Annotated in this window: 54 protein-coding genes, 1 tRNA gene and 1 pseudogene (1 of these 56 running past the window's edge); 31 read left to right on the top strand and 25 right to left on the bottom strand. The window is 61.7% G+C overall.

Annotation, left to right across the window (positions count from 1 at the left end; translation table 11 throughout):
- Nucleotides 1–391 carry the end of an AprI/Inh family metalloprotease inhibitor gene (locus AB4Z53_RS32130; RefSeq protein ID WP_441599342.1) on the top strand. 440 nt of this gene lie to the left of the window's left edge, so 391 of the gene's 831 nt are visible here — the last part of the coding sequence; its start codon lies off the left edge, out of view; its stop codon occupies nt 389–391.
- Here the strand turns inward: AB4Z53_RS32130 and AB4Z53_RS32125 are convergent.
- Nucleotides 381–644 (bottom strand): hypothetical protein, encoded by a 264-nt coding sequence (locus tag AB4Z53_RS32125; RefSeq protein WP_441599344.1) that lies wholly within the window; start codon nt 642–644, stop codon nt 381–383. The genes AB4Z53_RS32130 and AB4Z53_RS32125 overlap by 11 nt on opposite strands.
- A 160-nt stretch (nt 645–804) precedes the next feature.
- The gene (locus tag AB4Z53_RS32120) at nt 805–1,425 is read right to left on the bottom strand and encodes an FMN-dependent NADH-azoreductase (protein WP_441599341.1); all 621 of its coding nucleotides are present in this window, start codon (nt 1,423–1,425) and stop codon (nt 805–807) included.
- Nucleotides 1,426–1,562: 137 nt separating this feature from the next.
- On the opposite strand from AB4Z53_RS32120, the gene AB4Z53_RS32115 reads away from it, so the two are divergent.
- Nucleotides 1,563–2,504 (top strand): LysR family transcriptional regulator, encoded by a 942-nt coding sequence (locus AB4Z53_RS32115; protein ID WP_113537816.1) that lies wholly within the window; start codon nt 1,563–1,565, stop codon nt 2,502–2,504.
- 19 nt (nt 2,505–2,523) lie between these two features.
- On the opposite strand, the gene AB4Z53_RS32110 is transcribed toward AB4Z53_RS32115, so the two are convergent.
- The 3 genes from AB4Z53_RS32110 to AB4Z53_RS32100 form a co-directional block, all read right to left on the bottom strand.
- Complete coding sequence (locus AB4Z53_RS32110) at nt 2,524–2,781, bottom strand: VOC family protein (protein ID WP_441599340.1); 258 nt, start codon at nt 2,779–2,781, stop codon at nt 2,524–2,526.
- A gap of 221 nt (nt 2,782–3,002) precedes the next feature.
- A complete protein-coding gene (locus AB4Z53_RS32105; protein WP_441599339.1) occupies nt 3,003–3,518 on the bottom strand; it encodes a hypothetical protein in 516 nt (171 codons plus the stop codon).
- Nucleotides 3,519–3,948: 430 nt separating this feature from the next.
- Nucleotides 3,949–4,024, bottom strand: a tRNA-Thr gene (locus AB4Z53_RS32100).
- Between the two features lie 157 nt (nt 4,025–4,181).
- On the opposite strand from AB4Z53_RS32100, the gene AB4Z53_RS32095 reads away from it, so the two are divergent.
- Nucleotides 4,182–4,955 (top strand): NAD kinase, encoded by a 774-nt coding sequence (locus tag AB4Z53_RS32095; protein WP_441599338.1) that lies wholly within the window; start codon nt 4,182–4,184, stop codon nt 4,953–4,955.
- 103 nt (nt 4,956–5,058) lie between these two features.
- Nucleotides 5,059–5,547 (top strand): hypothetical protein, encoded by a 489-nt coding sequence (locus AB4Z53_RS32090; RefSeq protein ID WP_223727018.1) that lies wholly within the window; start codon nt 5,059–5,061, stop codon nt 5,545–5,547.
- A gap of 63 nt (nt 5,548–5,610) precedes the next feature.
- Here AB4Z53_RS32090 and prfB read toward each other — a convergent pair.
- The 3 genes from prfB to AB4Z53_RS32075 all read right to left on the bottom strand — a co-directional run bounded on the left by prfB (nt 5,611) and on the right by AB4Z53_RS32075 (nt 10,872).
- Nucleotides 5,611–6,742 (bottom strand): peptide chain release factor 2 gene (gene prfB / locus AB4Z53_RS32085; protein WP_113537810.1). Its coding sequence is split into 2 segments (ribosomal slippage): nt 5,611–6,672 and nt 6,674–6,742, totalling 1,131 coding nucleotides; the frame shifts between segments, so codons are not numbered across the junction.
- Between the two features lie 95 nt (nt 6,743–6,837).
- Nucleotides 6,838–9,291: a penicillin-binding protein 1A gene (locus tag AB4Z53_RS32080; protein ID WP_113537809.1), complete on the bottom strand. Its 2,454-nt coding sequence runs from the start codon at nt 9,289–9,291 to the stop codon at nt 6,838–6,840.
- Nucleotides 9,292–9,627: 336 nt separating this feature from the next.
- The gene (locus AB4Z53_RS32075) at nt 9,628–10,872 is read right to left on the bottom strand and encodes an N-acetylmuramoyl-L-alanine amidase (RefSeq protein ID WP_441599337.1); all 1,245 of its coding nucleotides are present in this window, start codon (nt 10,870–10,872) and stop codon (nt 9,628–9,630) included.
- A gap of 746 nt (nt 10,873–11,618) precedes the next feature.
- Here AB4Z53_RS32075 and AB4Z53_RS32070 point away from each other — a divergent pair.
- Nucleotides 11,619–14,420, top strand: a complete 2,802-nt coding sequence (locus AB4Z53_RS32070) for an Rne/Rng family ribonuclease (protein ID WP_441599336.1) — start codon at nt 11,619–11,621, stop codon at nt 14,418–14,420.
- Between the two features lie 160 nt (nt 14,421–14,580).
- Here the strand turns inward: AB4Z53_RS32070 and AB4Z53_RS32065 are convergent, their stop codons facing one another.
- Entirely contained in the window at nt 14,581–15,738 is a 1,158-nt protein-coding gene (locus tag AB4Z53_RS32065) for a pyridoxal phosphate-dependent aminotransferase (RefSeq protein ID WP_441599335.1), read from the bottom strand.
- Nucleotides 15,739–15,972: 234 nt separating this feature from the next.
- Here AB4Z53_RS32065 and AB4Z53_RS32060 point away from each other — a divergent pair, with 234 nt between their 5' ends.
- From AB4Z53_RS32060 to AB4Z53_RS32035, 6 genes are all read left to right on the top strand, one after another.
- Nucleotides 15,973–16,740, top strand: coding sequence for a DsbA family protein (locus AB4Z53_RS32060; RefSeq protein WP_113537805.1), 768 nt, complete (start codon nt 15,973–15,975; stop codon nt 16,738–16,740).
- Between the two features lie 106 nt (nt 16,741–16,846).
- On the top strand, nt 16,847–17,293 hold the full coding sequence (gene aroQ, locus AB4Z53_RS32055; protein WP_113537804.1) for a type II 3-dehydroquinate dehydratase: 447 nt from the start codon (nt 16,847–16,849) through the stop codon (nt 17,291–17,293).
- Nucleotides 17,294–17,318: 25 nt separating this feature from the next.
- Nucleotides 17,319–17,798 carry an acetyl-CoA carboxylase biotin carboxyl carrier protein gene (gene accB, locus AB4Z53_RS32050; protein WP_441599334.1) on the top strand — a complete coding sequence of 160 codons (480 nt, stop codon included), beginning with the start codon at nt 17,319–17,321 and terminating at the stop codon, nt 17,796–17,798.
- Nucleotides 17,799–17,810: 12 nt separating this feature from the next.
- Nucleotides 17,811–19,154, top strand: a complete 1,344-nt coding sequence (gene accC, locus AB4Z53_RS32045) for an acetyl-CoA carboxylase biotin carboxylase subunit (protein ID WP_113537803.1) — start codon at nt 17,811–17,813, stop codon at nt 19,152–19,154.
- 10 nt (nt 19,155–19,164) lie between these two features.
- Entirely contained in the window at nt 19,165–19,779 is a 615-nt protein-coding gene (gene aat / locus AB4Z53_RS32040) for a leucyl/phenylalanyl-tRNA--protein transferase (protein WP_441599333.1), read from the top strand.
- A gap of 88 nt (nt 19,780–19,867) precedes the next feature.
- Entirely contained in the window at nt 19,868–20,797 is a 930-nt protein-coding gene (locus AB4Z53_RS32035; RefSeq protein WP_441599332.1) for a DUF2167 domain-containing protein, read from the top strand.
- Between the two features lie 65 nt (nt 20,798–20,862).
- Here the strand turns inward: AB4Z53_RS32035 and AB4Z53_RS32030 are convergent, their stop codons facing one another.
- The 5 genes from AB4Z53_RS32030 to gatB all read right to left on the bottom strand — a co-directional run bounded on the left by AB4Z53_RS32030 (nt 20,863) and on the right by gatB (nt 24,541).
- Nucleotides 20,863–21,315 carry a DUF2155 domain-containing protein gene (locus AB4Z53_RS32030; protein ID WP_113537801.1) on the bottom strand — a complete coding sequence of 151 codons (453 nt, stop codon included), beginning with the start codon at nt 21,313–21,315 and terminating at the stop codon, nt 20,863–20,865.
- Nucleotides 21,316–21,439: 124 nt separating this feature from the next.
- Nucleotides 21,440–21,835, bottom strand: a complete 396-nt coding sequence (locus AB4Z53_RS32025) for an NADH:ubiquinone oxidoreductase subunit NDUFA12 (RefSeq protein WP_113537800.1) — start codon at nt 21,833–21,835, stop codon at nt 21,440–21,442.
- Nucleotides 21,836–21,943: 108 nt separating this feature from the next.
- Nucleotides 21,944–22,414: a GNAT family N-acetyltransferase gene (locus AB4Z53_RS32020; protein WP_441599331.1), complete on the bottom strand. Its 471-nt coding sequence runs from the start codon at nt 22,412–22,414 to the stop codon at nt 21,944–21,946.
- Nucleotides 22,415–22,538: 124 nt separating this feature from the next.
- The gene (locus AB4Z53_RS32015; RefSeq protein WP_113537798.1) at nt 22,539–23,036 is read right to left on the bottom strand and encodes a GNAT family N-acetyltransferase; all 498 of its coding nucleotides are present in this window, start codon (nt 23,034–23,036) and stop codon (nt 22,539–22,541) included.
- A gap of 2 nt (nt 23,037–23,038) precedes the next feature.
- Complete coding sequence (gene gatB / locus AB4Z53_RS32010; RefSeq protein ID WP_441599330.1) at nt 23,039–24,541, bottom strand: Asp-tRNA(Asn)/Glu-tRNA(Gln) amidotransferase subunit GatB; 1,503 nt, start codon at nt 24,539–24,541, stop codon at nt 23,039–23,041.
- Between the two features lie 159 nt (nt 24,542–24,700).
- Here gatB and AB4Z53_RS32005 point away from each other — a divergent pair, with 159 nt between their 5' ends.
- Both AB4Z53_RS32005 and AB4Z53_RS32000 read left to right on the top strand, forming a co-directional pair.
- Nucleotides 24,701–25,009 (top strand): DUF1294 domain-containing protein, encoded by a 309-nt coding sequence (locus tag AB4Z53_RS32005; protein WP_113537797.1) that lies wholly within the window; start codon nt 24,701–24,703, stop codon nt 25,007–25,009.
- 178 nt (nt 25,010–25,187) lie between these two features.
- Entirely contained in the window at nt 25,188–25,442 is a 255-nt protein-coding gene (locus AB4Z53_RS32000; RefSeq protein WP_223727002.1) for a YjhX family toxin, read from the top strand.
- Between the two features lie 354 nt (nt 25,443–25,796).
- Here AB4Z53_RS32000 and AB4Z53_RS31995 read toward each other — a convergent pair whose 3' ends face one another.
- The 4 genes from AB4Z53_RS31995 to AB4Z53_RS31980 all read right to left on the bottom strand — a co-directional run bounded on the left by AB4Z53_RS31995 (nt 25,797) and on the right by AB4Z53_RS31980 (nt 28,995).
- Nucleotides 25,797–26,276 (bottom strand): GNAT family N-acetyltransferase, encoded by a 480-nt coding sequence (locus tag AB4Z53_RS31995; protein ID WP_113537795.1) that lies wholly within the window; start codon nt 26,274–26,276, stop codon nt 25,797–25,799.
- 85 nt (nt 26,277–26,361) lie between these two features.
- Nucleotides 26,362–27,843, bottom strand: coding sequence for an Asp-tRNA(Asn)/Glu-tRNA(Gln) amidotransferase subunit GatA (gene gatA, locus AB4Z53_RS31990; RefSeq protein WP_291157312.1), 1,482 nt, complete (start codon nt 27,841–27,843; stop codon nt 26,362–26,364).
- Between the two features lie 50 nt (nt 27,844–27,893).
- Nucleotides 27,894–28,181: an Asp-tRNA(Asn)/Glu-tRNA(Gln) amidotransferase subunit GatC gene (gene gatC / locus AB4Z53_RS31985; RefSeq protein ID WP_441599329.1), complete on the bottom strand. Its 288-nt coding sequence runs from the start codon at nt 28,179–28,181 to the stop codon at nt 27,894–27,896.
- A gap of 109 nt (nt 28,182–28,290) precedes the next feature.
- Entirely contained in the window at nt 28,291–28,995 is a 705-nt protein-coding gene (locus AB4Z53_RS31980) for a metal-dependent hydrolase (RefSeq protein ID WP_223726997.1), read from the bottom strand.
- Between the two features lie 81 nt (nt 28,996–29,076).
- On the opposite strand from AB4Z53_RS31980, the gene ruvX reads away from it, so the two are divergent.
- On the top strand, nt 29,077–29,562 hold the full coding sequence (ruvX, locus tag AB4Z53_RS31975; RefSeq protein ID WP_223726996.1) for a Holliday junction resolvase RuvX: 486 nt from the start codon (nt 29,077–29,079) through the stop codon (nt 29,560–29,562).
- Here the strand turns inward: ruvX and AB4Z53_RS31970 are convergent.
- Nucleotides 29,508–29,849 (bottom strand): DUF6105 family protein, encoded by a 342-nt coding sequence (locus AB4Z53_RS31970; protein ID WP_113537790.1) that lies wholly within the window; start codon nt 29,847–29,849, stop codon nt 29,508–29,510. The genes ruvX and AB4Z53_RS31970 overlap by 55 nt on opposite strands.
- Nucleotides 29,846–30,001, bottom strand: coding sequence for a hypothetical protein (locus AB4Z53_RS31965; RefSeq protein ID WP_223726995.1), 156 nt, complete (start codon nt 29,999–30,001; stop codon nt 29,846–29,848). The genes AB4Z53_RS31970 and AB4Z53_RS31965 overlap by 4 nt, the downstream gene beginning before the upstream one ends.
- 222 nt (nt 30,002–30,223) lie before the next feature.
- Between AB4Z53_RS31965 and AB4Z53_RS31960 the strand changes: the two genes are divergently transcribed.
- Entirely contained in the window at nt 30,224–31,159 is a 936-nt protein-coding gene (locus tag AB4Z53_RS31960; RefSeq protein ID WP_441599328.1) for an AEC family transporter, read from the top strand.
- Nucleotides 31,160–31,197: 38 nt separating this feature from the next.
- Here AB4Z53_RS31960 and AB4Z53_RS31955 read toward each other — a convergent pair whose 3' ends face one another.
- On the bottom strand, nt 31,198–32,850 hold the full coding sequence (locus tag AB4Z53_RS31955; RefSeq protein ID WP_291157322.1) for an acyl-CoA dehydrogenase family protein: 1,653 nt from the start codon (nt 32,848–32,850) through the stop codon (nt 31,198–31,200).
- Nucleotides 32,851–33,007: 157 nt separating this feature from the next.
- On the opposite strand from AB4Z53_RS31955, the gene AB4Z53_RS31950 reads away from it, so the two are divergent.
- The 10 genes from AB4Z53_RS31950 (at nt 33,008) to rpmG (ending at nt 44,941) form a co-directional block, all read left to right on the top strand.
- The gene (locus AB4Z53_RS31950) at nt 33,008–33,949 is read left to right on the top strand and encodes an aspartate carbamoyltransferase catalytic subunit (RefSeq protein ID WP_113537787.1); all 942 of its coding nucleotides are present in this window, start codon (nt 33,008–33,010) and stop codon (nt 33,947–33,949) included.
- Nucleotides 33,946–35,238 (top strand): dihydroorotase, encoded by a 1,293-nt coding sequence (locus AB4Z53_RS31945; protein ID WP_441599327.1) that lies wholly within the window; start codon nt 33,946–33,948, stop codon nt 35,236–35,238. The genes AB4Z53_RS31950 and AB4Z53_RS31945 overlap by 4 nt, the downstream gene beginning before the upstream one ends.
- A 30-nt stretch (nt 35,239–35,268) precedes the next feature.
- Nucleotides 35,269–35,880 carry a glycerol-3-phosphate 1-O-acyltransferase PlsY gene (gene plsY / locus AB4Z53_RS31940; RefSeq protein WP_113537785.1) on the top strand — a complete coding sequence of 204 codons (612 nt, stop codon included), beginning with the start codon at nt 35,269–35,271 and terminating at the stop codon, nt 35,878–35,880.
- Nucleotides 35,880–37,028 (top strand): DNA-processing protein DprA, encoded by a 1,149-nt coding sequence (dprA, locus tag AB4Z53_RS31935; RefSeq protein ID WP_441599326.1) that lies wholly within the window; start codon nt 35,880–35,882, stop codon nt 37,026–37,028. The genes plsY and dprA overlap by 1 nt, the downstream gene beginning before the upstream one ends.
- Before the next feature lie 230 nt (nt 37,029–37,258).
- Nucleotides 37,259–39,925 carry a type I DNA topoisomerase gene (gene topA / locus AB4Z53_RS31930; RefSeq protein WP_441599325.1) on the top strand — a complete coding sequence of 889 codons (2,667 nt, stop codon included), beginning with the start codon at nt 37,259–37,261 and terminating at the stop codon, nt 39,923–39,925.
- Nucleotides 39,926–39,927: 2 nt separating this feature from the next.
- On the top strand, nt 39,928–42,300 hold the full coding sequence (rnr, locus tag AB4Z53_RS31925; protein WP_441599324.1) for a ribonuclease R: 2,373 nt from the start codon (nt 39,928–39,930) through the stop codon (nt 42,298–42,300).
- A 25-nt stretch (nt 42,301–42,325) separates the two neighbouring features.
- Nucleotides 42,326–42,781, top strand: a complete 456-nt coding sequence (locus AB4Z53_RS31920; protein ID WP_441599323.1) for a DUF983 domain-containing protein — start codon at nt 42,326–42,328, stop codon at nt 42,779–42,781.
- Nucleotides 42,778–43,482 carry an NUDIX hydrolase gene (locus AB4Z53_RS31915; protein ID WP_441599322.1) on the top strand — a complete coding sequence of 235 codons (705 nt, stop codon included), beginning with the start codon at nt 42,778–42,780 and terminating at the stop codon, nt 43,480–43,482. Before AB4Z53_RS31920 ends, AB4Z53_RS31915 begins: the two co-directional genes overlap by 4 nt.
- Nucleotides 43,483–43,495: 13 nt before the next feature.
- A complete protein-coding gene (locus AB4Z53_RS31910) occupies nt 43,496–44,680 on the top strand; it encodes an MFS transporter (protein ID WP_441599321.1) in 1,185 nt (394 codons plus the stop codon).
- Between the two features lie 93 nt (nt 44,681–44,773).
- The gene (gene rpmG, locus AB4Z53_RS31905) at nt 44,774–44,941 is read left to right on the top strand and encodes a 50S ribosomal protein L33 (protein WP_034795357.1); all 168 of its coding nucleotides are present in this window, start codon (nt 44,774–44,776) and stop codon (nt 44,939–44,941) included.
- Between the two features lie 579 nt (nt 44,942–45,520).
- Here the strand turns inward: rpmG and AB4Z53_RS31900 are convergent.
- Complete coding sequence (locus tag AB4Z53_RS31900; RefSeq protein ID WP_441599320.1) at nt 45,521–46,888, bottom strand: PleD family two-component system response regulator; 1,368 nt, start codon at nt 46,886–46,888, stop codon at nt 45,521–45,523.
- A 17-nt stretch (nt 46,889–46,905) separates the two neighbouring features.
- Complete coding sequence (locus tag AB4Z53_RS31895; protein WP_003537642.1) at nt 46,906–47,277, bottom strand: response regulator; 372 nt, start codon at nt 47,275–47,277, stop codon at nt 46,906–46,908.
- Between the two features lie 156 nt (nt 47,278–47,433).
- Between AB4Z53_RS31895 and AB4Z53_RS31890 the strand changes: the two genes are divergently transcribed.
- The 4 genes from AB4Z53_RS31890 (at nt 47,434) to AB4Z53_RS31875 (ending at nt 51,154) form a co-directional block, all read left to right on the top strand.
- A complete protein-coding gene (locus AB4Z53_RS31890) occupies nt 47,434–47,703 on the top strand; it encodes a DUF3572 domain-containing protein (RefSeq protein WP_441599319.1) in 270 nt (89 codons plus the stop codon).
- Nucleotides 47,700–48,347 carry a hypothetical protein gene (locus AB4Z53_RS31885; RefSeq protein WP_441599318.1) on the top strand — a complete coding sequence of 216 codons (648 nt, stop codon included), beginning with the start codon at nt 47,700–47,702 and terminating at the stop codon, nt 48,345–48,347. The genes AB4Z53_RS31890 and AB4Z53_RS31885 overlap by 4 nt, the downstream gene beginning before the upstream one ends.
- A gap of 168 nt (nt 48,348–48,515) precedes the next feature.
- Nucleotides 48,516–49,814 carry a DNA polymerase IV gene (locus tag AB4Z53_RS31880; protein ID WP_441599317.1) on the top strand — a complete coding sequence of 433 codons (1,299 nt, stop codon included), beginning with the start codon at nt 48,516–48,518 and terminating at the stop codon, nt 49,812–49,814.
- A gap of 107 nt (nt 49,815–49,921) precedes the next feature.
- On the top strand, nt 49,922–51,154 hold the full coding sequence (locus AB4Z53_RS31875) for a L,D-transpeptidase family protein (protein ID WP_441599316.1): 1,233 nt from the start codon (nt 49,922–49,924) through the stop codon (nt 51,152–51,154).
- A gap of 107 nt (nt 51,155–51,261) precedes the next feature.
- Here the strand turns inward: AB4Z53_RS31875 and dnaE are convergent, their stop codons facing one another.
- Nucleotides 51,262–54,759 carry a DNA polymerase III subunit alpha gene (gene dnaE / locus AB4Z53_RS31870; RefSeq protein WP_441599315.1) on the bottom strand — a complete coding sequence of 1,166 codons (3,498 nt, stop codon included), beginning with the start codon at nt 54,757–54,759 and terminating at the stop codon, nt 51,262–51,264.
- Between the two features lie 414 nt (nt 54,760–55,173).
- Here dnaE and AB4Z53_RS31865 point away from each other — a divergent pair, with 414 nt between their 5' ends.
- Both AB4Z53_RS31865 and AB4Z53_RS31860 read left to right on the top strand, forming a co-directional pair.
- Nucleotides 55,174–55,746 carry a hypothetical protein gene (locus AB4Z53_RS31865; RefSeq protein ID WP_441599314.1) on the top strand — a complete coding sequence of 191 codons (573 nt, stop codon included), beginning with the start codon at nt 55,174–55,176 and terminating at the stop codon, nt 55,744–55,746.
- A gap of 80 nt (nt 55,747–55,826) precedes the next feature.
- Nucleotides 55,827–56,294: a DUF5680 domain-containing protein gene (locus AB4Z53_RS31860; RefSeq protein ID WP_113537774.1), complete on the top strand. Its 468-nt coding sequence runs from the start codon at nt 55,827–55,829 to the stop codon at nt 56,292–56,294.
- A 195-nt stretch (nt 56,295–56,489) separates the two neighbouring features.
- Here AB4Z53_RS31860 and AB4Z53_RS31855 read toward each other — a convergent pair.
- Nucleotides 56,490–56,807: pseudogene (locus tag AB4Z53_RS31855) on the bottom strand (lipoprotein-releasing system transmembrane subunit LolC); the annotation flags it as partial.

The raw sequence follows: 56,807 nt of genomic DNA, 5'->3' as shown, positions 1-56,807 counted from the left end.
CCGGTTTGAAGAGAGCGAGGGATCGCCGCTCCAGACGAAGGGCGGGAACGGGCCTCCGTTGGCACTCGTACCCGCGATGGACGGCATCTCGCATCTGCCGGCTCCGACAAACATGAAAGGCGCGTGGCAGATGAAACGACCGGATGGAACCGTCATCTGCCATGTGAACTTCAAAGAGGCTGCTGACAACGACGGCAATCTCGCCTTGTCTGTCGAAGAACCTTGCCATGGCGCTGTCAAAAAACTGAAGCTGAAATATTGGACTGCAATCGGCCTGGGCATAACGCTGCTCGGCGAGGATGGCAGCTCGCTCGCTTTCACCTCCACGGCTTCCGGTTTCGAAAAGGACCGGAACGAGGGCGGCAAGCCGCTGCTCCTCATCAGAAACTGACCGATTGCAGCTGATGGCCCAGGGGTACACTCATCCTGGCAGCCGTCGGGCAGCCGTCGCGCAATTTCTTCCAGGTGGTGACGTTGAGGTTCATTTCGCAACGCGCAAGATAGGTGCCGCCGTCGACGCGCAGGCAGGCGACCTGCCCCAGCTCATATTTCGAACCGTCGCGGTTGCGGCAGGTGCAGCCGTGATCCGGCGGCGCCGCGAGCGCGGCTTCGGCGGCGACCACAAAGGCCATCGCAGCGGTCATGCCCCAGAGGATCGTGCGCCCGCTCTTCATACACGCATTATAAAGCAGATCGTCACAATCGAAAACGGACAATGCCGGCTGCGTTTGCAACCGGCACCGTCCGCACGCAGGGCCTAGGCCCCTCCACCGGATCACCTCGGTGACCCGCTGAACCTATATATTAGCTCGCAAGGCGAAGGACGCTGCCTTCGGCAATCGTCTTTTCAGCTTCGGCGATCGCGAACTGCTTGGAGTCGGCGCTGAGGTTGAGGCCCTCGGCGCGGACGAATTCGACATCGGTGACGCCGAGGAAGCCGAAGACCGTCTTCAGGTACGATTCCTGATGGTCCATGACGGCAGCAGGACCGGCCGAGTAGTGGCCGCCGCGGGTCGAGGCGACGATGATCTTCTTGCCCTTTGCCAGGCCTTCCGGACCATTCTCGGTGTAGCGGAAAGTCTTGCCGGACACGGCGATGCGGTCGATCCAGGCCTTCAGCTGGCTCGGAATGCCGAAGTTGTACATCGGCGCACCGATGATGATCGTGTCGGCTGCGAGGAATTCTTCGAGCATGTCGCGGCCAAGCTTGACGTCGGCGGCAAGGTCGGCGTCCACGCCTGCAAGATCGGCGGGGGCCATGATCTGGGCACCGGTCAGATGCGGAAGCGAGCTGTCGGCGAGGTCACGATAGGTCACCGTGGCATCCGTGCGATCAGCCTTGACCTGCGCGGCAAGTGCCGCCGTCAGGCGACGGGAAACCGAGTGATCACCGAGGATACCGGAGTCGATGTGAAGAACGTTCATGGGAACACCTTTGTGTGTGCGTTGCGGTGATCCACATATGAGGGGAAAACAATGACCCGATAAGCCAGCGGATATTTGACATACTGTTTCCAGACGGAAACAATCATGACCAACATGCGCACTTCGGAGACAGGACAATGCAGGATCTAAACGACCTCGGGCTTTTTGCCGCCGTCGTGCGAAACAACGGCTTCAGCGCTGCTGCACGGGACCTCAATATACCCAAATCCAAACTCAGCAAACATGTTGCTCGTCTTGAGGAGCAACTCGGCGTGCGGTTGCTGGAACGCTCGACCCGCAAGCTGCGCGTCACCGACATTGGCCGCGTGTTCTACGAACACTGCCAGGGACTGCTCGACGGTGTCGCCGCAGCAGAAGCCGAGATCGCTGCCGTGCGGGCGGAACCCTCGGGCACGGTGAGGCTCGCCTGCCCGCTCGGGTTCACCCCGATGCTCGCAGACATCCTTCCGGCGTTTCACCGGCGCTATCCCGGCGTTCGGCTGCTGATTACGGCCACCAACCGCCGCATCGACCTGATCGAAGAGCGGGTGGATGTGGCGCTTCGCGCCCGCGGACAGCTCGACACCGACAATCAACTCATCATCCGCAAGTTCGGGGAAGTGCGCGAACGGCTCGCGGCGAGCCCGACGTTTCTTGCGCGCTCAGGCGAGATCACGATCGACAACCTCAGCCAGCAGGCAACGCTGTCGATGAATGAGCAGCACCCGACCGATGTCTGGCGGCTGGTCTCGGTCGATGGCAACACCACGGAAATTTCCCATCGTCCGATTATCGGCTGCAGCGACTTCATAATCCTGGAACGTGCCGCGATCGAAGGCATGGGCGTGGCGCTCTTGCCGGACCACATCTGTGAACGGGCCTTCCGCGCGGGTGTTCTGGCGCCGGTGTTGCCGGAATGGACCTCCAACGACGTCGTGGTCCACCTCGTCTTCCCGTCCCGCCAGGGCATGCTGCCGGCAACCCGGGCGCTGATCGACTATCTCGCCGAAAACCTTCTCAACGCCTTGCAGAAATGCCGGGAGGTTCCGGTGCGGATGGCACCTTCCTTCGACATCTGACGTCTCTGTCTCGTGCTGCTCAACACCGGCAAATCATCAAGACATTGCCGTCGGGGTCGCGGATCGTGAACCATTGCTCGAATTGCACCGGCGTGACGATTTCGACATCGAGGCTGGTCGCGTAGCTATACGCGGCCGCCACATCTTGCGTGTCGAAGTGGAAGAGCGGCGCTTCCCGCCGCGAGCCGGAAGCAAATATCTTGGCGTCGAGAAGCAGCCGTGCGCCACCCCCTCTGGGAAAAAACCGCGAGATGGCCGTAGAGCGTTTCCGGCGCATCGACCTGAAGCAAGTGCGCATACCACGCTTTGGCTCGTTCGATGTCCGAAACCGGAACAAAGACGGCGCCGATATCCAAGCCGATAGCCGGCATGTTCCCCTCTCCCTGCCGTGAGCAGAAACTGAACTGAGACACGCGTTCAATCAAGATCTGACGAAGGTATCGAACGCGTTTTGCCAACGCCTAGAAGGACGGTAGTGTCCGGCATCAAGGGCGGGGTCTAATGGTGGCAGAGCGTGCCACCGTTCTCGAGTTCGGCAAAGACCTTCGCCGCCGCATCATACCGATAGGCTATCACCCGCGCCGTGCAGACGTCTTCATATCGCGCGCAGATCTGCATCGAAACGCAGAGATGTCCTTGAACGCCCCAGACCTTGGCGGGCGGATTGTCGTAAATGCCGTCGTAGATGGTTTGCGTCCGACCGGCGCCATCGCGCCATTGAACGAAGATCTCCGAACGAAAGTGATCATACCCGACGCTGCTGTATCCAACCGAGTACCGGATAGGCCCCACACCCGGAACATGGGTGGCGCCTGAGATCACCTCAGCCCAAGCGGATGCCTCCTGTGCACCGGCTGAGCCTGCCGCGAGCACGACAAGGCTGCAAAGCAAGACGACGGCGCATCTGATCGACGCCAGCAGCGCACACATGGCCAAGGTGATTTTACGTGTCCCTGAATGGAAGCGCTTGATGACAACAGACCTTTGCAAAGAAACCAATAGGGAAAGCGTCATTCGGCACTCACCCGTCTCGAACAATCGACGTTGGCCGGACCGGCAATTCTCTATATCCCAGGGCTATGAGAACTCTTGGGACCCTGATCGTCTCTGCGGTCTCAGCAATCCTTGTCAGCCTGATCGTCGCGGGTTTGTTTCTGCCTGTCTATGGCATCTTCGAGGGCGGATCGTACAATTGCCTAAGGGATGGCATCGGAGAATGTGCTTCGATGATTCCGCTCAGTGCGCTGATCTACGGCCCGTTGTTCTCCATTGTCGGCGCTCTGGCCGGCACGCCTGTTTTCATGATGATCCTTGCAGGGCGCAATTGACTGCTACGCAGGAAACGCCTGGCGGAAAAATAGACGAGTTTAGTTCCCGTACCTCAGATAATGATCCGGTCGAGAATTCTAAAAATGAGATATTTCAGCAGGGATGAGTTGGTTGATGGTGCCCCCAGAGAGACTCGAACTCCCGACCTACTGATTACAAATCAGCCGCTCTACCAACTGAGCTATAAGGGCACTTACTGGGCTCGGAGTTACCATAATCTCATCCGGTGTAAAGCAAAATTGCGAATTCTCCCAACTTTTCAGATGCGTTCGGCACTGGGCCGTGCCAGAAACGGTGGACAGAGATCGCCGTAAGCGGCATGCAACGCATCGAACGGACTACTATTTCATGGCCCGAACGTTCAATTCCTTCGCCTTCCTCGCCTCTCCTGCGGAGGAGGCGCAAAAGGCTGCGGCCGATCTCAAGGCGATCTATGGCGACAACGATCCGGCGAAGGCCGACGTGATCGTGGCGCTCGGTGGCGATGGTTTCATGCTGCAGACGCTGCACCAGACCATGAACAGCGGAAAGCTGGTCTACGGCATGAACCGCGGCTCCGTTGGCTTCCTGATGAACCGCTACAGCACGGAGAACCTGACGGACCGCATCTGCCTGGCCGTCGAGAACGCGTTCCACCCGCTGGAGATGCAGACGACCGACGTCTATGGCGAGAGCTTCACGGCACTCGCCATCAACGAGGTCTACCTCTTTCGCCAGTCTTACCAGGCCGCAAAACTGCGCGTCCTGATCGACGGAAAAGCACGGCTCGAGGAACTGACCTGCGACGGGTTGCTTGTGGCGACGCCGGCCGGCTCCACCGCATACAACCTCTCCGCCCACGGACCGATCCTGCCGCTTGAAGCACCGCTACTCGCCATGACCCCGGTCAGCGCCTTCCGCCCTCGCCGCTGGCGCGGTGCGCTGCTGCCAAACCATGTCACCGTCGAGATCGAGATCCTCGAAGCTGACAAGCGGCCGGTCAACGCCGTCGCCGATCACCAGGAGGTGAAGTCGGTGGTCAAGGTGCGGATCGCCGAATCGGAAAACATGACGGCGCGCATCCTCTCGGATCCCGATCATTCCTGGTCGGACCGCATCCTGGCCGAGCAATTTTCGAACTGAACGCACGGTCCCCGCGCGACATATGTTATCATCCTCCCGGCCCGATTTCCGCCGGCCAGCAGCAAAACGGCAGCAAGCCGCCGCCCCAAGGACGACGATCCAGATGCACAAACCCGCCCTCCTCGCGCTGCTCCTGTTTGTAAGCTGCGGCAGCGCCAAGGCCGAGGACGCCAACGTCGTGCCGCCGCAGGCAACCTTCGTGACGAGCACAGGCTACTGGGAGGAAAGTGGTGAGCCGCTTTCATCCCTTGATCCCAACGCGGCTGCCGAGAAACCGAGCGACGCCCGGCGCGGCTACTACAAACTGATCGCTCTTCGGCAAGCGGATGGCAGCGCACAGATCCACCTGCAACAGATCGAGGCGACCGCCGCCGGACCCGTGGTGGTTTCTTCGGCGGAGCTCGAAGAGTTCTCGGCATTCAAGGCCTATGTCACCGACATTCGCCCGGAGACTTCGACGGGCGTCACCGCCCAGCCAGGCATGTTCGCGACCGTCTATCTGAAGACCGACCCCAGCGCGCGCGAACCGGAAACGTGGACGGTGCTCATCGACGACCTTGGCGACATCAAGATCGAGCGCGCGTCCAACTGAGCAAACGAAAGGGCCGGATGCGAACACCCGGCCCTGTTCAAATTCTTTAGACCGCTTCCGGCCTCAGTTCAGATCGTCGACGGCTGCATCCGCCCCACCGCTGACACGGTGGGCCAGGGCCGCTTCCATGAACTCGTTGAGCTCGCCATCAAGAACGTCGCCCGGTGCCGTGCTTTCGACGCCGGTACGCAGGTCCTTGACGAGTTGGTAGGGCTGCAGAACGTAGGAACGAATCTGATGGCCCCAGCCGATATCGGTCTTCGACGCAGCTTCGGCGTTTGCCGCCTCCTCCCGCTTCTTCAGTTCGGCCTCGTATAGGCGGGCGCGCAGCATGTCCCAGGCCTTCGCCCGGTTCTTGTGCTGCGAGCGCTCCTGCTGGCACTGCACGACGATGCCCGACGGGATATGCGTGATACGCACGGCCGAGTCGGTCGTGTTGACGTGCTGGCCGCCGGCGCCCGACGAACGGTAGGTGTCGATACGGCAATCGCTCTCGTTGATGTCGATCTGGATCGAATCGTCCACGACCGGGTAGACCCAGATTGAGGAGAACGAGGTGTGACGGCGCGCGTTGCTGTCATAAGGCGATATGCGAACGAGGCGATGCACGCCTGATTCGGTCTTCAGCCAGCCGTAGGCATTGTGGCCCTTGACGAGCAGCGTCGCAGACTTGATGCCCGCTTCTTCGCCGTCCTGGATTTCCATCAGCTCGACCTTGTATCCCTGGCGTTCGGACCAGCGGGTGTACATGCGCAGAAGCATGTTGGCCCAATCCTGGCTCTCGGTACCACCGGCACCGGAATGCACTTCGAGATAGGTATCGTTCTGATCGGCCTCGCCGGAAAGCATGGCCTCGACCTGCTTCTTGGCTGCTTCATTGCGCAGTTCGCGCAGCGCCTGTTCGGCATCCGCGATGATCGCCGCGTCGCCCTCTTCCTCGCCGAGCTCGATAAGCTCGATGTTGTCGTTGAGCTGCTGCTCGAAACGACGCAGGCCGTTGATGCCGTCGTCAAGCTGCTGGCGCTCGCGCATCAGCTTCTGTGCTTCCGAAGCATCGTTCCAAAGGGTCGGATCTTCCGCCTTGTTGTTCAACCAGTCCAGTCGTCTTACCGCCTGATCCCAGTCAAAGATGCCTCCTCAGCAGGCTTATGGCCTGCTTGATTTCGTCGACAATGTTCTCGATTTCGCTGCGCATGATCCTGCTTCTTGTGAACCCGATATGAAGTGAGCGTCAAATAGCGATGCCCGCCGCTGATGTAAAGGCGGCGGGCATTACAAGAGGGGAATGGCTTAGAACAGGCCGTTGGAGCCCGAGGTTACCGCCTGGTTCGCCTGCGGCGAATTCTTCAGGATCTCCTCCGGCGGCACGTACTGGTCGAGGCCACCGATGACCGAGAAGGTGTCGGCCGGGCCGGTGCCGGGCTTGAAGGCCTCGATGATCGTGTCCGGCTCGCCCTCTTGGGCGGCCATGCCGGTCTTGCGGTTGACAGCGACCATGCTCATGCCTTCAGGCACGACGAACTTGCTCGGGCGCGTGCCCTTGACCGCTTCGGTCATGAAGTCGTTGAAGATCGGCACGGCGAGGCTGCCGCCGGTCGCGCCACGCCCGAGCGGGGCCGGATTGTCGAAACCAAGATAGAGGCCGGCGACCATGTCCGGCGTGTAGCCGACGAACCAGGCGTCCTTTTCGTCATTCGTCGTACCGGTCTTGCCGGCGACGGGACGATCGAGCTTGATCTTTCCGGCGGCCGTGCCGCGCAGCACCACACCCTCCATCATCGACGTGATCTGGTAGGAGGTCATCGGGTCGAGCACCTGCTCGCGGTTGTCGGTCAGGACTGGTTCTTCCTGGCTCTGCCAATCGCCTGCGTTGCAGTTGTCGCAGGTGCGGTCTTCATGCCGGAAGATCGTCTTGCCGTAGCGGTCCTGAATGCGGTCGATCAGCGACGGCTTGATCTGCTTGCCGCCATTGGCGAGCACAGAATAGGCTGAGACCATACGCAGAACCGTCGTTTCGCCCGAGCCCAGCGACATCGCCAGCAGCGGCGGCATCTTGTCGTAGATGCCGAAGCGCTCGGCATATTCGGCAACCAGGTTCATGCCCATGTCGTTGGCGAGGCGGACGGTCATCAGGTTGCGCGACTTCTCGATGCCGAGGCGCAGCGTCGACGGACCGGCGGAGCCGCCACCATAGTTTTCTGGACGCCAGACCTGTCCGCCCGCAACGATTTCGATCGGCGCATCGAGGATAACCGATGCCGGCGTATAGCCGTTGTCGAGCGCTGCGGCGTAGACGAAGGGCTTGAACGACGACCCCGGCTGGCGCATCGCCTGCGTCGCGCGGTTGAACTCCGACTGGCCATAGGAAAAGCCGCCGACCATGGCCAGCACGCGGCCGGTCTGCGGATCCATCGCCACGAGACCACCCTGAACCTTCGGCGGCTGGCGGAGACGATATTCGCCCTTCTCGGGCAAGGGTTCGACATAGACGACATCGCCGGCGCCGAAGACCCCCTCAGGGGACTTGGCAGACTTGCGGTCACCGTTGGCGGAGCGATAGGCCCACTGCATGTTCTTGGTGGAGATGTGCCCGGTGACGCGCTCGGCAACGATCTTGCCCGAGGCTTCCTTTTCCGGCTGGATGCCGATCTCGGCACCCTGCGCATCGACCGAAAGTACGACGGCAAGCTTCCATTCCGGAACATCGCTGAAGGCGGCAACCGCTCCCAGCGGTTCGCCCCAATCGCCGCCTATCTCGATGGTCTTTACGGGACCATGGAAGCCACGGCGTTCATCGTAGCTCAGCAACCCTGCCTGCAGCGCCTTGCGCGCTGCGATCTGCAGACGCGGGTCGAGCGAGGTACGAACCGACAAGCCGCCTTCATAGAGCGCATTGTCGCCGTACTTCTGAATGATCTGCCGACGGACCTCTTCGGCGAAGAAGTCGGAGGCGAAGAGATGCGCGCCGCCGCGGCGCGGGTTGACACCGAGCGGCTGCTTCTTGGCTTCTTCGCCGTCGGCCTTGGTGACGTAGCCGTTCTCCACCATGCGGTCGATCACCCAGTTGCGGCGTTCGATGGCGGCTTCGGTCTTGCGGAACGGATGGTAGTTGGCCGGGCCCTTCGGCAAGGCGGCAAGATAGGCGGTTTCGGCAATGGTGAGCTCGGTGACCGACTTGTCGAAATAGGTCAGCGCCGCACCGGCAATGCCGTAGGAATTCAGGCCGAAGAAGATCTCGTTGAGGTAGAGCTCAAGGATCCGGTCCTTGCTGTAGGCCTGCTCGATGCGGAAGGAGAGGATCGCTTCCTTGACCTTGCGGTCGATCGTCTGGTCCGAGCTCAGCAGGAAGTTCTTTGCCACCTGCTGCGTGATCGTCGATGCACCAACCGGGCGACGGCCGGAGCCGAAGTTCTGCAAGTTCACTGCGATGGCACGCGCCAGACCGGTGATATCGACACCCGGATGCTGGTAGAAGTTCTTGTCTTCGGCCGAGATGAAGGCTGCCTTGACGCGATCCGGAATGGCCTGGATCGGCAGGTAGAGGCGCCGTTCACGGGCATATTCTGCCATCAGCGCGCCGTTTCCGGCATGAAAGCGCGTCGTCACGGGCGGCGAATATTTCGCCAGAACCTCGTAGTCAGGTAGATCCTTGGTCACGACGCCCAAATAAAGCGCCGCGGCTCCAGCCACGCCAAGCAGCAGAAACGCACCAATCCCGAAGAAATATCCAATCAGCCTGATCATCAGCCAGATACCGGTACCTTAATTATCGTCCAATTGCCGGACCGCCGAGCGACAGTCCATGCTCTGTCCCGCCGGCTTACATAGCGTCGGTCCGACCAAACTCTTCCATCAGAAATCGTCTGGCATCACAGCGCCCCGCCAGCCCGGCTCCTCATATGGCGAGGAACCCCGGGCATCAACTCGTTTCTCAACAAAACCGGGCGCAATTCCGGTTACGTCCCGGATTGTGCGTAAAATAGGGCTGTTTCCGATTATAGCGTGCGCATCCAGTTGAAAAGCATAACGCTGTTACCGAGGCGACACAAATCACTTCGTTCCCGCGCATGCCGTCATTTGTCAGCCGCCGCTGGCGACTGCCTGCTCGCGATAACGCTGAACGGCGACCGCAAGACGCTCCGAAACCTTCTTGCGCCACGCCGGATCCAGCAGCAACTTCTCATCCTCCTTGTTCGACAGGAAGCCCAACTCCAGCAGGATCGACGGCACATCGGGAGCCTGCAACACGCGGAACCCGGCGAAGCGGTGCGGATTGTTGATGAGATTGATCTGGCCCTCGAAGGAAGAAACCACAGCGCGCGCCATGTTGACGGAGAAGGCCTGCGTCTCGCGGCGGGTCAGATCGATGAGGATATCGGCGACCTCCGCAGGCTCGCTCTGAAGCGGTACGCCGGCGATTTCGTCCGATAGGTTTTCGCGCGCCGCGAGACCTGCGGCCAAGTGGTCGGACGCCTTGTCGGAGATCGTATAGACCGTCGCGCCGCGAATATCCTTTTGCCGGAGCGCGTCGGCGTGAAGCGAGATGAAAAGATTGGCGCCCTTGTTGCGGGCAATCTGCACGCGCTGCGGCAGCGAGAGAAAAACATCCTTGTCGCGGGTGAGAAAAGCCTCGATCCCGGCGCCCTTGTTCAAGGCCTCGACGAGATCCTGCGCAAAGGCCAGGGTGACGTGCTTTTCTTCCGTCTTCGTCTCGCCGGCGAGCGCACCGGTGTCGATGCCGCCGTGGCCGGCATCGATCGCGATGATGAAGGGTCCGCCCTCCTTCGTCGGCGCAACGGCGACAGGTCGGTCGGTTTTCGTCGCGGCGACCGAACCGGTCCATTGCTGTTCGCCAAGAAGCGCATCGAAGCGCGTCTGGTCGACCCGTTCAGCGTCGAGGACCAGGCGGTAGCCCTTGCCCCCCTCCTCCGCGATCACTTCCGCATGAGTCACCGCAACGGGCCCCTTCGCGGAAAGAACGATCCGGGAATTGCCGGCACCCATGCCGCCGTAGCGGATCGCGTCGAAAAGGCCGCGCGGCTCGAGGCTCTCCGCCTTCAGGCCGAAAGCCGTTTCCGGCAGGTCGACGACGACGCGCACGGGATCGGCGACGTAATGGAGGGAAAAGTCCGGCTTGCGATCGAACTCGACGACGACACGGGTGCGCGCGTCGTCGCCGGCGATCCGCGCCCCAAAGGCGAGCAAGGGGCCCGGCTCGGCAGCATGGACAGCCGGCACGCTCAAAAGGAGACCGCCGACGAGCAACGATGCACCGAGCAAACGCCAACCCGTCCGCGACATCAACGACAACAGCGAACCGCGCATACAAACCGCCAAAGGCTTCACCTTGGGCTCCCCACCACTTTCTCGAAAATCAGATGGCAGCCGACGCGGCCACCAAGCACATACCTTGATCAATGAACTCTTATGGTTAACCAAAGCTTGACAAACGTCATCTTCCACCCCGCGCCGGCGCCATCGATTCATCATTTGCCGGCCTACTCCACGTGGACAAGCGAATCGATCATTATTGTGGCGGCACGGGCTTTTCCCTTGCCAATGTGACATAGAAAACATAAAAGCGTCACAAGGAGAAAGTGTTGACGGGATAGAACAGTCGACCGGGCAGCCGGAGCTTCTCCAAAGCTTGGCGCCAGGGAGTGGTCGAACCGGATCAACCGGTTAAACGTATCGCACTTCCGCGGTCGCAAGGTGTTCATCCGCCGTCGCTGCATTTCCTCCTCGTACACTGGATCGCAAATTTCCGGCGGTGGCCGGAGTTCTTGATGGTGATTTTTCACCAACGCCCGCAAGCGGGCGCATTCATCGGGTCTCTATGAGACCTTGGACATTGGCATTCTTGTTTGGTCATTGATGTTGACTCAGCAGTATCGGTCAGAAGTAGAGCGGCCCCGGAACACAGGTGTTCCGGCTGTCGTCTGGCTGCTGCACCATCACCTGCGCCAGACGAGAACTTTCATATCCGGCGCACCTTCCGACGTGTTTGGCAGTCTTCCCAAGGAAGCAGGTCTGTCTCCCGTTCCGCTGGTGCGCCGAGGAGCACAGCTTAGATGGCAGAGAAAATGCTTATCGATGCGTCTCACTCCGAGGAGACGCGCGTCGTTGTCGTACGCGGGAACCGCATAGAAGAATTCGACTTCGAGTCGGAACATAAGAAGCAAATCCGCGGCAATATCTATCTGGCGAAGGTCACCAGAGTAGAGCCTTCGCTGCAGGCCGCCTTCGTCGACTACGGCGGCAACCGCCACGGATTTCTGGCCTTCGCCGAAATTCACCCCGATTATTACCAGATCCCCCTTGCCGACCGCCAGGCACTGCTGAAGGCCGAAGCTGAAGAAGCGCGGCGCGACGACGACATCGAACATGTCGAAACCGCACCGGCGCCGGCAAGCGAACTGTCCGTTCCCGTCGATCTCGCGGTCGTAGCGGAGACCGATATCGAGGCGCAGCCGGCAGAAGCCGTTGTCGCCGAACCGGTGGTCGAAGAAGAAGCACCGGCGGAAAAGCCTAAGGCAAAGCCGAAGCGCACGCGCAAGACCAAGGCAAAGGCCGCGGAAGAAGCGGCAGCCGCTTCCGTCGACGGCGACGAAAGCAACGGCGGCGAAATGGCCGCCATGGTCGACACCGACGCCATCTCCGAGGACGTCGACAGCCGTCGCCGCCACGACGACGACGACGACGATGACGACAGCCACGACGGCGAAAAGGAAATCATCGAATCGGTCGGTGCCGAAGACGCCATGGAAGAGGTTCCGGACCGTCAGGTCCGCAAGCCCCGCAAGCAGTACCGCATCCAGGAAGTCATCAAGCGCCGCCAGATCCTGCTCGTTCAGGTCGCCAAGGAAGAGCGCGGCAACAAAGGCGCGGCGCTGACGACATACCTGTCGCTCGCCGGTCGCTACTCGGTGCTGATGCCGAACACCGCGCGTGGTGGCGGGATCTCCCGCAAGATCACCAACCTGCAGGACCGCAAGCGCCTGAAGGAAATCGCGCGCGGCCTCGAAGTGCCGCAAGGCATGGGCGTCATCCTGCGCACGGCCGGTGCGAACCGCACCAAGGTCGAGATCAAGCGCGACTTCGAATACCTGATGCGTCTTTGGGAGAACGTCCGCACGCTGACGCTCAACTCCACGGCCCCCTGCCTCGTCTACGAGGAAGGCAGCCTGATCAAGCGCTCGATCCGCGATCTCTACAACAAGGACATCGGCGAGATCATCGTTTCCGGCGAGGAAGGCTACAAGGAAGCCAAGGGCTTCATGAAGATGCTGATGCCGAGCCACGCCAAGGTGGTTCAGCCCTATCGCGACGTGCATCCGATCTTCTCGCGCTCCGGCATCGAAGCGCAGCTCGACCGTATGCTGCAGCCGCAGGTAACGCTCAAGTCCGGTGGCTACATCATCATCAACCAGACCGAAGCGCTGGTTTCGATCGACGTCAACTCCGGTCGTTCGACCCGCGAGCACTCGATCGAAGACACGGCGCTCCAGACGAACCTTGAGGCAGCGGAAGAAGTTGCTCGCCAGTTGCGCCTGCGCGACCTTGCCGGCCTCGTCGTCATCGACTTCATCGACATGGAAGAAAAGCGCAACAACCGCGCTGTCGAGAAGAAGCTGAAGGACTGCCTGAAGAACGATCGCGCCCGCATCCAGGTCGGCCGCATCTCGCATTTCGGCCTGCTCGAAATGTCGCGCCAGCGCATTCGTGCCTCGGTGCTCGAATCGACGATGCAGACCTGCCCGCACTGCAACGGCACGGGTCACGTTCGCTCGCAGTCCTCCGTCGCCCTGCACGTGCTGCGCGGCATCGAAGAGTACCTGCTCAAGAACACCACGCACGACATCACCGTGCGCACCATTCCGGATATCGCGCTATACCTGCTCAACCAGAAGCGCGGCACGATCATGGATTACGAAGCCCGTTTCGGCGTTTCGATCATCATCGAGGCTGATGCCCATGTTGGTGCGCAGCACTTCGCGATCGATCGCGGCGAACCGGTCGAAAACCCGGTCAAGATCGAGCAGCTTCTGCATTTTGAGCCGGAGCCGGAAGAAGATGACGTCGTGATCGAAGAGGATCTCGACGAAGAAGAAGCCGAAGAAATCGCCAGCGAGCCGCGCCAGGAGCAACCGAAGGCTGCACAGTCTGCCGACGACCAGGGCGGGCGCAAGCGCAAGCGTCGCCGTCGCCGCCGTGGCAAGGGTGGGCAGCAAGCCGAAGGCGCCGTCAGCCAGGTTTCCGAAGCGGCAGACGACGCCGACGAGGATGCCGACGAAGGCGATGCTGACGACGAGGGCGTGGATGCAGAAGCCACCAACGCTGACGGCGAGCAGAAGCGCAAGCGGCGCCGCCGTGGCAAGCGCGGCGGCCGTCGCAACCGTCCGGAAGGCGAAGGTGAAGGCGAAGGCCAGCTCGAGGCCGATGCGGAAGGTGAAGACGCCGACGAACCGGAAGCCGTAGAAGCGCCGGCCGTGGCCGCAGAGATCGAAGTGACCGTCGCTGCAGAAGAAACCGCTGCAGTCGTCGAGGAAGCCGAGGTCGTCGAAGCCAAGCCGGCCAAGCCGAAGCGGACCCGCAAAAAGGCAGTGAAGGCCGAAGAGCCAGTCGCAACCGTCGATGAAGCTGCCCAGGCGGCTGTCGAAGACCAGCCAGCGGTCGCCGATGTCGCCGTCGAGGCGGTAGAAGAGGCCGCTGCCGATCTCGCCGAAACCAAGCCGGTGCGCGCGAACCGCGATCTTTCGAAGATTGCTTCGGAGCCGGTGGTAACCTCGAGTGCGGTGAAGACCGAAGGCGAAGAAGAAGAGGCCAACAAGCCGAAAAAGGGCGGTTGGTGGCAGCGCCGCGGCTTCTTCTAAGAAGCCGCCTCCAGGCTCTCAGCCGAGGCCCTGACGCCTCGTGGCGTTGAACTCGAAGGATTGAAAATAGAAAGGCCCGGATCGCTCCGGGCCTTTTCTTTTACCGATGAAAGCCACAGCAGACGGGCCGCGCTCGCACCCTATCCGTCCAGCCGCGCAATCAGGCAAGCCAGCGTGCGATCCTGTCCATTGCCTCGACCATGTCGGCCTCGGCCCCCGCATAGGAAAATCGCATCGTGCGATGCCCCTCAAGCGGGTCGAAGTCGAAGCCCGGCGTCGCCGCCACATTGATTTCCGCCAGCATCCGCCGGGCAAAGGCCATGCTGTCATTGGTGAAGCGGCTGACATCGGCATAGGCGTAGAAGGCACCGTCCATCGGCGAGGCGATCGACAGGCCGATCTCCGGGAGGCGCTTCAGCAACATGTCGCGATTGGCCGCATAGGCAGCCTTGTAGCGGTCGAGTTCCTCATGCGCGTCGAGTGCTGCTTCGGCTGCGATCTGCGACAGTTCCGGCGGCGAAATGTAAAGGCTTTGGGCAATGCGCTCGAAGCCTCGCACCTTGTCGGCCGGCAGTACCATCCAACCGATGCGCCATCCGGTCATGCAGTAATATTTGGAGAAGGAGTTGATGATGATCACCTCGTCGGTGACTTCGAGCGCACTCGCCTCCTCGCCGGCAAAGGTCAGACCGTGATAGATTTCGTCTGAAATGAAAGCGATCTTTTCCGCACGGCAATAGTCGGCGAGCGCCTTGAGGCCGGCCCTGCCCGTCACCGTACCGGTCGGGTTGGCCGGGCTGGCCAGCAACACGCCCTTCAGCGGGCGACCGACCTTCTCGGCAGCGCGCGCCAGGCTTTCCGGTGTCAGCGTGAAGCCGGTCTCGGCGTTGGCCTCGACTTCGACCACCGTCAGGCCGAGCGCTGCGAGGATGTTGCGGTAGGCTGGATAGCCGGGCCGGGCAATCGCAACGCAATCACCGGGGTCGAAGAGCGCAAGGAAGGCAAGATTGAAGCCGGCCGATGAGCCCGTGGTCACGGCGACCCGCTGCGGATCGAGCGCGATACCGTGACGCTTCTCGTAGTGGCGGGCGATCGCGGTTCGCAACGACAGAGTGCCGAGTGCGTCGGTATAGCCAAGACGCCCGTGCTGGAGTGCGTTGCGCGCGGCTTCGAGTGCCGCCTGCGGTGCCGGGTGGGCAGGCTGCCCGACCGCCATCGAGATCACCGGGTGGCCGGCATCGCGGCGGCGTGTTGCCTCCGCCAGCACATCCATCGCGTGGAAAGGTTCGACGGCGCTGCGTTTTGACAAGTCTACCAACGGAAAATCCTCGATAAGCGGCTGTTCTCCAGCCCCTTTGCCCGATGAAATTGACCTTCACAAGTCCGCGAGTGCCGTATTTCCGCCGATTTTGCCGTTTCGTTTCCGCGACACCCACCCTATGCTGCCAGCATGTAGCGGATACGAGGATTCCTGTTGTCTGACAGAACTGCCGGTTGACGTGACGACTGGGGATGGACCACACACAGGATACGCAAGGACAACGAGGTAGAAATGAATTTCAGCACCAAGATGATTGCCGCCGGAACGCTCGCCGCGCTCGTGGCCGGGGTCAGCCTGCCGCAGAGCGCATTTGCGCTCGACGCGAAGCAGAAGGAAGAGATCGGCGCCTTCATCAAGGAGTATCTGATCGCCAATCCGGAGATCATGCTTGAAGTCCAGGAAGCGCTGGCGACGAAGCAGCGCGCCAAGCAGCAGGAAGCGGCAGAAAGCGCGATCACCGAAAACAAGAAGGCGATCTTCAACTCCGACTACGACATGGTGCTTGGCAACCCCAAGGGCGACGTCACCATCGTCGAGTTCTATGACTACAACTGCGGCTATTGCAAACGCGCGCTTTCGGACATGGACGCTATCATCAGCAAGGACAAGAACGTCCGCTTCGTGCTGAAGGAACTGCCGATCCTCGGCCCGGACTCGCTGGCAGCTCACAAGGTGAGCGCCGCGTTCCGCCTCGTGGCCCCGGAGAAATACGGCGACTTCCATCGTGCGCTTCTCGGCGGCGAAGACCGCGCCACGGAAGAGACCGCCCTTGCAGTCGCAGCCAAGCTCGGTGTCCCCGAGGATCAGTTGCGCGCCAAGATGGAAAAAGAGCCGCATGACGCGGCCGTGCGGGAAGCCTATGGGCTTGCCAACGATCTCGGCATCACCGGCACGCCATCTTACGTCATCGGCAACGAGGCCGTCTTCGGTGCCGTCGGCGCCGAAGAGATCGAGGGCAAGGTCTCCAACATGCGCGAATGCGGCAAGACCGCCTGCTGACAAACCTTCCCATGACTGTGGACAAATCCCGCGGGGGGCCAAAGGGCTTTTCCTCGCGGGACCATCAGTCTATAGGTAACCCTCCATCACCGGACCGGAATCCCTTATGCCATCGACCATTTTCGTGCTGAACGGCCCCAACCTGAATGCGCTGGGCAAGCGCGAGCCGGGTATTTATGGCGGCCAGACGCTCGCCGATATCGAGGCCATGTGCAAGGCGGAAGGCAAATCGCTCGGCTTCGAGGTCGATTTCCGCCAGTCGAACCACGAGGGTACGCTGGTCGACTGGCTGCATGAGGCCGGCAGCATCGCGGCCGGAGTTGCGATCAATCCCGCGGCATACGGCCATACGTCGATCGCGCTTCACGACGCCATCCGCGCCATTGGCATCCCGGTGGTCGAACTGCACCTCTCGAACATCCATGCCCGCGAGGAATTCCGTCACAAGTCGATGATCGCGCCGGCCGTCAAGGGCGTCATCTGCGGCTTCGGCGCCCAGAGTTACATTCTTGCGCTGCATGCGCTAAAGAACCTGACAAATCCGTCGAAATAAAAAGAACACAAGAGGCTCATATTCCATGGCTGACAAGAAACCAGGTATCGACCAGGCGCTGATCCGCGATCTCGCCAACATTCTCAAGGACACCGATCTGACCGAGATCGAAGTCGAGCAGGACGACCTGCGCATTCGCGTTTCGCGCAACGGCACGCCGGTTGCCATGCCGATGGCCATGCCGCAGATGCCGGCTTACCAGATGCCCGCCGCAGCGGCCGCCCCGGCAAACGCCGTTGCCGCTCCGGCCGCCGAGAGCGCCCGCGCATCGAAGAATGCCGTGACCGCGCCGATGGTCGGCACTGCCTACCTCTCTCCCGCACCGGGAGCCCGCCCCTTCGTTGAGATCGGCGCCACGGTTAAGGAAGGCCAGACGATCCTCATCATCGAAGCGATGAAGACCATGAACCAGATTCCGGCGCCGCGCTCGGGCAAGGTCACTGAAATCTTCGTCCAGGACGCAGCCCCCGTCGAATATGGCGAACCGCTGATCGTAATCGAATAAGGCGGCGCGGCGATGATCTCGAAAATTCTCATTGCCAATCGCGGCGAAATCGCCCTTCGCGTGCTTCGTGCCTGCAAGGAACTCGGCATCGCCACGGTCGCCGTTCATTCCACGGCCGACGCCGACGCCATGCATGTGCGCCTCGCCGACGAGAGCGTCTGCATCGGCCCGCCGCCCTCGCGCGATAGCTATCTGAACATTCACCAGATCGTCGCTGCCTGCGAAATCACCGGCGCCGACGCCGTGCATCCTGGCTACGGCTTCCTGTCGGAAAACGCCAAGTTCGCCGAAATCCTTGAAGCGCACGACATCACCTTCATCGGCCCGACTGCGGAACATATCCGCATCATGGGTGACAAGATCACCGCCAAGAAGACGGCGCAGGAGCTTGGCATCCCGGTCGTTCCGGGTTCCGACGGCGAAGTGAAGCCGGAAAACGCGCTGGACGTCGCGCGCAAGATCGGCTTCCCGGTTCTGATCAAGGCGACAGCCGGCGGCGGCGGCCGCGGCATGAAGGTTGCCCGTAGCGAAGCTGATCTCGAGGAAGCCGTCGCAACGGCGCGCGCCGAGGCCCTTGCGGCCTTCGGCAACGACGCCGTCTACATGGAAAAGTACCTCGGCAAGCCGCGTCACATCGAAATCCAGATCGTCGGCGACGGCGCCGGTAATGCGGTGCATCTTGGCGAACGCGATTGCTCGCTGCAGCGCCGCCACCAGAAAGTCTGGGAAGAGGCCAACTCCCCCGCTCTCAACGTCGACCAGCGCATGAAGATCGGTCAGGTCTGCGCCGACGCGATGAAAAAGCTGAAGTACCGCGGCGCCGGTACGATCGAGTTCCTCTACGAAAACGGCGAATTCTATTTCATCGAAATGAATACCCGTCTTCAGGTCGAGCATCCGATCACCGAAGCGATCACGGGCATCGACCTCGTACACGAGCAGATTCGCGTCGCCTCCGGCGGCGGCCTCTCGGTCAGGCAGGAAGACATCGTGTTCTCCGGTCACGCCATCGAGTGCCGCATCAACGCCGAGGACCCGCGCACCTTCGTCCCCTCCCCGGGCACGATCACGCATTTCCACGCGCCGGGCGGTCTTGGCGTGCGCGTCGACTCCGGCGCCTATCAGGGCTACCGAATCCCGCCCTACTACGACAGCCTGATCGGCAAGCTGATCGTGCACGGGCGTACTCGCGTCGAGTGCATGATGCGTCTGCGCCGCGTCCTCGATGAATTTGTCATCGACGGCATCAAGACGACGCTTCCGTTGTTCCAGGACCTGATCAATAATCAGGACATCGCCAACGGCGACTATGATATCCATTGGCTGGAAAAGCATCTGGCCGCCACGTCCGAGTAAGGGCCACAAATTGAAAGGGACGCGCAGCAAGCAGCCCGACATTACTGCGGACATGCTGCTGCGCGCCTATTCGATCGGCCTGTTCCCGATGGCCGATTCGGCTGACGACCCGGAGCTTTTCTGGGTCGAGCCGGAAATTCGCGGCGTCATCCCGCTCACGGACTTTCACGTCTCCCGCAGCCTTGCGAAGACGATCCGCCGAAAACCCTTCGAGATCCGCTTCAACACCGCCTTCGAAGCGGTGATGGATGGCTGTGCGGCCCCCGCCCCGGACCGGCCGACGACCTGGATCAACAACAAGATCCGCACTCTCTACGCAACGCTCCACACGATGGGTTACGCCCATAGCGTCGAGGCCTGGGAGGACGATATGTTGGTCGGCGGTCTTTACGGTGTTTCTCTCGGTTCGGCGTTCTTCGGCGAGAGCATGTTTTCCCGACGTACCGACGCCTCGAAGATCTGCCTCGTGCATTTGGTGGAGCGCCTGCGCGCCAAGGGCTTCGAGTTGCTGGACACCCAGTTCACCACCGAGCACCTGAAGTCCTTCGGCGCGATCGACGTGCCGAAGGCCGAGTACGAAATCATGCTCGGCAACGCGATGAACTCTCCAGACCTCTCGTTCTAGACGCATACTCTTCTTTGGATATCTCCACCTGGAGATGTACTTACTTCATATGTTCATCCAGACTTCGAGCGTTTTCGAGGGCACCAGGATGAACAAGATTATATTGGCATTGTCGGTTTTGATCGCTTCCAGCACTGTTGCGGAAGCAAAGACCTATCGCGAGATGTTCGGCGGCGAACCGAATCTGCCCCCGGAATTGTCCGCCATCATCGGGTCGCTCGATTTCAAGCAGGGCAAGGTGGCATTRCCTTCCGCTCACGCACAGCTCGATATTCCAGCGGACTTCTACTTCCTGGATCCTGCCGACACCAAGAAGGTCCTTGTCGACCTGTGGGGCAATCCGCCGGGCTCGGCCGAGGGTTATCTCGGCATGGTCTTTCCCGCCAAGTACCCGCCGGACGGTGACAAGGCCTGGGGATCGGTCATCGACTATCTGAAGGACGGTTACGTTTCGGATGCAGACGCGCTGACCATCGATTTTACGCAACTTCTGGCGCAACTGAACGAAGCCTCCGCCGAAAACAACCTCGAGCGAGAAAAGCAGGGCTACGATCCGATCACGCTGGTCGGCTGGGCCTCCCCTCCCCATTACGATCTGGGTACGCACACGATGCACTGGGCCCGCGACCTGATCTTTGGCAAGGACCCGAACGCCCCCCACACCCTGAACTACTCTGTTCGCATCCTCAGCAGAGAGGGCGTGCTGCAGATGAACTTCGTTTCAGGGCTGGAGCAGCTCGACGAAATCAAGTCAGGCCTGCCTGGTGTAGCTGGCATGGTGCAGTTCGATCCCGGGCAGGCCTACGCGGACTTCAAGGAAGGCGACGCGGTCGCGGCCTATGGCATGGCGGGCCTTATTGCCGCCGGCGCCGGCGCCAAGGTCGCCGCGAAGGTCGGCCTGCTTGCCGTCGGGCTGGCATTCCTGAAAAAGGGCGGCGTGCTCATCGTGATTGCGGGCGCCGCTGTCGCCCGGTTCTTCAAGGGCCTGTTCGGCCGCAAGGAACCGCCAAGCGCATAACGCCACCGTGATATCGAAGGATGGAAGGTGTATCGGCTGCCGCTAGGTTCGGCAGCCACAGCGAACTATTGCTTCGCTGCGGTATCCGGCGGCGGCAGATCGGATGTCGCCTTGCAGGACTGCAGCCAGACGTCATAGACCGGATGTTCGACGGCGTTCAGGCCGGGGCTGTCGGCAAACATCCAGCCGGTGAAGATGCGGCGGATCTTGCGGTCGAGCGTAATCTCCTCGACCTCGACGAAGGTCGTGATCTTCTGCGCTTCGGTATCGTCGCGGCTGTAGCAGACGCGCGGCGTCACCTGGAGGGCGCCGAACTGGACCGTCTCGCCGATATAGACGTCGAAGGTGGTGATGCGTCCGGTGATCTTGTCGATACCGGAGAAGACGGCAACGGCATTGGAAAGGCGCGCTGCGTCGACGGCTTCGGCAGACGCGATCAGCGGCAAAGTGGCAAGCAGGGACAAGCCCAAACGCCGTGCTCCTTGGCCGATTGCCTTGCGCAGATCAGAACCTGCCATTGTCGCCTGTCTCCCGCGTGCCCTGTTCATCATCGATGGATTTCAGGCGCTAACCATCAATTGTGGCCGCGCCATGATCGAGGAACCTATTCCGCGGTCCGTCGTCTTCACTGAGAACAGATTATTAGGAACCCGGCGTCCAGGCATCATAGTCGCCGGTCACGCGCGGACGCTTGCCGGTGGCTGCGATCGAGCCCTGGGGGCGGTAGGCATTGGCTGTACCGGTCGGGTTTGCGCGGTGCGGCTTCTGCCATTCGCGCGGCGCGTACTTCTCATCGGCCGGGGAAACGTCGGTCCGGTGATGCATCCAGCCGTGCCAGCCTGCCGGAATGGCCGAAGCTTCGGCGTAGCCGTTGTAGATCACCCAGCGACGGGTGCGACCTTCGGAGTCCTTGCCGCCCTGATAGTAGACATTGCCGAGTTCGTCTTGACCAACCCGTTGACCGTGGCGCCAGGTGTGAAAGCGCGTTCCGATCGTCTGTTCGTTCCACCAGGTGAAAATCTGCAGCAGGAGCTTCATGGATGCCGTCCTTGACCGGCCGTTGGGAAGGCGGCCAGATACCAAAACTATGTTCCCGCTTATGCCCCGCCGCTCATGGCTTGTCCAGTGATTCCGAGGCAAGGGCCGTCATTTCAACGGCATCAGGAAGCCGACGTGACTGCGCGTGAAGCCGATCCGCTCGTAGAAGCGGTGCGCATCGGTGCGCACGCCATTGGACGTGAGCCGCACCTTGCTCGCGCCGCGTTCCCGCGCTTCGGCAATCGCGTGGCACATCATGCGTTCGCCGATCCCGCGCCCGCGCATGTCTCCCCGTGTCTGCACCGCCTCGACAATCAGGCTGGAGCTGCCACGCCCGGACAGCGTCGTATGCAGCGCCGTCTGAAAGGTACCGACGATCTCGTCGCCGAGAACCGCGACAAAGAGTGTCTGTAGTGACGAGGCCTCAATCTTCTCGAAGGCGGCCACGTAGTCCCCAAAGGCTTCCTCATCGGTCGTGTCACCATGCCCGCCGATCTCATCATCGGCAAAGAGGCCGATGATTGCCGGCAGGTCTCCGCGTTCGGCCTTGCGGATCAAGAGTTCGGCGACTGCGTCCATGGTTCTCCCCGTTCGCTTCATTCATCGACGGCGGACCAAGCACTACAAGGTAACGGTTTCACGACAGCGCCTCGCCGCATGGGGTTTTCCACAGGACGTTGCTCGGAATCGCCGGAACGAGCCTTTAGCCGAGCAGCATTTTCTCAAGGATGATGGCCGGCAAACCGGGTTCATCGCCGTGACTGGCTGTCGAGCCCACCTCGTTGAAGCCGTGCGTCCGGTAGAAAGCAAGCGCGTGCAGGTTCTGCGGCTCGACCTCGACGCGCATGCGCTCGGCGTCCGGAAAGCAGGTTTCGAGTTCGGCGAAGATATCGCGGCCGATGCCCTGCCGCTGGAACTTCGGCAGCACATAGAGCTGGTGGAGCACGGCAGTCTTGGCTTGCATGTCGGACATGGCCGCAAAGCCCATTCCGCCGATCTGGCGACCATCATCTGCCACCAGGAACTCGGCGTTCTTGCGCACGACCTGCGCTTTCAGCGCCGGCAACGAGTGCCAGCGCCCGGTCAGTTCGTTGACCTTCTCGACGCCATAGAAGGTGTCGTAGGTCGCGTGCCACGTTTCGGACAGCAGAGTGCGAACCTTTTCCAGATCGCGCTCGCTCGCCGTGCGCACGAAGAACATCGTTATTCCTCGATGCCGAGCTTGGCCTTGACGAGCGCCTGTACGGCCTGCGGGTTGGCCTTGCCGCCGGTCGCCTTCATCACCTGGCCGACGAACCAGCCGGCGAGCGAGGGCTTGGCCTGAACCTTGGCGACCTGATCCGGGTTTGCGGCGATGATCTCGTCGACGGCCTTTTCGATGGCGCCGGTGTCGGTCACCTGCTTCATGCCGCGGGCTTCGACGATCTCCGCCGGGTCGCCGCCCTCGTTCCAGACGATCTCGAAGAGATCCTTGGCGATCTTGCCGGAGATGGTCTCGGCCTTGATGAGGTCGATGATGCCGCCGAGCTGGGCCGGCGAAACCGGAGTCTCTTCAATGGCTTTGCCGGCTTTGTTCAAGGCGCCGAGCAGGTCGTTGATGACCCAGTTGGCAGCAATCTTGCCGTCGCGACCTTCCGCCACCGCCTCGAAATAATCGGCGATCGACTTTTCGGAGACGAGCACCGAGGCGTCATAGATCGAGAGGCCGAGGTCGCGAACGAAGCGCTCCTTCTTGTCGTCGGGCAGTTCCGGCAGATCGACCTTCAGCGCCTCGACGAAAGCGTCGTCGAATTCCAGCGGCAAGAGGTCCGGATCCGGGAAGTAGCGGTAGTCGTGCGCATCTTCCTTGGAACGCATCGAGCGGGTCTCACCCTTGTTCGGGTCGAACAGGCGGGTCTCCTGGTCAATGCTGCCGCCGTCCTCGAGAATGCCGATCTGGCGGCGTGCTTCATACTCGATGGCCTGGCCGATAAAGCGGATCGAGTTGACGTTCTTGATTTCGCAGCGCGTGCCAAAGCCTTCGCCCGGACGACGGACGGAAACGTTGACGTCGGCGCGCATCGAGCCTTCGTCCATGTTGCCGTCGCAGGTGCCGAGGTAACGCACGATCGAGCGCAGCTTCGTCATATAGGCCTTGGCCTCATCCGACGAGCGCATGTCCGGCTTGGAGACGATCTCCATCAGCGCCACGCCCGAGCGGTTGAGGTCGACATAGGACATCGACGGATGCTGGTCGTGCATCGACTTGCCGGCATCCTGTTCCAGATGCAGGCGCTCGATGCCGATCTCGACATCCTCGAAGTGTCCCTGACGGTCCGGTCCGATCGAAATGATGATCTTGCCTTCGCCGACGATCGGATCCTTGAACTGGGAGATCTGGTAGCCCTGCGGCAGGTCCGGATAGAAATAGTTCTTGCGGTCAAAGATCGAGCGATTGTTGATCGCAGCCTTCAGGCCGAGACCGGTGCGCACCGCCTGCTTCACGCATTCCTCGTTGATGACGGGCAGCATGCCGGGCATGGCGGCATCGACGAGCGAGACGTTCGCATTCGGCGCGTTGCCGAACTCCGTCGAGGCGCCCGAAAACAGCTTCGAATTGGAAAGCACCTGAGCATGGACTTCCATGCCGATGATGACCTCCCAGTCGCCGGTGGCGCCAGGAATGAAGCGTTTCGGATCGGGGGTACGGACGTCGACAATGCTCATATCATGCTCTTCTTTGAAGCCTGAATTCTTGGTTTCTCGGTAGAACAATTGGCCCGCCGGTGCAAGTTGTTCGGCGTCATGCGGCGCCTATCTCCAGGCAACCTCGAATGCGACGTGCCACTTAACCACCGCTTAGTACCCTTGCGCCAAGATTTACCGATGTCCACCGCCACCGCACTCGCATTGTACGCAGCCTACATCAACATCTTGAGCTTCGGGCTGTTTTGGTTCGACAAACGGGCAGCGCGCGCCGGCCGCTGGCGCATCAGCGAGCAGACACTGCTGACAATTGCTTTTCTCGGCGGAAGTCCGGGGGCGATGGCAGCCCGACATGTGTTTCGTCACAAGACGCGCAAGGAACCCTTTCGAACGCGGCTGGCGTTCATCATCGTCCTCCAGGTGGCGGCGGCAGTGCTTGGTACCCTGGCGTTGCACGGATACCTTGACGTTCTCGCGAGCGTCTTCTAGGAAAGAACCGTCTTTCTGGAGTTTTGATGTTCACTTCTTCGTCTGAGTCCCGGTAGGGGCCCGTCCCCGCAATCCCCTTTTGATTGCGCGCACGGGCCGGAAACGTCACCCCGCTTTCCCAGTGATTTGCGGAACGTTTTCCTGCGTTCTTACGAACGCTATTCCGGAACATTCAGAAATGGACATCTCACGCGCCGAACAGCGCATCCTTCATCATTTGGCCCAGGGCGGCCGCATCGAAATCATCCGCGAAAGCAAGGCGATCACCGAAATCCGGTGCTTCACCCGCGACGGTTGGGTTTACCCTGGCTTCGACCTGGAGCTCTTCCGCAAACTGAAGCGCAAGAAGGCAATCTCGTCTTCTGGCGGAAAGCCCTATCGCATCACGGAGCGAGGCTTGCTGCTAGTGCGCTCTGAACTCAACAACCGCTAAGCGGCAAAAACCGACGATATCGGACGTCTGATGATATCCGATATCGTTGGCTCTTTACGTAAGGTGAAGCGTCGCCATTACCTTGAGCCAACCAACGGCGCACCGGACGCAATCGCGTCCGGTGTCCTTCGCCTGGTAACGCGCGGTCCGCAGCAAGCAGCAATCCGTCCACTGCCGATACTGGGCGGCTCAGAATGCCGAGCGCGCAGGCGGCGAAAACGAACCCCGAGAACCATAACCCAAACGGCTGGTGGAAGGGTTTCAGAACCAACGGCCGCGCGGCCGCCTTCTCCAGCATCTGCAACAAGCGCCCTCAGCCATGCACGGATAGGCACGGGGTCAGCGGCACTCGTCCTACTCGGTCAGGGCTTTGCTCAGGCCGATGAACTCGACATCGCTGTCGAGTTGCGGCGCGTAGGCGGTGGAAAGCCAGCTGACCCCGTAGCCACGGTTGCGGAAGAAGGCCACGGCTCGGTCATTGCGCGCATGGGTCTTGGCGGTGGCGACATCGAATCCGTCCGAAGCAATGCGGCGCTCGATCTCGCCAAGCAGCATGGCGCCGAAGCCCCTGCCCTGGGCCGCCGGCTCGATCCACAGGTCGGATATCACGTTGTCGAAATCCTCACGCGCCACCCAGCCGCGAATGCCGCCTTCGGCTTCGATCAACAGAACGGACAACCAGTGCTCGGAAAGAAAACGGAAGAACGAGGCCTCTGCCACACGCCACATTCTCTCACCATCGGCAAGACCGGCAATCGCGGATTGCCAGGCGGCGAGACCGACCTCCGTCAGTCGGTCGACGTCGCCGGCGCGGGCATGACGGATGGCTGGCATGACGCAGGCCCCTCCGCGACAGGAATGGCTACAACGGACTCAACAGAAGAAAGGGCGATACCTTGTCGGCACCGCCCTCAAGAGATTACCACCACTTGGCGGGCGTGAAGCGGCCGGCGGCCTGCTCGATGACGTGTGCCGTCTTGAACAGCGTCTCTTCCTCGAACGGCTTGCCGATCAGTTGCAGGCCCAGCGGAAGGCCCTTGTGATCGAGGCCGCCGGGAACCGCGATGCCCGGAAGGCCGGCCATGTTGACCGTCACGGTGAAGATGTCGTTCAGATACATCTTCACCGGATCGGAGGCCAGGTCCTCGTCGGCGATGCCGAAGGCAGAAGACGGCGTTGCCGGCGTGAGGATCGCGTCGACGCCGGCGTGGAACGCCAGTTCGAAGTCGCGCTTGATCAGCGTGCGAACCTTCTGCGCCTGCAGATAGTAGGCATCGTAGTAACCGGCCGAAAGCACATAGGTGCCGATCATGATACGGCGCTTGACCTCCTGGCCGAAGCCGGCGGCACGGGTCTTCTCGTACATGTCGACGATGTCCTTGCCGTCGACGCGCAGGCCGTAGCGCACGCCGTCATAGCGGGCGAGGTTCGAGGAAGCCTCGGCCGGAGCGACGATGTAATAGGCCGGCAGCGCGTATTTCGTGTGCGGCAGGGTGATGTCGATGATCTCGGCACCGGCGTCCTTCAGCCAGGCAATGCCCTGCTGCCAGAGCGCTTCGATCTCTTCCGGCATACCATCCACGCGGTACTCCCGGGGAATGCCGATCTTCATGCCCTTGAGCGATTTGCCGATCGAGGCTTCGTAGTCCGGCACCGGCAGATCGACCGAGGTCGTGTCCTTGGCGTCGACGCTTGCCATCGACTTCAGGAGGATGGCGGCATCACGCACGTCACGGGCGATCGGGCCTGCCTGGTCGAGCGACGAGGCGAAAGCGACAGTGCCCCAGCGCGAGCAGCGGCCATAGGTCGGCTTGATGCCGACGGTGCCGGTAAAGGCTGCCGGTTGGCGGATGGAGCCGCCCGTATCGGTCGCCGTGGCGCCGGCGCAGAGATGCGCCGCGACGGCCGCTGCGGAACCACCGGACGAGCCGCCCGGAACGAGATCCATGTTGGAGCCCTTGGCACGCCAGGGGTTCTTCACCGCACCGTAATAGGAGGTCTCGTTCGACGAGCCCATGGCGAACTCGTCCATGTTGAGCTTGCCGAGCATGACCGCCCCGTCGTTCCAGAGGTTCTGCGTCACGGTCGATTCGTAGCGCGGTGCAAAGCCATCGAGAATATGGCTGCAGGCCTGCGTGTGGACGCCTTCGGTGGCGAAGAGGTCCTTGATGCCGAGCGGGATGCCTTCGAGCGCACCGGCCTTACCGGCGGCGATACGCGCGTCCGAGGCCTTGGCCATCTCGCGTGCCTTTTCAGGCGTGACGGCGATATAGGCGTTGATAGCCTCGTTGGCGGCATCGATCGCACCGAGATAGGCGTCGGTCAGTTCGACGGCGGTGATGTCCTTGGCGGCGAGTTTCGCGCGGGCTTCGGCAATCGTCAGGCTGGTAAGGTCGGTCATGGTAAAATCTGGCTTTCGCAATCAGAAACGTCGGGGCGGCTGGCGGGAGATTACTCGACCACCTTCGGAACGAGGAAGAAATTGCGATCGGAATTCGGCGCATTGGCAACGATATCGTCAGCCTTGTCGCCGTCAGACACCATGTCGGTCCGCTTCTTCATCTCCATCGGCGTTACCGAGGTCATCGGCTCGACGCCTTCGACATTCACTTCGGAGAGCTGCTCGACGAAACMGAGGATGCCATTGAGCTCGCCCATCATCCGCTCGGCTTCCTCTTCGCTGACGGCGATACGGGCAAGGCGCGCTACGCGCTTCACGGTGGCAAGGTCTACGGACATGATCGTCTCCGGTAACTGGAACTTCCCCCGCTATAATGGCGCAGGGCGAGCCACGCAACGGGGGAATTGCCGGAGTACCGGGCCTCTCGTCAAAAGGCCAGGCGCAACATCAGACCTCGACGACGCCGCCGACCTGCGGCGTCGCCACCTTGGTGGACGCGCTTTCCATGCCGGCAACGAAGGTCTCGGGCGTCTGGTCGATGATCGGGAACGAGCCGTAATGGCAGGGGATCGCCGTCGAGAACTTGAAGAAGCGTTGGCAGGCAAGTGCCGCAACCGCCCCACCCATGGTGAAACGATCGCCGATCGGCACGATGCCGATCTCCGGCTGGTGCAACTCTTCGATCAGCGCCATGTCGGAGAAGATGTCCGTATCACCCATGTGATAGAGCGTCGGCTCGTCCTCGAAATGCAGCACCAGGCCGTTGGCATTGCCGAGCGAATGGGAGACCCCGTCCTCTGTGAGTTGCGCCGACGAGTGGAGTGCGTTGACGAAGGTCGTGGAAAACGCGCCGAGCTGAATGGTGCCGCCGGTGTTTCCCATCTCCAAAGCCTTCACGCCATGTCGTGCGAGCCAGGCAGCGAGATCGGCATTGGCGACCACGGTCGCCCCCGTCTCCTTGGCGATCGCAATCGTATCGCCAACATGGTCGCCATGGCCATGGGTCAAAAGGATGTGGGTAAGCCCGGCAGTTGCGTCACGGCGCTCCTCGTCCTTAAAGGCGGGATTGCCGGTGAAGAAGGGGTCGATGAGGATTTTGGACTTTGCCGTTTCGATGTGAAAGGCGGCATGCCCCAGCCATTTGATCTTCATGACGATCTCCCTGATGATTTGCGTGTCGGAACAGCATATGGATCAGACAGTCCTCCGCGCAAAGATCGAATCGACACCGACATGGCAATTCTCACCATCGAAGAGCTGGCAGCCCAGCTTCAGCAGAACCAGGCGATTGCCGGGCTCGACCTCGGCACCAAGACGATCGGTCTTTCTGTCTCCGATCTCGGTCGCCGCTTCGCGACACCTCGCGAGGTGATCCGCCGGGTCAAGTTCGGCGCGGACGCAGAAGCGTTACTGTCGGTGGCGGCAAAGGAAAAGATCGCGGCCTTTGTCATCGGTCTGCCCGTCAACATGGACGGCAGCGAGGGACCCCGTTGTCAGGCGACCCGCGCCTTCGTGCGCAATATGGAGCAAAAAACTCCGCTCCCTTTCATCTTCTGGGATGAAAGGCTCTCGACCGTTGCGGCCGAGCGTGTGCTGATCGAGATGGACGTGTCGCGGCGGAAGCGGGCCGAACGCATCGATTCGGCTGCCGCGTCCTTCATTCTTCAAGGCGCACTCGACAGGCTGACGTCGCTCGCAAGGGACGCTCTCTCGGACTGAGCTTCGCCGGCACCGAAACGACGACGATACCAGGCCGCAATCTGGCGGCGCTTGCGGAAACCGATGATGGCAAAGACCACGAAGCTATCGAATACGATCGCTCGCGCGACGAGCGGCGGGATCGTCTCTGGCGGAATGCCGAGGACGTTGCCGTAGACCTGGAACACCAGATCATGGGTCTGCCGCGTCAGCATGAAGAAGCCGAAGCTCATGTCGTAGTAGGAAAGACCGTACCACGACGTGAGGAACATGACCGGGCAGGCCCAAAGGATCAGAAACCACTTCATGCGGCTCCCCTTTCCGAAATGCGGCGGTAGACTAGCGGATATATGGCGCGATCTGCCACCAGCAAGGCGAGCAGGACCATCGTCGGGACCGCAATATCGAGCGCCAGTCCGGCGAAAAACATCATCATGATGATCAAAAGACCAGTTCTCACCGAACCGCTCCATCCGGATTCTGTTGAAATGCCTGGTCAATTTCCTCCCTATGCGGAAGGCGCGCAACGTAAACCATTTGTTAAGGTTAATTTTCACAGGCCAAGTCTTTTCTTGCCCCTGGGGGCGATCGCGCACCGATCTTTGGCGACCAGGCGGCAAGCCCATTCCGGTCCTTGCAAATTTCGGGTAGCGATATCTCTCCCCCATGCAGGCCCTCCCCCATGACCGTCGTCTTCGAAAGCATCCTCCCCATCTTTCTGCTGGTTCTGCTTGGCGCCTGGCTCAAGCGCTCGACATTCGTCGACCAGAGCCTCTGGCTCGGGCTTGAGCAGTTCGGCTACTTCATCCTGTTCCCTGCCCTCCTGTTCTCGACACTGGCCCAGGCAGATTTTGCCGGCTTGAAGGCCGACGCAACGGCTATCGCGACAATCGGCAGCGTCAGCCTGATGTCGGCCTTCGTGCTTTTGCTCTGGCCGGCGTTTCGAGACAGACAGGTGTCAGGTGCCTCCTTCACCTCAGTCTTCCAGACAGCCACACGCTGGAACGGCTTCATGGCGCTCGCGATCGCGCAGAAGCTCTATGGGCCGATCGGCCTGACGCTGACCGCGCTGGTGATGACGCTCGTGATCATCCCGATCAATCTCTACAACATCGGCGTGCTGGTCTGGTTCGGCGGGGGAAATCGTGACTTCAGGCGCTTCTTCGCCAAGATCGTCACCAATCCGCTGATCGTTGCCTCCGTGCTCGGCATACTCGTCAACATGATCGGACTGAAGATCTACGGTCCCGTGATGACCACGATTGAGATGCTGGCCAGCGCCTCTCTCAGCCTCGGGCTGGTGATGGTCGGCGCGGGCCTGCGCGCATCCGATGCCCTGAAGCCGAGCGCAACGGCACTGCTCGCAGTCTTTCTCAAGCTGATCGTCATGCCGCTGTTCATGGTGAGCGCGAGCTACCTGCTCGGCATTCGCGGCGACGCCCTGCTGGTCATTGCGCTCGGCGCGGCCGTGCCGACGGCGATGAACGGCTATCTCTTGGCCAAGCAGATGGATGGCGACGCCGAACTCTACGCCGCGGTCGCGACGATCCAAACGGTCGTCTCGTTCTTCACGATCCCGCTCGTCCTCTACCTGACCGCATACGCCGCAGGGCGCTGACGTGAGGCCCGGCGACCTACGTCGCGGGAACCGACGACCTACGTCGCGGGGGGATAGAGAAGGTCGAGGATGTACGCGGAATCGAAACGCGAATCGAGCATGCCGTAGGTCGAGCGCCATCCGGCGGCGAGACGCGATTCGAGGAACGCGTCGGCGATACGACCGGCACCGAGACGATAAAGTTCGGCGGCAGCACCTGCGAGCGCCAGTTGCTCGACCAGCATGCGGGCCGCCCCCTCATCGCGTTCGCACAGCGACATGGCCGCGCGCAGCACGTCGATCGTCTTGCGTCCGGATGGCCCGAGATCGCGCGCCAGGACGACGAACAGCTGCTCGAAGAGATCCTTGCCCTTGACGAGCACGCGCAGCACATCCAGCGCCATGACGTTGCCGGAGCCTTCCCAGATGGCATTAACAGGCGCTTCGCGGTAGTGGCGCGCCAGCGCGCGTTCCTCCACATAGCCGTTGCCGCCCAGGCACTCCATCGCCTCGTAGATCAGCGCCGGCGCGATCTTGCAGGCCCAGTATTTCGCTACGGGCGTCATGATCCGCGCGTAAGCCGCGTCTTCCGAACTGCCGCGTGCCTTGTCGAAGGCTTCCGCGAGACGGAACGAGAGAGCGCTGGCCGCAGCGACATCGAGCGCCATGTCGGCAAGCACGCGGGTCATCATCGGCTGGCTGACGAGCGGCTTGCCGAAGACCTTCCGGCCGCGCGTGTGGTGCACGGCTTCGGCGAGCGAGGCACGCATCATGCCGGCCGACGCTAGCGCGCAATCAAGCCGCGTCAGCGTAACCATGTCCAGGATCGTCCGGATGCCGGCATCCGGCGCTCCGAGGATGAAGCCGAACGTATCGGAGAACTCGACCTCCGACGAAGCGTTGGAGCGGTTGCCAATCTTGTCCTTCAGCCGCTGGAAACGCAGGCCGTTGGCGCTGCCGTCCTCCAGAAGCCGCGGCACGAGGAAGCACGCGAGACCGTCGCGGGTCTGTGCCAGCATGACGAATGCGTCGCTCATCGGCGCCGACATGAACCACTTGTGGCCGTTGAGCCTGTAGATGCCCTCGCCCACCCGTTCCGCCGTCGAGGTGTTGGCGCGCACATCGGTGCCGCCCTGCTTCTCGGTCATGCCCATGCCGACGGTGACCGCCGACTTCTGCATCCACGGACGGTTGGTGGAATCGTATTTGCGCGACAGGATCTTCGGCGCCCATTCCTTCTGCACGGCCGGTGACGCGGTGATCGCGGCAAGCGATGCGCTGGTCATGGTCAGCGGGCAGAGGTGACCGCATTCGAGCTGCGCCGTCAGATAGAAGCGGATGGCGCGCGTCTTGTGCGACTGATTGCGCTCATCGGGGAGGTTTTCCCAGGCGGACGCATGCAGGCCGGAGGACATCGAGCGGCGCATCAGCGCATGCCATGCCGGATGGAACTCGACGACATCGAGACGTTCGCCGCGGGGGCCATGCGTCTTAAGCTTCGGCGGACCCTCGTTCGCCATGCGCGCCAGTTCCTGCGCTTCCGGCGAGGTGACGTAACGGCCGAGCACGTCGAATTCGTCGCGCAGCGTCTTGCTCATCGACGAGGTGATGTCCACCACCAGCGGATCGGAGCGATAGGCGTTGACACCGGACCAGGGCTTGGGCTGGTTCAGCTCGGCGAGTTTCTGTTCAGTCCGGTTCATCTGATTCATGGGCCGGTTCTAGCGCAAGTTTCACGGCCACGGAACGGGGCGCGAAAAAGATACGATCGCCGTTGCAAGTTTTCTGCGGACGGTGGCGCCCAAGCCTTGCCGTGCCGGGGGGCAAGTCTTATAGAGCGACCACATTTCCAGAGCGCAAGGGCGGCCCATGATCACTTTCCCGCATCGCCACCTGCTCGGCATCAAGGGGCTCACGGAGCAAGATATCACCTATCTGCTCGATCGCGCCGATGAAGCCGTCCAAATCTCCCGTCAGAGAGAAAAGAAGACCTCCACGCTTCGGGGGCTGACGCAGATCAACCTCTTCTTCGAGGCCTCGACCCGCACGCAGTCTTCCTTCGAGCTTGCCGGCAAACGCCTCGGCGCTGACGTCATGAATATGTCTGTCGGCAATTCCTCGGTGAAAAAGGGCGAAACGCTGATCGATACAGCGATGACGCTGAACGCCATGCACCCGGATGTGCTGGTGGTGCGCCATTCCTCTGCCGGCGCTGCCGCGCTTCTGGCGCAGAAAGTTTCCTGCTCCGTCGTCAACGCCGGCGATGGCCAGCACGAGCACCCGACCCAGGCGCTGCTCGATGCGCTGACGATCCGTCGCGCCAAGGGCAAGCTCTCGCGGATCATCGTGGCGATCTGTGGCGACGTGCTTCATTCGCGCGTGGCTCGCTCCAATATCCTGCTCCTGAACCAAATGGGGGCGCGGGTCCGAGTCGTAGCACCTGCGACGCTGCTGCCCTCCGGGATCGCCGACATGGGCGTCGAGGTCTACCATTCGATGGCCGAAGGCCTGAAGGATGCGGACGTCGTCATGATGCTGCGCCTGCAGCGCGAGCGCATGGCCGGTTCCTTCGTGCCTTCCGTGCGCGAATACTTCCACTACTACGGGCTTGATGCCGAGAAGCTGAAGGCCGCCAAGGAGGATGCGCTCGTGATGCATCCGGGTCCGATGAACCGCGGCGTCGAAATCGCCTCGGAAATCGCCGACGGCCCACAGAGCGTGATCGAACAGCAGGTCGAGATGGGCGTTGCCGTGCGCATGGCGGTGATGGAAACGCTGCTTCTCTCGCAGAACCAGGGGCCGCGCCTATGACCAGACCACTCGTTCTGAAGAACCTCCGCATCGTCGATCCCTCGCGCAACCTTGACGAAACAGGCACGATCATCGTCGGAGGCGACGGCCGTATCCTCGCTGCCGGAGCAAATGCGCAAAACCAGGGCACGCCTGACGGTGCCTTCGTCAAAGATTGTGCCGGGCTCACCGCCGCCCCGGGCCTCGTCGATGCCCGCGTCTTCGTCGGCGAACCGGGCAGCGAGCACCGCGAAACCTTCGAGTCCGCGTCGCGCGCCGCCGCCGCCGGCGGCGTCACCAGCTTCATCGCGATGCCGGACACCGACCCTGTGATCGACGACATCGCGCTTGTCGAATTCGTGAAGAAGACCGCGCGCGACAAGGCGCTCGTCAATGTCTATCCGGCCGCAGCTCTCACCAAAGGGCTCGTCGGCGAAGAGATGACCGAATTCGGTCTGCTGCGCGAAGCCGGCGCCGTCTGCTTCACCAATGGCCGTCGATCGATCCACGACACGCTGGTTMTGCGCCGCGCCATGACCTATGCGCGCGAATTCGGTGCCGTCATCTCCCTTGAGACCCGCGACAAGTATCTCGGCGCAACCGGCGTGATGCACGAGGGCCTGCTCGCAAGCTGGCTTGGCCTTTCCGGCATCCCGCGCGAGACGGAAATCATTCCGCTGGAGCGTGACCTGCGTATCGCCGGCCTGACGAAGGCCGCCTATCACGCAGCTCAGATTTCGGTTCCCGAATCGGCTGAAGCCATCCGCGCCGCGCGTGCGCGTGGCGCCAACGTTACCTGCGGCATCTCCATCAACAACTTGGCGCTCAACGAAAACGACATCGGCGAATACCGCACCTTCTTCAAGCTTTCGCCGCCGCTTCGCAGCGAGGACGACCGCGTCGCCATGGCGGAGGCGCTCGCCGACGGCACGATCGATATCATCGTTTCCTCGCATGATCCCCAGGACGTCGACACCAAGCGCCTGCCGTTTGCCGACGCCGCCGATGGCGCAATCGGCCTTGAAACGCTCGCGGCTGCCGCCCTGCGGCTGTACCACAGCGGCCAGGTTCCGCTGATGCGCCTGATCGACGCCATGTCGACCCGACCGGCCGCGATCTTCGGCCTCGACGCCGGCACGCTCAAGCCGGGCGCCAAGGCCGATATCACGGTCCTGGACCTCGACGAACCATGGGTGCTCTACAAGGAAGCGATCGTCTCGCGCTCCAAGAACACGCCGTTTGAAAATGCACGCTTTACCGGCCGGGTTGTGCAAACCTATGTTGCCGGTAAGCTTGTGCATTCCGCATAAGCCCAAAGCGGTCGCGCGGGAGGGGAACCGGTGGATCTATTTTCCTGGCAGCTTGGGCTGCCCTTGACGTTGTTGAGCCTTGGCTTCGGCTACCTGCTCGGCTCGATCCCGTTCGGACTTATCCTGACCCGCATGGCGGGGCTCGGCGATGTGCGAAAGATCGGCTCGGGCAACATCGGCGCGACCAATGTGCTGAGAACCGGAAACAAGAAGCTGGCAGCGGCTACCCTGCTGCTCGATGCCCTGAAGGGCGCCGCGGCTGCGGCCATCGCCGCCTATTGGGGTGTTGAAGCGGGCATCGCCGCCGGCTTTGCTGCGTTTCTCGGCCACCTCTATCCGGTCTGGCTCGGCTTCAAGGGAGGCAAGGGTGTCGCCACCTATATCGGCGTCCTGCTCGGCCTCGCTCCAATCATGGTGCTGGCCTTCGCAGCGATTTGGCTCGCCATGGCGAAAATCAGCCGCTACTCCTCATTGTCCGCCCTGGTTGCAATGGCTATCATTCCGGTTCTACTTTACGCGGTAGGGAATGAAAAGGTCGCTCTCCTTTTCGCGGTAATGACTGTCATTAGCTGGGTGAAGCACCGCGCCAACATTCAGCGGCTGCTCGCCGGCACGGAAAGCAAGATCGGGGACAAGGGATAATGTCTGAAGGCAGCGCAGGACGAACCGGAGTGGCGCTGACCGAACGACAGAAAATCTCCTGGCTGCGGCTGATCCGCAGCGACAACGTCGGTCCTATCGCCTTCCGGGACCTGATCAATCACTTCGGCACCGCGGAGAATGCACTCGACGCGCTTCCCGAACTATCCCGGCGCGGTGGCACCAAACAGGCCTATCGCGTCGCGACCGTGAGTGAAGCGGAACGGGAGCTCGAAGCGGCAAGACGCTGCGGCGCCGTCTTCATCGGCATCGGCGAGCCAAGTTATCCTGCAGCGCTGCGGCAGATCGACGGCGCTCCCCCTCTTCTGGCAATGAAGGGCGACCTCAAAGCGGCCACCCGCCCATCGCTTGGCATCGTCGGCTCGCGCAATGCCTCGGTCAGCGGCGCCAAGTTCGCAGCGATGATTGCGCGCGACGCCGGCCGCGCCGGTTATATCGTCACGTCAGGCCTTGCGCGCGGCATCGATACGGCCGCCCATCGCGCGAGTCTCGAAACCGGCACGATCGCAGCACTTGCCGGCGGTCTGGACCGGCCCTACCCGCCTGAAAACATCGGCCTGCTGGACGAGATCACCGCCGGTCGGGGGCTGGCCATCAGCGAGATGCCGTTTGGCTGGGAACCGCGCGCACGCGATTTCCCGCGGCGCAACCGGCTGATTGCGGGTATCAGCCTCGGCGTAACCGTCGTCGAGGCAGCCCACCGCTCCGGGTCCCTGATAACCGCCCGCTATGCAGCCGACTTCGGACGGCTCGTCTTTGCCGTTCCAGGGTCACCGCTCGATCCCCGCTGCCATGGTACGAACGACCTTTTGAAACAGGGCGCAATCGTCACGACGTCGGCGGACGATGTCCTTGAGGCATTGGCGCCGCTCAGCCAGTTCGAGCTGCCGTTGCCGAGCGTCAGAGAACCGGAAGGACAAATGCGACCGAGCGCCCCAGCCGCCACCAGCGACAACGACCGTGCGGCCATCGTCCACGCGCTTGGTCCGACACCTGTTGAAACCGACGACATCGTCAGGCACACCGGGCTTTCGCCGGCGCAGGTCTACCTGCTTCTCCTGGAACTCGATTTGGCTGGCCGGCTCGATCGCCACACCGGTGGGCTCGTGTCGCTCACCTCGATCGAATGAGCGTCAGCGATGACGGTCAGCAGCCTTGAGGAAGCAGTGAGAGATCCATTGCAGATTGCGGATACGGTGCAATCTTGTGCGAGTTGCATCGCGTCCTCTCATCGTTATTTTGGGTGAACCCTCTTGACCCCGCACGAATCCCTGTCCATTTCGGGGCATCGATACAAGGCGACACATGGCGCGAACGGCGCTGACGCCCGAACCAGAACCGGTTGTCTCAGAAAATGACGATGAATGTTGTAGTGGTGGAGTCGCCTTCCAAGGCAAAGACGATCAACAAGTACCTCGGGCCTGGCTACAAGGTGCTGGCTTCGTTTGGCCATGTGCGCGACCTGCCGGCGAAGGACGGATCGGTCCGTCCCGACGAAGACTTCGAAATGTCCTGGGAGGTCGACGGCGCTTCGGCGAAGCGCATGAAGGACATTGCCGACGCGGTCAAATCCTCGGACGGTCTCATTCTCGCAACCGACCCGGATCGCGAAGGCGAAGCCATTTCCTGGCACGTGCTCGACCTCCTGAAGAAGAAGAAGGTGCTCGGCGACAAGCCGGTAAAGCGCGTCGCCTTCAACGCCATCACCAAGAAGGCGGTTCTCGAGGCGATCGCACATCCACGCGACATCGACATATCCCTGGTCGATGCCTACCTGGCGCGCCGCGCGCTCGACTATCTCGTTGGCTTCAACCTTTCGCCGGTGCTCTGGCGCAAACTGCCGGGCGCCCGCTCGGCCGGCCGCGTACAATCGGTCACGCTGCGCCTCGTCTGCGACCGCGAATCCGAAATCGAACGCTTCGTCTCCGAAGAATACTGGAACATTTCCGCGTTGCTGAAGACCCCGCGCGGCGACGAGTTCGAGGCTCGCCTCGTCTCGGCCGACGGCAAGCGTCTGGCACCCAAGGCGATTGGCAACGGCGAAGAAGCAACCCGGCTGAAGACCTTGCTCGACGGCGCCGCTTATGTCGTCGACAGCATCGAGGCAAAGCCGGTCAAGCGCAATCCGTCGCCGCCCTTCACCACTTCGACGCTGCAGCAGGCCGCCTCCTCAAAGCTCGGCTTCTCGGCTTCGCGCACCATGCAGGTCGCGCAGAAGCTCTATGAAGGTGTAGACATCGGCGGCGAGACCGTCGGTCTGATCACCTATATGCGTACCGATGGTGTACAGATGGCGCCGGAAGCGGTCGAAGCGTCGCGCAAGGCGATCGCCAGCCAGTTCGGCGAACGCTACCTGCCGGAAAAGCCGCGCTTCTATTCCACCAAGGCGAAGAACGCCCAGGAAGCGCACGAAGCCATCCGCCCGACCGACTTCAACCGCACGCCGGATGAGGTTCGCCGCTTCCTCGACGGCGACATGCTGAGGCTCTACGACCTCGTCTGGAAGCGCGGCATCGCGAGCCAGATGGCATCCGCCGAGATCGAACGCACGACGGCAGAAATCACCGCCGACAATGGTGGCCAGAAGGCTGGCCTGCGCGCCACCGGCTCCGTCATCCGCTTCGACGGCTTCATCGCTGCCTATACGGATGCCAAGGAAGACGGCGAGCAGACGGACGACGGTGACGAGGATGGTCGCCTGCCGGAGATCAACGCGCGCGAAAGCTGCGCAAAGCAGAAGATCAACGCCTCGCAGCACTTCACCGAACCGCCGCCGCGCTACTCGGAAGCGAGCCTGATCAAGAAGATGGAAGAGCTCGGCATCGGCCGGCCCTCCACTTATGCAGCGACGGTCACGACGCTGCTCGACCGCGACTACATCACCAACGACAAGCGCAAGCTCATCCCGCAGGCCAAGGGGCGGCTGGTCACAGCGTTCCTGGAAAGCTTCTTCACGCGCTATGTCGGCTACGATTTCACAGCGTCGCTCGAAGAAAAGCTCGACCAGGTCTCGGCCGGTGAAGTCAACTGGAAGGACGTGCTTCGCGACTTCTGGAAGGACTTCTTCGCGCAGATCGAGGAAACCAAGGAACTGCGCGTCACCAACGTGCTCGACGCGCTGAACGAGGAACTGGCACCGCTCGTCTTCCCGAAGCGCGAGGATGGCGGCGATCCCAGAACCTGCCAGGTCTGCGGCACCGGCAAGCTGTCGCTGAAGCTTGGCAAGTACGGCGCCTTCGTCGGCTGCTCGAACTATCCGGAGTGCAACTTCACACGCCAGCTTTCCTCCGACAGCAGCGGCGATCAGGAGGCTGCGGTCTCGAACGAGCCGCAGGCGCTCGGGAAGGACCCCCATACCGGCGAAGAAATCACGCTGCGCAGCGGCCGCTTCGGTCCCTATGTCCAGCGCGGCGACGGCAAGGAAGCCAAGCGCTCGAGCTTGCCGAAGGGCTGGACGCCCTCAACGATCGACCACGAGAAGGCTGTGGCTCTCCTGTCGCTGCCTCGTGATATCGGCGCGCATCCGGAATCCGGCAAGATGATCTCGACCGGCCTTGGCCGCTACGGACCGTTCGTGTTGCACGATGGCACCTATGCCAACCTCGAATCGATCGAGGACGTCTTCTCGATCGGCCTCAACCGCGCCGTCTCCGTCCTCGCAGACAAGCAGTCCAAGGCCGGCGCCGGCCGTGGACGCACGGCTGCCGCTTCCCTCAAGGAGCTTGGCGACCACCCCGACGGCGGTGCGATCACCGTTCGCGACGGTCGCTACGGCCCCTACGTCAACTGGGGCAAGGTCAATGCCACCCTGCCGAAGGGCAAGGATCCGCAGTCTGTGACGGTCGAAGAAGCCCTCGTGCTCATCGCTGAGCGCGCTGCAAAGGGCGGAACGACGAAGGCCAAGGCAACCAAAGCCAAGACGACGAAGGCTGCTGCAAAAACCGAGGATGGCGCCGCCAAGCCGAGCAAGGCCAAGGCGACCGCCAAGAACAAAACCAAGACGGCCACCAAGGCCAAGAAGAGCTGAATTTGACCAGAATACCGCGCGACCCGACCGAACGGCCCGGCAAGAGAAACATGGGCAAAAAGCCTGATCGCGCGGCCAAGGCTGGACCGGCCCCCGAAAAGGAAAACATCATTCACGGCGCGGTTCCGCCGCGCGACGTGCTGATGCGCTTCATTGCCGAAAACCCGGAGCGCGCCTCGAAGCGTGAGATCGCCAAGGCTTTCGGCCTCAAGGGCGAGACCCGGGTCGAGCTCAAGGCACTGCTCAAGTCGCTCGAAGTCGATGGACTCGTCGAAAAAAAGCGCAAGTCGCTGGTGCGCCCGGGAGCCCTGCCTCCGGTGACGGTGCTCGACATCACCATCCGCGATGTCGACGGCGAACTGATTGGCCGGCCCGCCGAGTGGCTGGACGACGACGGCGTCGCGCCCGCGGTGCTGATCAAGCAATCTGCTGTCGCCAAGGGTAAGGGCAAGGCTCCGGTCGGCGGTCTCGGCGACCGCGTGCTCGCCAAGATCTTCCCGGCCAAGGAACGGGGCGGCCCGGCCTATACGGCGCGCATCATCAAGGTGCTGGACAAACGCAAGGATGCCGTGCTCGGCGTCTTCCGCTCGACGCCCAGCGGCGGTGGCCGCCTGATGCCGATCGAAAAGCGCGGCGAGGAAATCCTTGTTGATCCAGAGTTCACCGGCAACGCTGAGGACGGTGATCTGGTCGAAGTGCAGCTCTCGCGGCATGGCCGCTACGGGCTGCCACGCGCCCAGGTGCAGAACGTCATCGGCTCGGTTGCGTCCGAAAAAGCGATCTCGATGATCGCCATCCATGCGCACGGCATCCCCCATGTCTTCCCGGAACGGGTGATCGAAGAAGCAAATGCCGCCGGCCCCGCCACCATGGCGCACCGCGAGGACTGGCGCACGCTGCCGCTCATCACGATCGACCCAGCCGATGCGAAGGATCACGACGACGCTGTGCATGCCGAACCGGACCCGTCCGAAGACAATCCCGGCGGCGTCATCGTCACGGTCGCGATTGCCGACGTCTCCTATTATGTTCGGCCGAAGTCCGCGCTGGACCTTGAGGCCTTGAAGCGCGGCAACTCGGTCTACTTCCCCGACCGGGTGGTGCCGATGCTGCCTGAACGGATCTCCAACGATCTCTGCTCCCTCAAGGAAGGCGTCGACCGCCCGGCGCTGGCCGTGCGCATGCGCTTCTCCAAGGAAGGCCGCAAGGCCGGCCATACCTTCCATCGCATCATGATGAAGAGTGCGGCAAAGCTCTCCTACCAGCAGGCGCAGGCGGCGATTGACGGCAATCCTGATGACAAGACCGGACCGATCCTTGAGACGATCCTGAAGCCGCTATGGGAAGGCTATCGCATTCTCACGCGCGGTCGTGACCGGCGCCAGCCGCTCGAGCTCAACATGCCCGAGCGCAAGATCATCCTGAAGTCCGACGGCACGGTCGACCGTGTCTTCGTTCCCGAACGTCTCGACGCCCATAAGCTGATCGAGGAGATGATGATCCAGGCAAACGTCGCTGCTGCGGAGACACTGGAGCAGAAGCGCCAGGTCCTGATCTACCGCGTGCACGACCAGCCCTCGCTCGCCAAGCAGGAGAGCCTGCGCGAATTCCTGGCGACGCTCGACATCTCGCTCGTCAAGGGCGGCAACATGCGCTCGAACCATTTCAACGGCATCCTCGCCAAGGCCGAAGGCAAGCCCTTCGAGACGATGGTCAACGAGATGGTGCTTCGCTCCCAGAGCCAGGCGATCTACAGCCCGGAAAACATCGGGCACTTCGGCCTGAACCTTTTGAAGTATGCGCATTTCACCTCGCCGATCCGGCGCTATGCCGACCTTATCGTGCATCGGGCCCTGGTTACCTCGCTCGGTCTCGGTGAAGGCGGGCTGACGCCGCAGGAAGAGGGCGTGCTCGACGACATCGCAGCCGAGATCTCGACCTTCGAGCGGCGCGCCATGGCAGCAGAGCGCGACACCGTCGACCGGCTGATCGCGCACCATCTGAATGGCCGCGTCGGCGAAGAGTTCGAAGGCCGCGTTTCCGGTGTCACCAAGGCGGGACTCTTTGTCACCCTGCCTGCCTATGGTGCCGACGGTTTCGTTCCTATATCTACGCTCGGACGCGACTACTTCATCTACGATGAGGCTCATCAGGCGCTTTCCGGTGAGAAAACCGGGCTCGGCTATCGCCTCGGCGATCCGGTGCGCGTCAAGCTCGTCGAGGCGGTTCCGCTTGCGGGTGCGCTCAGGTTCGAGATGCAAAGCGAGGGGCGCAAGATGCCGACAGCGACACGCTCCTTCCACAAGTCCGGCCGTCGCGATCGCACCGGAGCAAGCAAGAAGCCGGGAACTCGGCCGCCGAGAGGCAGGCGATAGATCCCCGTAAGGCAGAGGAATAGGCATGAAAGCAGCAGCAAGCGAAACACTTCATCTGGGCGGCAGCGAAAGCGACGAACGCTCCGTTGGCCTTTCGATGAGGCGTGGCTCTCTTGGCCGCTGCCCGGCCTGTGGTAGCGGCAAGCTGTTTCGCAGATACGTCAAGTCGGTCGATGCCTGCGCCGCCTGCGGCGAGCGCATGGACCATCACCGCGCCGATGATTTCCCGCCCTATATCGTCGTGACGATCGTCGGTCACCTGGTGCTTGCAGGCTACATGATGACCGATCTCGTCCTGCCGCTGAACAGCTGGCAGCATCTGGCGATCTGGGCGCCGATCACCGTCATCAGTTCTCTGGCGCTGCTGCAGCCGGTCAAGGGCGCCGTCATCGGCCTGCAATGGGCGCTGAAGATGCATGGCTTCGGCGGTCACGAAGACGCGCCGGAAGACGTCCTGCCGCCGCGAGACGACAGGGCATGACGTCCGCGCGGAGCCCGGGCGGCGAGGTCGAGCGCCAGCGTTCCGCGGCCGTCAGACCACGCGACGCGGCTTCCGTCATGCTGCTTGACCGCCAGGGGGCACGCGTGCGGGTCTTGATGGGCAAACGGCACAGCGCCCATGTCTTCATGCCGGATCTCTATGTTTTCCCCGGCGGGCGGCGCGATGCCGGCGATCACCGGATCGGCTTTGGCTCCGACTTGCATCCATCCGTCCTGCACGCGTTGAAAGCGGTCGGCGCGCGAGAACTCACGGACGCGCGCGCTCGTGCGCTCGCCCTTGCCGGACTGCGCGAGCTTTACGAAGAGGCCGGCATCGCCGTCGGCCAACCGGCGCCGTCTGCTACCGCATCGGTCCCGTTCCTTCCCGACCTGGAAAAGTTGCGCTATATGGCTCGGGCCATCACCCCTCCGGGCCACGCGAGGCGGTTCGATACACGCTTCTTCGCTTTGTTTGCGGACGAGGCTAAAATCGATCCGACGCGCTTCCTGGACAGTCGGGAGCTTCAGGATTTGCAGTGGATCGATGTGAACGATTCTCCGTCCCTAAGGATACCTGACATCACCGCCATCATTCTCGCGGACCTCAGAAGCAGTCTCGACACCGATCCGTCGCTCTCCTGTGAGCGAGCGGTGCCACTTTATGCCGCGCGCCGTGGGCGCCTCATCCGCACGTTGCTCTAAGGATCCTCGTCGCATGTCACAGCCGTCGCCCGGTACAGCCGCACCGGTTGAGGAAATTCACTGGCGGTCGCTGATCGCCGCCGTTGCCGCGATCAGCGCGGTTGGCATCGCCATCGGCCTCGGCCTGCCGCTGCTCTCCATCATCATGGAGAAGCGTGGGATATCCTCGACGCTCATCGGGCTCAATTCGGCAATGGCCGGCCTCGCCTCGATGGCTGCCGCGCCGCTCACGACCAAATTCGCCCATCGCCACGGGGTCGCGCCGACGATGCTATGGGCCGTTCTGGTCGCCGCCATCAGCTCCTTCGGCTTCTATTACATTACCAACTTCTGGCTCTGGTTTCCGCTGCGCGTGGTCTTCCATGGCGCGATCACCGTGCTCTTCATCCTCTCGGAGTTCTGGATCAACGCCACCGCACCACCGAGCAAGCGCGGGTTCGTGCTTGGCATCTACGGCACGGTGCTCTCGCTCGGCTTCGCGACGGGCCCCCTGCTCTTCTCCATCCTCGGCAGCGAGGRCATCCTGCCCTTCGTCGTTGGCGCAGGCGTGATCCTGCTTGCGGCCGTGCCGATCTTCCTCGCGCGCGACGAGAGCCCTGTCATCGACGAGAAGCCCGAGCGGCACTTCCTGCGCTACGTCTACCTCGTGCCGACAGCAACGGCCGCCGTCTTCATCTTCGGCGCCGTCGAATCGGGCGGTCTTTCACTGTTTCCCGTGTTTGGTACCCGGTCCGGCTTTACCGAATCACAGGCCGCGCTGTTGCTGACAGTGATGGGAATCGGCAACTTCATCTTCCAGATTCCGCTCGGCATGCTGTCCGACCGGGTGAAGGATCGGCGCGCGCTGCTTTCAGCGATGACGGTGGTCGGCCTGATCGGCGCGCTCTGCCTGCCGATGCTTGCCGAAAGCTGGTTCCTGATGGCGGTCGTACTCCTCTTCTGGGGCGGTTGCGTTTCCGGGCTCTACACCGTGGGCCTCAGCCACCTGGGCTCCCGCCTGCAGGGCGCGGATCTTGCGGCCGCCAACGCTGCCTTCGTGTTCTCCTACGCAGTTGGTACGGTCGCCGGGCCGCAGGTCATCGGGGCTGCGATGGACGTCACCGGCAACAACGGATTCGCCTGGGCAATCGCCGGCTTTTTCGGGCTCTATGTCGCGCTTTCGGTGGTCAGGATCGTTTTGAATCCAAAACGGCCTTGACTTTTCGGCCGCGATTTGTAGTTTCGCGCCAACCTTGCCCGTGGCCCGCAACCGGTTGTCCACGGCTTTCATTGTTACAAAGGCAGGACGACCATGGCAAAAGCCACCACCATCAAGATCAAGCTGCTTTCGACAGCCGACACGGGTTTCTTCTACGTCACGACCAAGAACAGCCGTACGATGACGGAAAAGATGACCAAGACCAAGTACGACCCGGTCGTCAAGAAGCACGTCGAATTCAAGGAAACCAAGATCAAGTAAGATCGAGCGTTTCCCGGGGATTGAAGGGCGCCGACCGCAAGGTCAGGCGCCCTTTCCTTTTGGATGCTTGCGTTTCGCAACGGGGCCCTCGGTGGTCTCGGCGGCAGTGAAAGGATGCCTGGAAGGCGCGCCATCTGGCGCCCCGCGCCCGTTCGCCACAAAAGCAAAACGCCGCCCCAGGCTGGGACGGCGCTTACGAAAAGGGGGTCGGCTGGCCCCTGACTGCGGCACGAGGATTCCGCAGAGGTCAAAAGCCAACCGACCGACCCCACGACCCAGGAGATGCGGCGGACCTGAGCATCATGGGGTAAGCAAATTGTTAGGAGGCGATGCCTACTTGTTCATCAGCATCACCTGAAAATGGAAAAAAATCAACGAATTCTTAATGCGCGAAGCGGTGCCGCTAAGCGCATGGTTAATTCTGTATCAGTCTAAGACAGGCACACGCATGGGCGCCGCGGCTACCCAAACTCCCCGGTAGCATCGGCTGCGGCGAGAATACAACTTTAAATGCAACCCGCAAGAGGTGGCGCACGAATATCACGGGGCATGGAGCGGCGGGATTGGACCGCCAAATGCTCAGGCGGCAGCGGCCACCACACGGTTGCGGCCTTCATGCTTGGCTTGATAGAGCGCCGTATCCGCGCGCTTCAACAGGGCCTCGGCGCTATCGGCATCCGGCCTCAACGTTGCTATTCCCATCGACGCCGTGACCTTCAGGACGCCATCGGCCTGCGGGACAGGGAACGGCAGGCTTTCGATTATGATGCGCAAACGCTCGGCGACGCCCGCTGCCATTTCAGCCGACGTGTCCGGCATCACGACGACGAATTCCTCGCCGCCGAAGCGGCAGGCAAGGTCGGCCCCGCGCACCGTCGTGCGAATGCGGTTGGCGAACTCACGCAGCACTTCGTCGCCGGCATCATGGCCGTAGGTATCGTTGACCTGCTTGAAGCGATCGATATCCGTCATGCAGATGGACAGCGGCCGTCCGCGCGCCGCGGCCCGGTCCATCAGCAGTTTCAGGTGCGTGTCGAAGTAGCGGCGGTTGTGGAGGCCGGTCAGGCCATCTGTCACGGCAAGCTCGATGGTCTGCTGCACGCTCGCGCGCAGCCTGTCATTGCAATGCTTGCGGCGGATCTGGGTCATCGAGCGGGCTATCAGCTCGTTCGGATCAACCGGACGCATCAGATAATCGGTCACGCCGAGATCAAGCGCACGCACCACCATCTCGTCGCTGCCCTGCTCCGCAATCAGCAGGATCGGGATAAAGCGTGTCCGCTCCAGCGAGCGAAGCTGCGAGCACAGCCGCAATGGATCGTAGTCGTCGAAATTCGCGTTGACGATGACCAGGTCGAAGTTGTTTTCAGCCGCTTCGAAGAGCGCCGCCTGCGGATCGGAAATTACAGAGACATCGGCGATCGGCTTGAGCGCACGCTGCAACCGTTCCTGCGACGAGCCACGGCCGTCGACCAGCAGGACATTGCCCGGCTCGTCCGGACGGTCCGCGCGACCGGCATCTTCCAGGCCGATGGTCTGTGCCGTCTGGGCACGCAGGCGCAATTCATCGCTGACATTCTTCAACCGAACCAGGCTCTTCACGCGCGACATCAATTGCAGATCGTTGACGGGCTTGGTCAGAAAGTCGTCGGCGCCCGCCTTCAGCCCGCGCACGCGATCCGACGGCTGGTCGAGCGCCGTCACCATGACAACAGGAATATGCGCCGTGCGCGGATTCGCCTTCAGCCGTTCGCAGACCTCGAAGCCATCGAGACCCGGCATCATGATGTCGAGAAGAACGAGATCGATGGGCGTCTTCTCGCAAAGCGCCAGCGCCGAGTAGCCGTCATTGGCTGTCAGCACATCGAAATACTCGGCGAGCAACCGGGCTTCGAGCAACTTCACATTGGCAGGAACATCATCAACGACAAGAATACGCGCAGTCATATCAATTTTCCCGCCGCTCAGGCATCGCCCAGGTAGGTTTTGATCGTTTCAATGAACTTCGGTACAGAAATCGGTTTGGAAACATAGGCTTCGCATCCGCCTTGGCGAATCCGCTCCTCATCTCCCTTCATTGCAAATGCCGTGACGGCGATGACCGGGATGACGTGCAATTCATCGTCCTCCTTCAGCCATTTCGTCACTTCAAGTCCGGATACTTCCGGTAGCTGAATATCCATCAGGATGAGATCCGGCCGATGCTTGCGCGCGAGCTCAAGCGCCTCCATGCCGTTGCGCGTCTGGATCGTCGCATAGCCGGAAGCCTCAATCAGGTCGCGGAACAGCTTCATGTTCAGCTCGTTGTCCTCAACAATCATTACCTGTTTGGGCATGTCGATCCCTTGCTGTCCATCGTCACCTTGCAAGTCGCCTCAGGACATTTAACTTGCAGAGTCGACGACTCGACCCATTTCCTCAACTTCAGAGATAGGCCGATTTGGTTGAAAAATAGGTAACTCCGCACGTAAAAACCATACGGGAACGAAGCATTGAAGAGCGCTGACGAAATCGCCATCGACATCCTTGCCTGGCTCGCCGGCGAGCCGGAGCTTCTGTCTCGTTTCCTGGCGCTGACAGGCACCGACCCTACCGCCTTGCGCAATGCCATCGCCGAACCCGGCTTCATGGGTGGCCTCATCGCTTTTCTCATGGACCACGAGCCGACGCTGATTGCATTCTGCCAGGCGACCGGCACGGCGCCGGAGGATGTCGTGCGCGCCCATGCGGCGCTGTCGGGCCATTCGGGTTTTGAGGATTGAGCGTGCCAGGCGCCGCCACAGACGAGCGCATCCGGCTTCAAGAGCGCCCGCTGATCGTCAGCGACGTCGATGAAGTCGTGCTCGAATTCATCAATCCGTTCAAAGCTTTCCTCCAAAGCTGCGGCCACGCTTTGCTGCCCCGGTCCTTTCGCCTGACCGGAAACATCGTCGATCTTGCAAACGAACAACCGTTGGCCGAGGCCGAGGTCAAGGCGCTGCTCGATTCGTTCTACGGGTCGCAGGATCGCTGGCAGACACCAGCCGAACGGGTCGCCGACACGTTGGCCGCTCTGTCGCAGGACGCGGATATCGTTTTCCTGACCGCCATGCCACCGCACCATGCCGCGGTCCGCCGTGCCCTGCTCGACCGACTTGGCCTTCCCTACCCGCTGCTTGCGTCGGAGGAACCCAAGGGACCGATCGTCCAAAAGTTGCACGGTGGTCGCACGGTTCCGCTGGTCTTCATAGATGACATTCTTCGCAACCTGCAGTCGGTCCAGCACCACGCGCCATCCTGCCTGCTGATCAACCTGATGGTTAACGCGGAGTTTCGCGCGCTCGCCCCAAAGCCGGACGCCAGCATCCGCGCCGTGGCCGACTGGCCAGAAGCGGCGGCCGCCATTCGCGCACATCTTGGAGGCTAGCCGGCGGCGATCGATCGTCGCGCAAAAGCCAGTCGCGCCGGCACGGCTCGAAGCCCACCCGGCGATCTCTGCCAACGCCAATAATTGCGGTGTGTTTTCCAACCGGGCCTCCCTTGAGACTCGCTAGCGTAGAGCGTAAGGTCGCGATGTTCAATATTTGTTCCCGATATGCCCGACAGCGCTGCTCAATCTCCAGGCTTCTGCCGCGACTGCCTCAAGGAACAGGCTGCTAGCGTACGGCGCTGCACGGCCTGCGGCAGCCCGCGCCTGCTGCGCCACAGCGAACTTTACGATCTGACCTTAGCGCATATCGATTGTGACGCCTTCTATGCTTCGATCGAGAAACGCGACGATCCGGAACTGGCCGACAAGCCGGTGATCATCGGCGGCGGCAAACGCGGCGTGGTGTCCACCGCCTGCTACATTGCCCGCATTCACGGCGTGCGCTCGGCAATGCCGATGTTCAAGGCACTGGAAGCCTGCCCGCAAGCCGTGGTCATCAAGCCGAACATGGAGAAATATGCACGCGTCGGCCGCGAAGTGCGGACGCTGATGCAGGAGTTGACGCCGCTGGTGCAGCCGCTGTCGATCGACGAGGCCTTTCTTGAGCTCAAGGGCACCGAGCGCCTGCATCACGATCCTCCGGCACGCACGCTCGCGCGCTTCGCCCGACGCGTCGAGCAGGAGATCGGCATCACCGTGTCCGTTGGCCTCTCCTATTGCAAGTTCCTCGCCAAGGTCGCCTCCGACCTACAGAAGCCACGCGGCTTTTCCGTCATCGGTCAGGCCGAGGCACTCGAGTTCCTGAAGGAGAAACCGGTCACCATGATCTGGGGCGTCGGCAAAGCCTTTGCCGCCACGCTGGAGCGCGACGGCGTGCGCACGATCGGGCAATTGCGAACCATGGAGGAAGCCGATCTCATGCGGCGCTACGGCACCATGGGGCAGCGGCTCTTTCGCCTGTCGCGCGGGCTCGACGAGCGGGCTGTGGAAATCGACGGCGAGGCCAAGAGCGTTTCAGCAGAGACGACCTTCAACGACGACATTGCGCGCTATGACGACCTTGTCGTGCATCTTAGGCGTCTCAGCGAGCAGGTGGCCCATCGGCTGCGAAAGTCGGATCTTGCCGGCCAGACCGTCGTCTTGAAACTGAAGACGGCCGACTTCAAGATCCGTACCCGCAACCGGCGCCTGGACAGCCCCACCCGGCTCGCCGACCGCATTTTCCGCACGGGACTGCAGCTCCTGGAGAAAGAGGCTGACGGCACGAAGTATCGGCTGATCGGCATCGGCGTCAGCGATCTCTCGGCCCCCGACCTTGCAGACCCGCCCGATCTCGTCGATCCGGCCGCAACCCGCCGGGCGGCGGCCGAAGACGCCATGAACAGGCTGCGCGACAAGTTCGGAAAGGCCACAGTCGAGACCGGCTATACCTTCGGCAACCGGAAACGTGACCCCTCGACATAGACACACCGCGATCACGCAACCTTGATCTGGCCCACACGCGGTCTGGATGAATTCCTTAAAGATTGCCCGATAGGCTCGTTCGCCAAGTCACGTGTCGGGTTGAGTGTATGGTATCGCGTTTCGCTCTCACCGCCAGCGTCGTTGCTCTGCTTTTGTCACCGGCCACCGGGTTTGCAGGCAGTCGCGGGCCGCTACAGATCATCGTCTCGAAAGACCAGCAATCGCTCGTCGTCTATGACGGCGACGCCGTGATTGCGACATCACCCGTGTCGACCGGGAAGGCCGGCCACGCGACCCCGACCGGTATCTTCTCGATCCTGGAGAAGCGGCGTCACCATAAATCGAACATCTATTCGAATGCGCCGATGCCCTTCATGCAGCGTCTCACCTGGTCGGGTATCGCGCTGCACGGCTCCAACCACGTACCCGATTACCCCGCGTCGCACGGCTGCGTGCGTCTGCCGAGCGCCTTTGCCGCCTCTCTCTACAAGATGACCGAGCGCGGCGTGCATGTGTTGATCTCGGATCGGCAGATCACGCCCACGGAGATCAAAAGCGCGCTCCTCTTTCGACCGGCCCCGATCGATCTCCAGCCGCCGCTCTCCGATGTGCCGCTCAGACCGGCGATCAGCCAGGCCGGCGACACGCCGGTCGAAGTTGCCATGACCGAGCCGACGGGCGGAGCGGCCGCGACTACCAAATCCATGGCGGAACCGATCCGTATCCTGATCACGCGCAGCGACGCGCGGGATACGATGCGCGAGATCCAGATGTCGCTGGAGTTCCTCGGATACGCGCCGGGCACGATCGACGGCCATGCAGGTCCAGCAACGATCGCAGCGCTCCGCGCCTTCCAGACGAGCGAAGGCCTCGAGAGCGACGGCAAGCTGACGCCAGAGTTGACCGACAAGCTCCTGCACCAGGCTGGCCGCACGCCCCCACAGAACGGCAAGATCCTCGTGCGGCAAGGGTTCAAGCCGCTCTTCGAAGCAGGTCTTACGATCGACAAGCCGGAAGAGGCTCTTGGGACACATTTCCTGCAGTTTCGCCACAAAGAAGAACAGGGCGCCGAAGGCAAATGGTTCGGCGTTTCGCTTGAAAACCACCTGCCCAACTCGATGAAGAAGCGCCTCGGCATTTCCATGGAGGCCGATCCGTTCGCCTATAACGGCATACAGCGCACGCTCGCGCGGATGACGATATCCAACGATGTTCGCAATCGTGTGGAAGAACTGTTGGCCGAGGGATCGTCGCTTTCGATCGCCGACACTGAAAGCGGGCTGGAAACCGGACAGGGCACCGATTTCATCACCGTCACGCGGTCGCGCCCCGGCGACTGAACAGGAGCGACAGCAGGAAAGCGCGGCGCGGTTTCGGCTCCCCGGCCGGCTTCCAGGGAACGCAGGCATCGTTTCTGCGCTTCGATCGAGCGGAGATTAACGCCGGATCAAACCAGTTCGACGTCGACCACACCCGGGGCCGAGCGCAGCGCTGCGGCGATCTCCGGCGAGATCCGGAACTTCTCGCTCAGTTCCACCTCGATCTCGCGCTGACCATTGTCCTTGATAACGACGAACGAGACGAGACCATCGCCCTTGGTGTTGAGGTGCGATGCGATCGATTTCAGCGGGCCGGAATCGCGCACATAGACGCGCAGCGCCTTCTGCAGTTGCAGCGATTCTTCCTCCAGCGAGCGCAGCGTCTGGATGCGCAGACCGATACCCTCCGGCCGCTCCTCTGCGGCAACGGTCATCACAAGCGATTTGCCCGGCTCCAGGAGGTCACGATACTGGTGCAGCATTTCGGAGAACAGCACCGCCTCGAACTGACCGGAGGAATCCGAGAAGGCGATGATGCCCATCTTGTTGCCGGTACGCGTCTTGCGCTCCTGCTTCGAGGTCACGGTGCCGGCGAGCCTACCGGCAGTCGCGCCCTTCTTCACCGCACCGGCGAAATCGCCGAAGGTCTGCACCCGCATCTTGGCAAGCAGCGCATTGTAGGTGTCGAGCGGATGGGCGGAGAGATAAAAGCCCAGCACCTGGAACTCACGATGCAGCTTTTCCGAAGCAAGCCAAGGCGTATAGGTCGGGAGTGCGATGCGTTCCGGACCCGTTGCGGCACCCGCACCGAACATGTCGCTCTGCCCGCTCGTCTTGTTCTCTTGCGCACGCTGGGCGAAGCCGAGGATGCGGTCGAGCCCGCCGACCAACTCGGCCCGGTCATAGCCGAAGCAGTCGAACGCGCCGGCCGCGATCAGACTTTCGAAGACGCGGCGGTTGAGAAGTTTTGGGTCGATCCTCAGGCAGAAATCTTCGAGGCTTGCAAAGGTTCTGTCGCCGCGAACCTCGACGATGTGCTCAACCGCCGATTCGCCCACACCCTTGATCGCAGCCAACGAGTAATAGATGCGGCTTTCACCCGTTTGGAAGTGCCGGAATGAGGTCTGCACCGATGGCGCAATCACCTCAATGCCCAGGCGCTTCGCATCCTGACGGAAGTCGTTGACCTTCTCCGTGTTGGACATGTCGAGCGTCATCGACGCGGCCAGGAACTCTACCGGGTAGTGCGCCTTCATATAGGCGGTCTGGTAGGAGACGATCGCGTAAGCCGCCGCGTGCGACTTGTTGAAGCCGTAGTTGGCGAATTTGGCGAGAAGGTCGAAAATCAGGTCAGCCTGCGGCTTCGACACCTCGTTCTTGACAGCACCGTCGACGAAGCGGGCGCGCTGCTTGTCCATCTCCTCCTTGATCTTTTTGCCCATGGCGCGGCGCAGAAGATCGGCCTCGCCGAGCGAATAGCCTGAGAGCACCTGGGCGATCTGCATCACCTGCTCCTGGTAGACGATAACGCCCTGCGTTTCCTTGAGCAGATGGTCGATCTTCGGATGAATCGATTCGACTTCTTCCTCGCCATGCTTGCGGGCATTGTAGACGGGAATGTTCTCCATCGGGCCTGGGCGGTAGAGCGCCACCAGCGCGATGATGTCCTCGATGCAGTCTGGCCGCATGCCGATCAGCGCCTTGCGCATGCCGGCACTTTCCACCTGGAACACGCCGACGGTCTCGCCGCGAGACAGCATTTCGTAGGTCTTCAGATCGTCGAGTGGAATGCTCGCGAGGTCGACCTCGATGCCGCGTTGCTTCACGAAATCGACGGCGACCTTCAACACGGTCAGCGTCTTCAGGCCGAGGAAGTCGAACTTGAYGAGACCCGCCTGCTCCACCCACTTCATGTTGAACTGGGTGACCGGCATGTCGGAGCGCGGGTCTCGATACATCGGCACGAGCTGCGACAGCGGACGGTCGCCGATCACGATGCCGGCGGCGTGGGTCGAGGCGTGACGGTACAGACCCTCGATCTTCTGGGCGATATCGAGAAGCCGGGCGACGACCGGTTCCTTCTCGGCTTCCTCCTGCAGGCGCGGCTCTTCCTCGATCGCCTTGGAGAGCGGTGTCGGGTTGGCGGGATTGTTCGGCACCAGCTTGCAGATCTTGTCGACCTGACCGTAAGGCATCTCGAGCACGCGGCCAACGTCGCGCAGTGCGGCGCGCGCCTGCAGCGAACCGAAGGTGATGATCTGCGCTACCTGCTCGCGGCCATATTTGCGCTGCACATAGCGGATCACTTCTTCGCGCCGGTCCTGGCAGAAGTCGATGTCGAAGTCGGGCATCGAGACGCGCTCAGGATTGAGGAAGCGTTCGAACAGCAGCGAGAAGCGCATCGGATCGACGTCGGTGATCGTCAGCGCATAGGCGACCAGCGAGCCTGCACCCGAACCGCGGCCCGGTCCGACGGGGATATCGTGCTGCTTCGCCCATTTGATGAAGTCGGCAACGATCAGGAAGTAGCCGGGGAACTTCATGCGCTCGATGACGCTGAGCTCGAAGGCCAGGCGTTCGCGATACTCCTCTTCGCTGTGGCCGGGCGCCATGCCGAGCCTGGCCAGACGTTCTTCGAGCCCCTCCTCCGCCTGGCGACGCAGTTCGTCCGCCTCGGCGCGCTCGGCCTCCTGCGGATCGGCCGTGGCGCCGGTAAAGCGCGGCAGGATCGGCCCACGGGTCTTCAACATGAAGGAGCAGCGCCGTGCGATTTCGACGGTGTTTTCCAGCGCCTCGGGCAGATCGGCAAACAGCGCCGCCATTTCCTTGCGGCTCTTGAGATAGTGATCCGGTGTCAGGCGGAAACGGCTGTCATCCGAAACCATCGCATTGTGCGCGACCGCCATCAGGGCATCATGCGCATCGTAGTCGGACGGCGACGGGAAGAAGGCCTCGTTGGTGGCAACCAGCGGAATGTCGAACTTGTAGGCAAGGTCGATCATCCGGCTCTCATGGCGCTTGTCGTAGCCTCCGTGCCGCTGCAACTCAATATAGAGGCGATCGCCAAAGAGATCGTGCAGGGCTTCAAGACGCGCTTCCGCCAGTGCTGTCGCGCCCGCCTTCAGGGCCAGATCCACCGGACCGCCTGATGCACCCGTCAGCGCAATCAGCCCCTCCGTACCACATTCGGCAAGCCACGAGCGCGTGATGCGGGTCGCCTGGCTGCCCTCGCCGCTGAGATAGGCTCGGCTCACCAAGTCAACGAGCCGCGCGTAGCCGTCATCGGTTGCGGCGATCAGGACGATTGCTGGGAGCTTTGCGAGCTGGTGCGCGTGGCCACGCCGTTCACCATCCACCTCTTCTTCCATGTCGATGGAAAGCTGACAGCCGGTGATCGGCTGCAGTCCGTCGTCGGCTGCCTTCTGGGAAAACTCGAGCGCGGCAAAGAGATTGTTGGTATCGGCGATCCCGATCGCCGGCTGATTATCGGCAACCGCCTTACCGATGACCTTCTTCAGCGGCAGCGCACCTTCGAGCAAGGAGAAAGCCGAGTGGACACGCAGATGCACAAACTGCGGGTCCGTACCAAGCGCTTCGCTCGATGCTGCTTTGCCGTCATCTGCCATTATTCGCACCCTGATTCCTGTCTGGACGGCAGGATATCCCGTTTATCATCCGACATGTCCAGTTTCACCTGACACGTCGTCCCCCTTATTCAATCCAGGGGGCGAAATTCGGGAGGCGCGTGAGAGAAAGGATCGGCGCTCCTCAGAGGCCGAGTGCGATGAAAGAGATGCTTGCGATGAACAGGCTCATCGAAGCGAAGGCGGCGAGGTCACGAACAAAATCAGTCATAACATGGCTCCTTTTCCGTTATGTTTTTACTTTGTTCCATTTTTGTTCACTCGTCAAGCGATACACAGGCGTTCTGTTCACGATGGTTAACACGGCCGGCGAATGCCGGTTAATAGCCGGGTAGCCGCTTGAGGAAAGGGCCATGCGCGCATATTGAGAGGAACAACCAAGCGGAGCGCTCCAACATGTCTGCACGCCTGATTCTGCCGTTACTTATGCTGTTTCCCAGTGTCGCCTCGGCGACGGAAACGATCGATCCCGCACGCATTGTCTCCGCCGCAACCGGCGACTGGGACAAGGACGGGGATACGGACCTCGCGCTGATCGTACGGTCCGCCGAGGGCAGCGACGACGACAAAGGCATCTATATCTACTTCGCAGGCGACAATCGCGCGCTGGCGCTGAAGTCAGCGATCCCGAACAAGGTCTGGGGGCAGTTCGATCTTTCGGGACAGGCGCCTTCGATCGAGGCACTGCCGAATGGCTCGCTGGTTGTCACCAGCCACAACGACGCCATCGGGCGCGACCGCTGGGAACAGAAACTGACGGTCGCCTACCGCAATTTCGAGTTCGTGGTCGCCGGCTACACCTACTCATCCTATGATACCCTCGATCCCGACAACACTTCGCAATGCGACCTCAATGTCCTGACCGGCAAAGGCAAAGCGAAGGACAAGGCCGTTTCCGTCAAAGGCGAACTCGTCCTTCTCAAGGACTGGAACGACGACCGCGGCCAGAAGGCTTGCGGCATTCAATAGTCGGGAGAATGTTCCCTATTTGTTCTTTACAACTTTCGCGGATCCGGGCATCTTCACCAAAGAACATACGAGGAACAATCATGACGGCGCTCGAACAACTCACGGACTTCATCGTCGAGGCAAAATCACGGGCCTATGTGGGTGGCGGCACGCCGCGACCGTCGTCGCGCCCGGGCTCCCAAGACATCGGTTATGAGCGGGATCGCTGGCGCTATCTCGACAGCTACTTCGGTGGGACCGACTTTGCCGGACAGGAAACCGTATGGCGGGGGGAGGAGCCCTACTGGGCAATGAACTATTTCGGTCGCATCATCCGCCCTGAGCTCATCGACGGGGCAAAGGCGGGACAGGTGATCAAGGCTGCCCTGCAGGCGATGTATCGGGAGAAGCGGCACTTTCTCGGCGGCATGCAGTTTCGCCATGCCCACGGCTACTACATCGACAGCAGTTGCGGTGACACGGAACATTTTTCCGGTCACGAGGTCATCTTCGTCGACGGCGAGGAAGCCTACGAACTCGACTATCGCGGCGGCCTGATCAAGTGTTGAGGGCAACACCTAAAGCATGTGGCGCAAAAGTGCGCAGCGGTTTTGCGATAAAGACATGCGAGATACCGAAAACCTGGAGCGTGACCAGCAAATCTGAAAGGTCGCGACGCGCTTTAGGCGTCAAGCGGCGAGGATGGCCGGCGAGGACGGTAATCGCTGAGGCCGTACGCCCATTCATTTAAGATGATGTCCTCGTCAATCGTAGCGCAGGGCTTGCACCGGATCGAGGCGCGAGGCACGCCAGGCCGGAAAGATCGTGGCGAGGAAGGAAAGGGTGAGCGCCATGACGACGACGAGAGCAGTCTCATCCGCATTCATGTCGGCCGGAAGCTGGCTCAGGAAGTAAAGCTCGGGGCTGAAAAGAGTCGTTCCGGAGATCCAGGAAAAGAACTGGCGGATGGATTCGATGTTGAGGCAGACGACGACGCCGAGCGCCACGCCTGCGACCGTTCCGGCGACACCGATCGCAGCACCCGTCATGAAAAAGATGCGCATCACCGAGCCTGAGGTTGC

This window comes from Ensifer sp. 2TAB8 (assembly GCF_052115125.1).
GTDB lineage: Bacteria > Pseudomonadota > Alphaproteobacteria > Rhizobiales > Rhizobiaceae > Ensifer.
This window is presented reverse-complemented; position numbering and strand designations above follow the sequence as displayed.

Coding starts and splice junctions, on each gene's coding strand:
- AB4Z53_RS32025 (WP_113537800.1), bottom strand. CDS start 21,835: ATGAAGCTCCTGCTGCAGATTTTCACCTGGTGGAACGAACAGACGATC.
- AB4Z53_RS31895 (WP_003537642.1), bottom strand. CDS start 47,277: ATGCCCAAACAGGTAATGATTGTTGAGGACAACGAGCTGAACATGAAG.
- AB4Z53_RS32090 (WP_223727018.1), top strand. CDS start 5,059: ATGCACAAACCCGCCCTCCTCGCGCTGCTCCTGTTTGTAAGCTGCGGC.
- AB4Z53_RS32060 (WP_113537805.1), top strand. CDS start 15,973: ATGAATTTCAGCACCAAGATGATTGCCGCCGGAACGCTCGCCGCGCTC.
- AB4Z53_RS31970 (WP_113537790.1), bottom strand. CDS start 29,849: ATGAAGTGGTTTCTGATCCTTTGGGCCTGCCCGGTCATGTTCCTCACG.
- dprA (WP_441599326.1), top strand. CDS start 35,880: ATGTCTGAAGGCAGCGCAGGACGAACCGGAGTGGCGCTGACCGAACGA.
- AB4Z53_RS31865 (WP_441599314.1), top strand. CDS start 55,174: ATGTCTGCACGCCTGATTCTGCCGTTACTTATGCTGTTTCCCAGTGTC.
- AB4Z53_RS31915 (WP_441599322.1), top strand. CDS start 42,778: ATGACGTCCGCGCGGAGCCCGGGCGGCGAGGTCGAGCGCCAGCGTTCC.
- gatB (WP_441599330.1), bottom strand. CDS start 24,541: ATGAGCATTGTCGACGTCCGTACCCCCGATCCGAAACGCTTCATTCCT.
- AB4Z53_RS32080 (WP_113537809.1), bottom strand. CDS start 9,291: ATGATCAGGCTGATTGGATATTTCTTCGGGATTGGTGCGTTTCTGCTG.
- rpmG (WP_034795357.1), top strand. CDS start 44,774: ATGGCAAAAGCCACCACCATCAAGATCAAGCTGCTTTCGACAGCCGAC.
- AB4Z53_RS32075 (WP_441599337.1), bottom strand. CDS start 10,872: ATGCGCGGTTCGCTGTTGTCGTTGATGTCGCGGACGGGTTGGCGTTTG.
- AB4Z53_RS31860 (WP_113537774.1), top strand. CDS start 55,827: ATGACGGCGCTCGAACAACTCACGGACTTCATCGTCGAGGCAAAATCA.
- AB4Z53_RS32120 (WP_441599341.1), bottom strand. CDS start 1,425: ATGAACGTTCTTCACATCGACTCCGGTATCCTCGGTGATCACTCGGTT.
- AB4Z53_RS31995 (WP_113537795.1), bottom strand. CDS start 26,276: ATGCCAGCCATCCGTCATGCCCGCGCCGGCGACGTCGACCGACTGACG.
- AB4Z53_RS32125 (WP_441599344.1), bottom strand. CDS start 644: ATGACCGCTGCGATGGCCTTTGTGGTCGCCGCCGAAGCCGCGCTCGCG.
- AB4Z53_RS32070 (WP_441599336.1), top strand. CDS start 11,619: ATGGCAGAGAAAATGCTTATCGATGCGTCTCACTCCGAGGAGACGCGC.
- AB4Z53_RS31960 (WP_441599328.1), top strand. CDS start 30,224: ATGACCGTCGTCTTCGAAAGCATCCTCCCCATCTTTCTGCTGGTTCTG.
- AB4Z53_RS32005 (WP_113537797.1), top strand. CDS start 24,701: ATGTCCACCGCCACCGCACTCGCATTGTACGCAGCCTACATCAACATC.
- aroQ (WP_113537804.1), top strand. CDS start 16,847: ATGCCATCGACCATTTTCGTGCTGAACGGCCCCAACCTGAATGCGCTG.
- AB4Z53_RS31920 (WP_441599323.1), top strand. CDS start 42,326: ATGAAAGCAGCAGCAAGCGAAACACTTCATCTGGGCGGCAGCGAAAGC.
- gatA (WP_291157312.1), bottom strand. CDS start 27,843: ATGACCGACCTTACCAGCCTGACGATTGCCGAAGCCCGCGCGAAACTC.
- accB (WP_441599334.1), top strand. CDS start 17,319: ATGGCTGACAAGAAACCAGGTATCGACCAGGCGCTGATCCGCGATCTC.
- topA (WP_441599325.1), top strand. CDS start 37,259: ATGAATGTTGTAGTGGTGGAGTCGCCTTCCAAGGCAAAGACGATCAAC.
- AB4Z53_RS32095 (WP_441599338.1), top strand. CDS start 4,182: ATGGCCCGAACGTTCAATTCCTTCGCCTTCCTCGCCTCTCCTGCGGAG.
- AB4Z53_RS31980 (WP_223726997.1), bottom strand. CDS start 28,995: ATGAAGATCAAATGGCTGGGGCATGCCGCCTTTCACATCGAAACGGCA.
- AB4Z53_RS32020 (WP_441599331.1), bottom strand. CDS start 22,414: ATGGACGCAGTCGCCGAACTCTTGATCCGCAAGGCCGAACGCGGAGAC.
- AB4Z53_RS32030 (WP_113537801.1), bottom strand. CDS start 21,315: ATGGCAGGTTCTGATCTGCGCAAGGCAATCGGCCAAGGAGCACGGCGT.
- accC (WP_113537803.1), top strand. CDS start 17,811: ATGATCTCGAAAATTCTCATTGCCAATCGCGGCGAAATCGCCCTTCGC.
- AB4Z53_RS32110 (WP_441599340.1), bottom strand. CDS start 2,781: ATGCGCCGGAAACGCTCTACGGCCATCTCGCGGTTTTTTCCCAGAGGG.
- AB4Z53_RS32105 (WP_441599339.1), bottom strand. CDS start 3,518: ATGACGCTTTCCCTATTGGTTTCTTTGCAAAGGTCTGTTGTCATCAAG.
- AB4Z53_RS32115 (WP_113537816.1), top strand. CDS start 1,563: ATGCAGGATCTAAACGACCTCGGGCTTTTTGCCGCCGTCGTGCGAAAC.
- AB4Z53_RS32000 (WP_223727002.1), top strand. CDS start 25,188: ATGGACATCTCACGCGCCGAACAGCGCATCCTTCATCATTTGGCCCAG.
- AB4Z53_RS31955 (WP_291157322.1), bottom strand. CDS start 32,850: ATGAATCAGATGAACCGGACTGAACAGAAACTCGCCGAGCTGAACCAG.
- AB4Z53_RS31900 (WP_441599320.1), bottom strand. CDS start 46,888: ATGACTGCGCGTATTCTTGTCGTTGATGATGTTCCTGCCAATGTGAAG.
- AB4Z53_RS32015 (WP_113537798.1), bottom strand. CDS start 23,036: ATGTTCTTCGTGCGCACGGCGAGCGAGCGCGATCTGGAAAAGGTTCGC.
- AB4Z53_RS31880 (WP_441599317.1), top strand. CDS start 48,516: ATGCCCGACAGCGCTGCTCAATCTCCAGGCTTCTGCCGCGACTGCCTC.
- AB4Z53_RS31950 (WP_113537787.1), top strand. CDS start 33,008: ATGATCACTTTCCCGCATCGCCACCTGCTCGGCATCAAGGGGCTCACG.
- ruvX (WP_223726996.1), top strand. CDS start 29,077: ATGGCAATTCTCACCATCGAAGAGCTGGCAGCCCAGCTTCAGCAGAAC.
- AB4Z53_RS31875 (WP_441599316.1), top strand. CDS start 49,922: ATGGTATCGCGTTTCGCTCTCACCGCCAGCGTCGTTGCTCTGCTTTTG.